We start from the raw sequence: 56899 nt of genomic DNA, 5'->3' as shown, positions 1-56899 counted from the left end.
GGCGCTGATCGCCGAACGCGCCAACTTCGCCCACCAGGTCGGCAAGGCCAAGGGCAAGCTCGCCGCCGCAGTGGACTACTACCGCCCCGAGCGCGAAGCGCAGGTGCTGCGCATGGTGGTGGACCGCAACGAAGGCCCGCTCAGCGATGAAGTGCTGGTCCACGTCTACCGGGAAATCATGTCCGCCTGCCTGGCCCAGCAGGAACCGCTGAAGATCGGTTACCTCGGCCCGGAAGGCACCTTCAGCCAGCAGGCGGTGCTCAAGCATTTCGGCCGCTCCGCGCTGGGCCTGCCGCTGGCCAGCATCGAAGAAGTCTTCCAGGAAGTGGAAGCAGGCAACGCCGATTTCGGCGTGGTGCCGGTGGAAAACTCGGGGCAGGGCACGATCCAGATCACGCTGGACATGTTCCTGACCTCCAACCTGAAGATCTGCGGTGAAGTGGAGCTGCGCGTGCAGCAGTATCTGATGTCGCGCAGTGGCCGGCTGGAGGATGTCGAGCGCGTCTACGGCCACCCGCAGTCGTTCATGCAGACCTCTTCGTGGCTGCGCGCCAATCTGCCGAAGGCCGAGAAGATTCCGGTCTCCAGCAACGCCGAGGGCGCGCGCCGCGCCCGCAATGCCGAAGATGCCGCCGCCATCGGTGGCGAGAGCGCCGGGCATGTGTACGGCCTGAAGAAGGTAGTGACCAAGCCGATCCAGAACGACGCGGACAACACCACGCGCTTCCTGGTCATCGGCCGCAACATCTTCCCGACCTCCGGCCACGACCGCACCTCGGTGCTGGTGTTCATCCACGACAAGCCCGGTGCGCTGTTCGACGTGCTCAGTCCGTTCGCGCGGCATGGCATCAGCATGAACCGGATCGAGTCGCGTCCATCGCACAACGCCAAGTGGGAATACGGCTTCTTCATCGATCTGGCTGGCCATGTCGAGGACGAGGCGATGCAGGCGGCCCTGGCCGAACTGAAAGCCCACTCGGCACAGATCAAGATCCTCGGCTCCTATCCGGTCGCCGTGCCCTGATCCGAACGGCGCAGTCGCTTCGCGCGCTGCGCCCGGTCCGGCGCCCCTCTGGGCGCTGCGGCCCCTCCCGCACTCCGTTGCATCGCCGCCGCGGCGGCCCGCCCCATAGGATCTCCGATGACCGCATCTTCGTACTGGATCGCCCACAAGGGCCAGCCCCTGCAGGGCAGCCTGACCATTCCCGGCGACAAGTCCGTCTCGCACCGTTCGGTGATGTTCGCCGCGCTGGCCGATGGCGTCTCGCGCATTGACGGTTTCCTGGAAGGCGAAGACACCCGCGCCACGGCGGCGATCTTCGCGCAGATGGGCGTGCGCATCGACACCCCGTCGCCCTCGCAGCGCGTCGTGCATGGCGTCGGCGTGGATGGACTGAAGGCGCCGAGCGCCCCGCTGGACTGCGGCAACGCCGGCACCGGCATGCGCCTGCTGGCGGGCCTGCTGGCTGCACAGTCCTTCGATTCGGTGATGGTCGGCGATGAGTCGCTGTCGCGCCGTCCGATGCGCCGCGTGACCGGTCCGCTGGCCGAGATGGGCGCGAAGATCGACACCGAGGCCGACGGCACGCCGCCGCTGCGGGTGCACGGTGGCCAAGCACTGCGCGGTATTGCATTCGCCTCCCCGGTGGCGAGCGCGCAGGTCAAATCCGCGGTGCTGCTGGCCGGTCTCTATGCCGACGGCGAAACCTCGGTCACCGAGCCGCACCCGACCCGCGATTACAGCGAGCGCATGCTGCGCGCGTTCGGCGTGGACATCGAGTTCTCGCCGGGCAAGGCCCGCCTGCGTGGCGGCCAGCGCCTGCGCCCGACCGATATCGTGGTGCCGGCCGATTTCTCCTCGGCGGCGTTCTTCCTGGTGGCCGCGAGCGTGATTCCAGGCTCCGTGCTGCGCCTGCGTGCGGTGGGCCTCAACCCGCGCCGCACCGGCCTGCTGGCCGCGCTGCGGCTGATGGGGGCCGATATCACCGAAGAGAACCATGCCGAGCAGGGTGGGGAAGCGGTGGCTGATCTGGTGGTGCGGCATGCGCCGCTGCACGGCGCCGAGATTCCCGAAGCGCTGGTGCCGGACATGATCGACGAGTTCCCGGCGTTGTTCGTGGCTGCTGCCGCCGCGCAGGGCAACACCGTGGTGCGCGGTGCGGCCGAACTGCGGGTCAAGGAGTCGGATCGTCTTGCCGCGATGGCGACCGGCCTGCGCACGCTGGGCGTGCAGGTGGACGAAACCGATGACGGCGCGACCATCCACGGTGGCGGGGTGCTGGGCAGCGGCACCATCGAAAGCCACGGCGACCACCGCATCGCGATGGCCTTCGCGATTGCCGGCCAGCTCAGCAGCGGAGAAGTGCGGGTCAATGACATCGCCAACGTGGCGACGTCCTTCCCGGATTTCGATGGACTTGCGACCGGCGCGGGTTTTGGGCTTCGCGCCGGTTGAGATAATGCCGGGTTCTGCCGCTGCTGCGTCCAGATGTCGGGTATGCGTGGTTGCCGGGCAGCGCCCGGCACTACCTTGACCTCGCGCGGACGCGGTGCTTCGCAGAACAAAAAAGGGAGGCCATTGGCCTCCCTTTTCGTTCCCGCCTCAGCGCATCAGCTTAGCGCTCGGTGCGGAAATCCACCGGCACGCGAACCACGCTGGCCACGGCGCGGCCGTTGTGCATCGCCGGCTCGAACTTCCAGTCGCGCACGGTGGTCAGCACCGCGCGATCCAGGTCGCGGTCACGCGTGCCGCTGCGCTGCACGATGTTGGCTTCGGTCACCTGGCCGCGGGTATCCACGTTGAGGCTGGCTACCACGCTGCCCTCCACGCCGCTGCGCAGGGCAGTACGCGGGTAGGCCGGCTTCACGTTGCTTGCCAGCGGACGGGCCTCGCGGTTGCGCACGGCCGGCGTCGCCCTGCGCTGATCGGCGGTCGGCGCGGCCTGGCGTGCAGCCGGGGCGGGCGTCGTGGCGACTGGCGCGGTTTCAGTGGCCGGCAACATACGCTGGCCCACCGGTGCATCGTTGGTATCGCCGGGGGTGGCATAGCGCAGCCACACCAGCGCGGCGGCGAACATCGCCACGATCAACGCGACCCACAACCAGGGCGACGTGCGGCGGTTATGGGGCTCATCGATCACGTCGCGCTGATGCTGCGGCGAGCGGGGCATGTCCGGGGCATGGGTAACACTCATGGCTGACTCCTGGTGTCGATGTGACACCTGCAGTCTTGCCCGTACCCGGTTGCGGATGTGTCAGCGCACCGTCAACGCGATGACTGCATTCCCATCGAGGTTCAGTTTGCTGAGCCGTTGCAAAATCGCCGCGTAACGCGGCGATGCATCACTGCGGCGTGAAGTCGAAGGGCACTTCCAGGCTGCCAGGCACTGGTACGCCGTTGTTCTGCGCCGGCTGGAAGCGCCAGCGGCGCACCGCGTCGGAGGCCGCGCGGTCAAGATCGCGTGAACCGCTGCGCTGGATCAACGTGACCGCCGAGGGATACCCCGTGGCATCCACATCCACGCGTACCACCACGGTGCCGCGGTCACCGCGGCGCAATGCAGCGGGCGGATAGCTCGGTGGCGGCGACTGGTCGGCGATCGGCTGCGGACGATCGCTCGGTGCCATCGAGTTCGGGGCTGCCGGTGCGGTGGGCGCAGCGGGCGCGGCCGGCGGCGGGGGCGGCGCGGTCTCCACCAGCTGCGGCTTCTCTTCGTTGGCCGGCGGGGCCTTGGCATCGGGCATGTCGCTGGAGCCGGCAGCGGCGGCCAGCGGCTCGGGCAGCGGCACCACCTCGGCCACCTGCGCAGGGGTCTGCGCGGCCGGGTCGGCCTTGTAGAAGTCGTTGTTGCGGCTGCTCAGCCATACCACCAGGAACAGCAGCAGGCCTGCGCCGAATGCGATCGCGGCGATCAGGAGGCTGCGGCGGGGCAGCTGGAAGGTGATGTTCTTGCCAGAAGTCGAGCGGGAAGCAGACATGGGGCATACCGTATGGATCACCGCGATTCTGCCACGCCCGGGATGAACCGGCGGCAGAAAAACGCATAACAGGCGATAATCCCCCTCCGTACCCGTCGACCCCTCTGCCGCCATGCTCGATCCAGCCCTGCTCCGCCAACAGCCCGCCGACCTTGCCGAACGCCTGCGCTCCTCGCGCGGTTTCGAGCTGGATGTCTCCGGGCTGGAGTCGCTGGAGGCCGATCGCAAGCGCATCCAGGTGCGTACCCAGGAGCTGCAGAGCCTGCGCAACAGCCGTTCCAAGGCCATCGGCCAGGCCAAGGCCAAGGGCGAGGACGTCTCGGCGATCATGGCCGAAGTGGCCGCGTTCGCCGATGAGCTGAAGGCCTCGGAAGTGGCCCTGGATGCGCTGCGCGAGAAGATCGAAGCGATCGCGCTGGGCATCCCGAACCTGCCGGCCGAGGATGTACCGGCCGGCCAGGATGAATCCGAGAATGTCGAACAGAAGCGCTGGGGCACCCCGCGTGCGTTCGATTTCCCGGTGCTGGATCACGTCGAGCTCGGCGCCCGCAACCGCTGGCTGGATGGCGAGACCGCCGCCAAGCTGTCCGGCTCGCGCTTCACCGTGCTGCGTGGCCCGATCGCGCGCCTGCACCGCGCGCTGGCGCAGTTCATGCTTGATCTGCACACCGGCGAGCATGGCTATGAAGAAACCAACGTGCCCGCGCTGGTCAATGCCGAGTCGCTGCGTGGCACCAGCCAGCTGCCGAAGTTCGAGGACGACCTGTTCAAGACCGCCGTGGGCGAATCCACGCGCTACCTGATCCCGACCTCGGAAGTGCCGCTGACCAATATCGTGCGCGATGAGATCATCGACGCCGAGCACCTGCCGCTGCGCATGACCGCCCATTCGCTGTGCTTCCGTGCCGAAGCCGGCAGCGGTGGCCGCGACGTGCGCGGCATGATCCGCCAGCACCAGTTCGAGAAGGTGGAACTGGTCGCCGCGTGCACCCCGGCACAGAGCGATGAAGAGCACCAGCGCATGACCCGCTGCGCGGAAGTCGTGCTGGAAAAGCTCGGCCTGCCGTACCGCAAGGTGCTGCTGTGCACCGGCGACATGGGCTTCTCGGCCATCAAGACCTATGACCTGGAAGTGTGGCTGCCCTCGCAGGGCACCTACCGCGAGATCTCGTCGTGCTCCAACTGCGGTGATTTCCAGGCCCGTCGCATGCAGGCCCGCTGGCGCAACCCGGAGACCAGCAAGCCCGAGCTGCTGCATACGCTCAACGGCTCCGGCGTGGCCGTCGGCCGCGCGATGATCGCGGTGATGGAGAACTACCAGAACGCCGACGGCAGCATCACCGTGCCGGACGTGTTGAAGCCCTACATGGGCGGGCTGGACGTCATCGGCTGACCAAGCGTCGCGACGTATGAAAAAACCCGCCGAAAGGCGGGTTTTTTGTTGGTGCCCCGGTAGAGCCACCCGATGGGTGGCTGCCGTTCCGGTCATGCATCACCCGCAGCCACCCATGGGGTGGCTCTACCCGTCCGTCATCGGCGTCAGCACCCCCAGCGGCACCCACCCAGACGACGTGCCGCCGACCACCTCGCACCACACCCAGCTGTTGAGCACGCGCTCACCGCGCACGTGCTGGCCCACGTCGACATCCAGTTCGCGCGCACAGTAGGCCTCGGCCGCCATCGCATCGCCCTGCGCGTTCCTGCCGATCACCTGCGCCGGCACCCAGCCTGCGGCCTGGCCAGGCGTCTCGCACAGATACCAGTTGTCCCAGCCTTCGGGCCCCTGATAGCGCTCGCCGACCTGCAGCGCGTCGCCGGGCTGCAGGGTGATCGGGTGGGGGAACTCACTGCGGTGGGTCTGGATGACGCGGTAATCCATGCGGAATCAGCTGTGTGCAAAGGGCCCCCAGCTTAGCGGCCATTCCCGCGACACTGCAGCGTTGATTGCGTCATCGGTGCGGCTTCCAGAAAGGAAGAGAGGCAGATCAGAAAGCGCCTTGATGAAATGTAGGAGAAGTGGACGGCCGAGTGGGCGGAAGTCGGCGTGGAGGGCCGCAGAGACGGCAGGCACAGGGCTTCGCGGATTGAGCATCCGGTGGCGGCCGGTACGGCCCGCACGTGGCGGTGTGATCGACGCCCATTTCCTGCGGCACACAGCGAACAGGCTGGGCACCGACCTCTACTTCCACAGGACGCCCGGTGAATACAGCGGCTGCACCCCTCCCATCCTCCAATCCCGCCGGCATCGCCGCGTGGCTGATGCTGGGCATCGCCTGGCTGTGTTTCCTGATCCCGTTCCCGGGGCTTGGGCTCTTCCTCGGTTGGCCGCTCAATCTGGTGGCCTTCATCCTGGCCGTCGTGGCGATGGCCAAGGGCGGCGCAGGCAAGGGCATCGCCCAGCTCCTGCTGTCCCTCGTCGCCTCCCCGGTGGTCTACCTCGTGGGCGTCGTGGTGTTCGCCGGCGCCGTCAGCGCGATCAGCCAGCCGGCCCTCGATGGCAAGGCCCACGCGGACAAGGGCAGCCAGCAGGACATCGCCATCGCGCCCGCCGCGCCTGTCGAGATCACGGCGCGCCAGCTCTATCGGGACTATGAGGCCAATGAGGTCGCCGCCGACGTCCTCTACAAGGGCAAGCCGCTGCTGATCACCGGCGAAGTAGCCACGATCCAGACCGACCTGATGGATGAACCGCAGGTGCTGCTGAAGGCCGGAAGCGTCGAACAGGTGATGATCTCGGGGCTCTCCAGTGAGGCGGCCGGCGCGCTCAGCAAAGGCGAGGCTGTGAGTGCGGCCTGCATGGGCAACGGCATGATCCTGGGCGCACCGGTGACGCGGGACTGCGAACTCCAGTAAAGGCGGAGCCGCGTCCAAAAAAAAGATGGCCCCGGGAGGGGCCATCTCTGCCACACCCACACCGTCACGACGAGGGGGAGGGAACGGTGTGGGTCGCGCGTGGGTCAGGCTGCGGCGAGTTCTTCCGGCTGCGGCAGCGCCGCCAGGGCCTGGGCAATCGCATCGGTGCGGTGCTGCGGCGAGTAGGCAATGCCCTCGGCCCGCACGAACTCGACGTTGTCGATGCCGAAGAAGGCGAAGACCTGGCGCAGGTACGGATCCTGGAAATCGGTCGGGGCGCCGGTGTGCAGGCCGCCGCGGCTGCTGGCCACGATCACGCGCTTGCCGCCGGCCAGGCCCACCGGGCCGTTCTCGGTGTACTTGAAGGTGCGCCCGGCCACGGCCAGGCGGTCAATCCACGCCTTGAGGGTGGAGGCGACGCTGAAGTTGTACATTGGGGAGCCGATGACAACCACGTCGGCCGCCAGGAACTGCTCCAGCACCTGCTCGGCGTCGGCCACTTCGGCCGGGTCGGACTGGGCCAGGGACGAGCTGCGCAGGTGCGGAACGGGCTGGGCGTCGAGGTCGCGGTAGCTCACCTCCAGGCCCGGGACCTGGTCGCGCCACTGCTGGACCACGGCGGCGGAGAGCTGGCGGGAGACCGAGTTTTCGCCAAGCACGCTGGCGTCGATGTGAAGAAGCTTCATGGCAATCACCTGATTCTGGGGGAGGGGCGGTAGACGCCGCCGACGGAGAACAGGTTAGGTTGTTGCTTGATTGGAATAAAGGTGGTTGAATACCACGTATTGTTCTATATCTGGAACTTCGGTATGCAAGACCTCAACGACCTCTACTACTTCGCCATGGTGGTGGATCATGGTGGCTTCGCCGCAGCAGAACGCGCGCTCGGCATCCCCAAATCCCGCCTGAGCCGCCGTATCAGCCAGTTGGAAACCGACCTGGGCGTCCGCCTGCTGCAGCGCTCCACGCGCCGCTTCGCGGTGACCGACGTCGGCACCAGCGTGCATCGCCACGCGCAGACCATGCTCGCCGAGGCCCAGGCCGCGCGTGAGGTGGTCGACCGCCTCAGTGCCGAGCCACGGGGCCTCGTCCGCGCCAGCGTGCCGGTCTCGCTCGCGCAGATGCAGCTGCCCAAGCTGCTGCCGATTTTCCTGGCGCAGTATCCCAAGGTGCGGCTGCAGCTGAACATCAGCAACCGCCGCGTGGACATCATCAACGAAGGCTACGACGTCGCCCTGCGCGTGCGATCGCGCCTGGATGACGATGGCAGCCTGGTGATGCGCAGCTTCGGCCAGGTGCAGGAACTGCTGGTCGCCAGCCCCAAGTACCTCGATCGCGCCGGCCGCCCGAAGGATCCGGACGAGCTGACCAACCACGTCACCCTGAGCATCAGCGAAGACGAAGCCCGCCAGCGCTGGGAACTGCACGGCCCGGAAGGCGCGGTACGCCGCGTGGACCTGCAGCCGCGCGTGGCCGGTTTCGATTTCCCGCTGCTGCAGAGCATGGTCAAGGACGGGTTCGGCATCACCATGCTGCCGGAAACCGTCTGCGCCGACGCCGTGCGCAATGGCGAACTGGAAGTGGTGCTGCCGGACTGGTCGCTGCCGCAGGGCATCTGCCACGCCGTCTTCGCCTCCCGCCGCGGCCTGCTGCCGGCGGTGCGCGTGTTCATCGACTTCCTGGCCGAGCACTTGCCGCCGCAGCTGGAGGCCTCGCGCCTGGATTGCGGTGGCGCGTGCGAGCGGGCCAAGGAGAAGATCAAGGCCAGCGCGCTGGGTGCGTTGGCGGTGGATGCGGGCTGAGCCCGACCGCTGGCGGGTGGGCAAATCCCACCTGAAATGCGAGAATGCGACCCCCGGCCAAAGCCGGGGAGCCATGCCGGACGGGGCGCTGCCCCGACCGGTTGCCTGGGTTGCAATGACCTGGGCACGCGGGGCGCGGAAGCGCTGCCGATACGGAGAGATGGCCGAGCGGTTTAAGGCACCGGTCTTGAAAACCGGCGAAGGGTCATTCCTTCCGTGGGTTCGAATCCCACTCTCTCCGCCAGACATATTAACTAAGTTCCTGTATTTTATGGGCTTTTTTAATTTCCCGCCTCGCTGGTGTGCCATCTGGTATGCCACGGCAGGTTGGCTTGCTTTGGATGCTAAAGGACGGCCACGGATATCTAGTCTGAGTAAGGAAGGTCCTGTGCCGACACCTGGGCAGCCCTCCTAATTTGGGGTGTGCTGGAGCATGGCCGCTTGTCTGCAGTGACCCGGACCTCTTTGAGTTTGTGTCGACTGCTGTGTTTCCCTTATCGGGTCGCTTTCCATCCCTGTAGAGTGCCGGCGGTACTCTCTACAGCTCGGTGGGCTACCAAGGATGCAGATGTCGAAGATCGAGGCGATGACAAGGGGCTAGAGTCTGGTGCTTGCTAGACCCGCCGAACCGATAGAGGTGGTTGGCGTGATTCCAAGGGGCCAGGCGCCATCCTTGGTCGATCGCTCTTCGGCAGGTGTCGTTGCCGAACGCATATTGCTTAGAGAGGACTACTTGTCCTTCGCAGAGCCACAGCCAGCCGCCTGCGGTCCTTCGAGGCTGACGGGCACGGTGGCAGAGTCCAACGGCCCTGACGCTATGAGGGAGCTAGATGTTCCATTCAACACGCTGCCCAATTGGCTGACGGTGCCAAGTCTGGCCAGCCTCGGCGTTCGCCCCGGCGCCGGCTGTAAACGAGCTGGGGAGTGAAATGAGCCGGCTTCACAAGGATTGAACAAGATTTCAAACACATACTACCCCCTCGAAGCTGGTAGGAACTGGCTTCGGGCATGACGCTGCCGCAGTAGCCTATTTTCAGGAGCGGAGAAGGATGAGGAGCAGGGTAGAGTTGGTCCACTGCATTATGGCGGTGGCCACCGCTGTTCTGGCGGGGATCATTAAGAGCACGGCTAGCGCGGTTTGCAGCAGATGTTCCTGCATGGTCGAGCCGTTCGACTGATTTCTGATCAACTTGGTACCTCGCATAAGGCCCGGGCATTGCTCGGGCCTTATGCGTTTGTCCCGCCAATAAACGAGGAGCACGAGATGCATTTAGTTGAAACGATGGCGTACGCCGGCGAGAGGCCGTGGCATGGCTTGGGGAGCCGGCTTGCACCGCAGCAGCCCATTGATGCCTGGAAGTGCCAAGCCGGCATGGACTGGAAGATCGAGGAGGCGGAAGTGCGCTATGTCGTTGGCAACGATGCCACTAGCGCTATCCATTCGTACCCTGAGCAGAAGGTGCTGTACCGCTCCGACACCCGCAAGCCGCTGTCGGTGGTCTCCAAGCGCTTCCAAGTGGTGCAGCCGGGCCAAATCCTGGAGTTTTACAGGGATCTGACTGCCAACGCCGGGTTCGAGCTTGAGAGCGCCGGGGTGCTGCGCGAGGGCCGCAAGTTCTGGGCGCTGGCCCGCACCGGCCAGAGCACGACGCTGAAGGGCCGCGACAAGGTGGATGGCTACCTGCTGCTGGCCACGGCCTGTGACGGCACACTGGCGACCACGGCGCAGTTCACCTCGGTCCGGGTGGTCTGCAACAACACCCTGTCCATCGCGCTGGGCAATGCTAGCGGGGCCATCAAGGTGCCACACCGTAGCCACTTCGACCCGGATGCGGTGAAGCGTCAGCTGGGCATAACCGTCTCGTCGTGGGACGGTTTCGTGGCCCGGGTGAAGGCGTTGGTGGAACGTCCAGTGGATCCGGACTCGGCGGATGGGCTGCTGCGTAGGGTGCTGACCTACAGTCGGCTGGACGGAAAGGCTACGGTGGTAAACGAACAGGCGATGGCCAGCGTACGCTCGCTTTACGAGGGCGGCGGTCGTGGCGCTCTGATGGCCTCCAGCCGCGGTACGGCCTGGGGCCTGCTTAACAGCGTGACCGAGTTCATCGACCACCATCGCCGCGCGCGCACGGAAGACCATCGTCGGGAAGCGGCTTGGTTCGGACCGGGGGCCCAGATCAAACAGCGGGCTTGGGACGAAGTGATGAAGCTGGTGGCCTGATGCAGGCCCGGTCACGCTCTCATGCAACTACTGGTACCCGGGCGGCTCCTTGCATTGGGGCTGTCCGGGCACGTGAGGACCGGACCATCGGCCGGGCGCTACGGATCCTCAAGCAGAGAGTCCGTGGACCGGGACCATTCTTGAGCGAGGTGCCCACTTGCGGTGCGTTCTTCCGACTGCGGTTAGGCAGCGAGGAGCGGGAGCATTTCGAATCCGCCTTCTTTAACACCCGGAACCAGCTCATCGCAGTGGAGCGACTGTTCTCCGGCAGGGTGAATGGGGCGGAAGTTCATCCATGCGTCGCGGTTCGACGGGCTCTAGCGTTGAACGCTTCGGCCGTCTTGCTGGCCCACAACCATCCCAGTGGCAACACCGAATCCTCTGCAGCGGACCGTGCGCTCACGGTGCGACCGAAGGGGGCTTTGACTAGGATATCCGGTTGTTCGACCATTTCGTGGTCAGCGCCGCCGAATCGGTATCGATGGCGGATAGCGGATGGGTTTAACTGGTCGAAACGATGGATGAGCATAGCGCCCGGCCCACACGGGCCAGGCAGATCGCCGTGGATGCATCGCACCGTACGTGCGGATCAGTCTCCGTCGGCCTGCGCTCTTAGTCCTTTGGCTTGTCGCCCCTGCGCCAATTGCAGCAGCTCCACCACCTTAGCAAGCAGGGCAGGGTCCTCGACCAGTGCGGGGATCAGCGAGGCCAAGGCATCCCGCTGGGTGTCGTCGGCGTGGGCCAAAGCAAGGATCGCATCGGCCATCGCCGCATCGTCGGCCAATAGGTAGGCCGCGGGCACGTCCAACAGCTGCGCCAGCAGGCCCAGGTTGTCGAAGCCGATCGCGGTGACTTGGTGCTCGTAGCGGTTGATCCGCGAGGAGCCCTTTTCCTTACCCAAGCCCATGCGATCCCCTAGCGCGCGCTGACTCAGACCACGCAGTTGCCGCGCCTGGAGGAGGCGGGCGGCGAACAAGGCGCGTGGCGAGGAATCGGGCACAGGGCAACCGAAAGGCGGGGGTGGCCCGAATCATGACGAAACCTCTATTGGTGTGGCAGACTCTATTTGCAAGATAGAGGATACGTACATCAACTGCCGATGTCTCGCTTGGGCGGCGCATCGATATCAGCGAAACCTGCGAACAAAAAGGAGATTCATGAAAGGCATCAGTCGATGGACTGCCCTAGGGGGGGCGTTGTTTCTATCTGCATGCAGCAAGCCAGTTCTGGATTGGCGCAACGCCGACCTGAGCAATGGGACGATCTACGAAGCTGGCTCTAACGAGCCGTTCGATGGCTTGGTGACGAATGTGCCCCACGGCAAATTGGAGCCACAACTTGGGGCACTCACAACAGTGCTAGGCAACCTCAATACGTTTCAGCCGGCAAGCATGTCGACACTACTGAGTGGTATGCAGTATCTGTGCGACGTCGACGTCAACGAAGGGCTTCTCGCGGACCACTTTGTGTGCCGATACCGTGATTCACAGGCCGTGGCCTACGAGGGGCAGCTCAGTGGTGGGGGACTCGAAGGGGAGACTGTTTTCCACAATGCAGCTGGTGCCAAGGTGGTTGTCCTGCCGATGGCGAAGGGCAAGGTGAGTGGTCGGGTCAGGATCTACTTCGTGGAGAACCCAGAGCAACTTTCCCTCGAGGCGGATGTCGTAGACAACGTCTTCAATGGCGAGCTAATTGGCTACCATCTGAACGGGCAGGTCAGGTCGAAGGGGCAGTACGCCAACAGCATTCCGATCGGCGTCTGGGAGGGCCGTCGGAAGGAAGACGGCACGCTCTCCGAGCGCATCACGTATGAAGGTGGAAAGGTTGTTTCGCACTCCTTCTACGAACCGGATGGCACGAAGTACATGAGTGAACAGCAGATGTGGGACCTCCACCGTTCCATCGCCTCAAGCGATGACTTCGTGCTGACGCCGGAGCAGGGCGCACTGCTCTCTGCGGCTGAAGCACGTTATGGCGCAGTCCGCCTGCTTTCGCCTTCACAGCGGGAGGCTAAAAGGCAGGCAGAGGAGGCCCAGAGGCGTGCCGACAAGATCGCCAGGGGCCTTGATCCGGATTGCTTTGTGTGTGACGGATCGGGCAAGCCACAACAGTAGCGGAGCCAATTCCTCCCAGCCATATTGGGACATTGAAAAGGAGAAAGCATGAAGAGGTTGAACGTCACGGGGTTGCTTCTGGTGGTTGGACTGGCCCTAGCAGGCTGCAAGCAAGAGCCGACACTGACGCAGGCTGGGGAAATCAATCTTGCCGGGTGTCATGTGCCGGCAGGCATCACGCAGGAGGAGGCCGAGAAGGTAGAGTGCGGAACGCCGGAAGTCACCGACTCTCCCGAAGCATTTGCGAATTTGGTCAGGTCGGAACCTATGTCTGAATCGGCGGCGGTCAGTGCTTCCGCGTTGGCATTTGATGCGGCTACTCGGATGGCCGCAACATCGGATGCCGAAGTGATCAATACTGCTATCTCTGCACGAGCCGCGCAGGATGGGGGAAGCGAGTACGCCGACGCGCGCAAATCGCTTAAGGGTGATCTAGACGGCGATGGTGCAGCGGATGTGGCGGTCCTGTATTCGTTGGAAGGCGCTGGCGGTGGTAATGACTCGGTAGGCTATCTAGCCGCCTTCGTGCGTACGGGCGGGCAGTTGAAGCTGGCTGATACCGCCACGCTTTCCGGTAGCGCCCAGAGCCTCACACTGAAGGACAGCACGGCGCATCTCAAGCTGCTTTCGTTGGGTCCGGACGATTCGGCGTGCTGCCCATCAATAGAGGACGACGTCGTGTATGTCCTCCATGGGAACAAGTGGCTGCAGGTGCAAGCGCAGCCCTGACCCGTTCTGGCGTCTGATGCCAGGGCCGCCTCGTGCGGCCCTTTTCCATGGGAGTGACTGATGCGCGCATCCGCGGACAAGCGGGATCGGAAAGGCGGGCCGTCCACTTGTAGATAAGAGCCACGATCACACACGCGGCGGATCGCTGACGGTGGCCTGCAATGAACTGGTCAACAGGAAGATCGGGGAGGGCGCTTAGGCGTCCTCCCCATGCGGCTGGAACCTTTTTTCTCTTCCGGACGAGTTTCCAGCCTCGCGGCGCCATTGCGGGAATGCCGGTCATTCGGGGAGGATAGGGGGGCGATATCCAATCGATCTTGCAATGAGGTGCTTTGGTGAAAAAAGCAAGCAGGGAAGGCCGCATGCGGCAATTTAGAGGCGAAGTCCGGAATGAGTGGCATGCAATTCTGCCAGTCGGGGAGGATCCAATTTCCTACTTGCTGAAAAAGGACATCCCTCTCTATCTCGAGGTGGACCAGATGCGTCACTTGGTGCACCGGACTTCCAAAGTGGAATTCCCCCCAATGGACGAGGGCCAGAAAAAGCTATTAGAGGAAATCTCATGGGAATCGGCGTCGTCCGAAGACTTGGACGCAATTCAACTGCAAGCCAGTAAATTGACGGACGGCATCGCCTTTCTGCGACTGGACACGGCATCGATCGAAAAATTGGGGCATGCCGACGTTTGCACGTCGCCAAATTTTATGGGCTGGGGTTTGGCTCCGGCGCGGACGTATCGCGTGACCGGGCAGGATCTCAGAGGTCGACCAGTCAGGAAAGAGGAGAAAATAGAGGCCGTCCGCGATCTGGTGAAGGTTGAGCTTGAGTGCGCGGCCATCGTGGACAAAGAGGAGTGGGAAAAGGCTAATCGTCGCGGCGAGCCTGGTATACGTGCCGATGATCATAGATTCCGTGCCAGTGTTACTGTTCACGTATCGGAACTATTTCTGGATGTGTTAGACATCGAGAAATTGAAGCAGGAGAAAATGGATCTCCTAGGTCTCGTGGCGTATCCGTTTGAGCATCAAGAGCGTGCGCCAGGCATCTACTGGATGTTCCAGGCGGCATACAGGCTCAACGGGGTACAGGCGATCGTTGGTGGTGATACGGGGGTTAGGCCCTGGCTGAAGCAACATGCGGCCAAGGCCTTCAGGTACAGGGCCGACCGAACAGCAGAGAAGTTCGTGTGGATGACAGTTGGCCGGGATCAGGGTGGTGGCAAGCGTGGCGAATTCAAGATTGGACAGATAGACGAGCTGCACGGCGATGGCGCATCTTTAAGGTACAAGTTCGACTTCACGAGCGACGGTCTTGCCCTGATCCTGGCGATTGCCGATTTTTGGTTTGAACTCAAAGATCGGGAACCGAGCGTATCGAGAGTTGTTTTAGCAGAGAAGCTCATGGCGCACCGCTTCGATGGAACGGAAGTCGGTGACTTGGTGTATCTGATTGACGGGGAGCGCCTCGACAAGGATGACGTTTCAGGGCTAGAGGAAAGCGCAAGGAAGCGTGGGGTAAAATTGCGTGCTGTACGTGAGAAATTTGGTTCTTCTCCCATCTGAGGGGAGAAGGCGCACGGCCGACCAGCTAGATTTGTAGCTGTCGAGAAAACAAACCGAGGCCGGCCGTGGCCAAGCTGGATTGTATGCCGTTACTGGGAAGCTGGGCGGGGTATCGCCTGGATGGATGGCGCCGCGAGGCACGTGGCGGAGCCACGTGGCTGGTGCTTTCGCTGTTGCCTGATTCACGCCGCCGCCGACGCTGCAGTGGCTGCGGCAAGTGGGTCGTGGCCATCCACGACCAGACGCTCCGGCGCATCCGTGACTTGCCCGTGTTCGACGAGCCGGTGGAGTTGGAAGTCCAGCGGCAGCGGCTGGCCTGCCCTCGCTGTGGGCCGAAACTGGAGCACTTGGATTGGCTGGAGCGGCATGCCCGGGTAACGCAACGGCTTGCGCAGAGCGTGGCACGCATGTGCGCCACCACCTCCATCCATGCCACCGCAAAGTGTCATGGTCTAGACTGGAAGACGGTCAAGGCGCTTGATTTCAGGCATCTGATGCAGACGCTGGGCCCGGTGGACCTATCGGACGTACGCGTGATCGCGATGGACGAGTTTGCGATCCAGAAGGGGCATCGCTACGCCACCGTGGTCGTCGAGCCATCGCGCAAGCGCGTACTCTGGGTCGGCCGAGGACGCAGCCGCGCTGACATCCGTCCCTTCTTTGAGCTACTCGGCAGGGTCGGTTGCGAACGCATCCAAGCCGTAGCAATGGACATGAATTCGGCCTTTGATGTGGAGGTCAAAGCCCAGTGCCCCAATGCTGAAGTGGTCTACGACCTCTTCCACGTGGTGGCCAAGTACGGGCGCGAAGTCATTGATCGGGTGCGGGTGGACGAGGCCAATCGCCTACGCACCGACAAGCCCGCGCGACGGGTGGTGAAGACCTCGCGCTGGCTGCTGCTGCGCAATCGGCAAAACGTCCCGGCCGAGCAGCGCGTCCAACTCGAGGAGCTGCTGGCCGCCAACAAAGCCCTGCTGACCACCTATCTGCTCAAAGATGACCTGAAGCATCTGTGGCGCTACCGAAGCCAGAGCTGGGCGGAGAAGGCCTGGCGGTCATGGAAGCATCGCGCCCTGCGAAGCGGGCTGGAGCCACTGCGCATCTTTGTCCGCCGTCTGCAGCCTTATCTCCCGGGCATTCTGGCCCACTGCCGATGGCCGCTCGGGACGAACCTGGTGGAAGGCATCAACAACAAGATCAAGGTCATCAAGCGCGTCGCCTACGGATACCGAGACGACGCGTACTTCTTCCTGAAGATCCGGGCGGCCTTCCCCGGAGTTGGGTGAAGAACCAGAAATTTGGGATAAAAGAGCTGGAGTAGGCTCCTTTTCCTGTTTCGTGTGTGCTGCTGGGCGTGGCTATTCCGAGAGGCGATCATCCGTGATGGGTGCCCTGTCCCAGGCGCCGTACCGCGGCTTCTTTTCGTCTTGCCTGCGCTTGTGTGCAAGCACATATGGCGTTGGGTCGAAGCCTGGCGGATATGGGCTGCGGGGTCCGTCCAGCGAGTGGTGAAGCAGAGACAGATAGTCTTGGCGCTTGCGCTTGGGACCACGCTTTTTGCGAGTACCGCACGGAGTCGGTGTGCGCCAGAAGTTCTTGATCGTGTCGTTGCTGGTCTTCAAAACACAGTCTTGCTTCGTTAGGTAGCAAAGAGCGTAGCGCAGGCCCACAAGCGCTTCGATGCTCTGGAAGTCTTGCAGCCCAAGTCCATTGAACGGCCAAGAGCGACGGTCCTTGTAGCTGTTGTGGGCGCTGCCGCGATCATGGCCGATGCGCCGCAGCCACATTTCGCAAAGGGCATCGGAGATGTAGTCGACGCTGCGGCTGGTAAGGCCCTGAAGATCGCCGTTCAACACCACGAGAAGGTGGAAATGCGTACCGCGGGAGATGCCGTTCTCGCGTTTGATGATGAAGCCCAAGTAGCCGGGGAGCAGGTTGCGCTGGCAGGCGCTGCTACGCAACGAGCGGAGGAAGCCTGTTACTGCCTTGTCTGCGTCCTCGGAGTGGCTGAAGTCCTTCCAAGCGGTACGGAGAGTAAGGTCGATGCGTAGGAAGCAGAGACGGGTGTGCTTGCCGGCAAAGTGATATATGAAGTGACGCGCGCTCTTAAAGTTGTCCTCCTCCTTGCGCGTGTAGGCCCTCACGGCATTAATGTACTTCCAAGATCGGTTCACGCGGTGCACGAAGCGCACCAGATGGCGCGTCAAGGTGCCGAGCTCAAGGTCATGACTGATGCCACTGCTGTTGACATGGCACAGGGCAGTCCGCGTGGCGTAGCGCTTCATTGAACGGAGCAAAACCGTGATAGCGGGATGGAAGACATGGTTCGCCCAAGCGGCGTTCCAGTGAGGATTGTCGGCATGGACCTGGCAGCACTTAAGAATGCGCATGCCCAGGGACTTGAGCTTGACCGCGGGCAACGGCGGGCCCCCCGTGCGGAACGGGGCTCGGATGTCTAAGCAGGGAACACCATCGCCATCGGCAAGGGCGGCATGAAGTTTCAGCAGGCTTTTGCAATGTGCCTTGAAGCGGTGGTCGTCCAAGCCGCCGACCCACTGGTCTCGGTCGGGAAGATGATATTTGACATGCGTGTCAAGGATGTCCTGATAGCGGCTTTCGCGCTCGATCAGGTCAGCGATCGAGCGCTCAAGGATGGTGGGAGTATTCGCCGCATTGCTGTGGCGTTGGACTTGAGAATGCATGTTCTGTTCTTCCTGTTGCCCGAACGGCGTTGCCTGCAAGGGGGAACAAAGGTTGATGGGAGAAATTGCCTCTGTTCATTCATCCGACCTAAATGAAGGGAGGATGTAACAAGTGGCTTGTTTATCAGTTGAGAAAAACGTGCAAACGAGTAGGTAAGAGCGAAACAATTAGCTAATAAATACCGGGTTTGCTTGAAGTACGAAGGGCGCTGCATGTATGGGGTCGCGAGACCCGTAATCGGTCAAAGTGGCACAACCGATGTAACCGGGACGAGTGTCGACTTAGCGGGCAGACGGACGCTCAGCCACCCACTGGAACACTACGTTCGCGCTCCAAGCCACGGCACGTTTGCCGATCTTCTTCGGCTCAGGAAACTCGCCATCCGCGATGGCTTTGTAGAGCGAGCTCTTCTTCTTACCCGTGATCTCGCACACCTGGTTGAGGCGCAGCATGGTGTCGGGAGAGTAGGTGCGGGAACCGTCGGTCGGGTAGCTGTGCAGCGCCCAGTTGTTGGCGGGAATGCTTGACATCTTTTAGGTGCTCCGTGGGAAGGACCGCTATAGAACACGAAAGATTCAATGCAGGCGACGATTCCGCGGAATGTTCCGAACATTCCGGAAAGGCTCTTGGGCGTTTCGCGCCCCGTGCAACCGTGGGCACCTAGCAGGGCCTCGTCGGACCAGTCGCGGCGCCGCGAGAGGGGTGACGGCTGGTTATAACTTAAATGGTGGTTACCGAGGGCTCCAGCGAACGGGCTGGCGGCCTTCCGCGGCGACGACAGGCGATGTCGTTGCCGGACGGAAGGCTCGCCAGGCTCTTGATGCTTAGTCCGGTGCGCATTTCGGCCCGCATCTTTCCGGTCAATAGTTGACGCCACTTTGCGTCATCGCGATGGGCTGACGACGGGTGTTGCGCAGCCTACGGGGTTAACTCGACAAGTCCACCGACGTCCGCATGGTCAGGGGACCCGCACACTGCAGCTAACGGAATGTTCGGAGCATTCCGCGGAATGTTGGCTTGTCGTTTCGAAGAAGGGTTGAATTCGCGCATTCTTCAATGCGAAGCCTTTATGTCATCGAACAACACGCTGGATCCGGAGCTGCTCGCCGAATTGGTAAGTGACATTGATTGCCTCGGCCTCGAGATTCTGTACCTGCGTGCGGCCAAGCCGGCCATCCTTGAGGCTGTTAGGGTCCGCAACGTGTCTTTGGACGCGATATGTGCGTCTGTGAACCAGCGACTGAAAGTCCTGCGGCTGACGGTCGAGCCTCGCCACGTCCAAGCGATCCTGGATGAGCTGGAGAAGGCGGCTAAGGCGCCGGACACCGTCTTTGCCGCCTCGTTCCAAGGCCGAGCGCCGCCGAGGAGTGTGCTGCCGTAAGCCGCTCACGCTACTCGCTAACCGCCACGCTGCATGCGCGTTGCGCCTGCTTGCCATGAATAGAGGTATTCCATGCTCGACCCGTTTCCTCACTTGTCCAGGGTATGCCCGATCAATGCCCTTCCTGATCTGCTTTACAGTGCTGCCTGCGAAGTCCGCCGCCTGGAGGACGACGTCCCGGCCGAGTGCCTCCTGATGGATGCCATCGCCGCTTGTGTGGTTCCCGTGCAACGCCTGTATGACGTCGTGGGCCTGGACTATAGGCATATGCCGACGACAATCTTTATGCTGACGCTCGCACCTAGTGGGCGCGGCAAGGGGACCTCGTACCGTGAGTTCTTCAAACCCTTGATCGAGCACAATCGGCAGGCTGGGTTGGTTGCCCGGAAGATCCGCGCGAGTAAGCGTTCGGTTGAGAAAGCGGGCTCGCTCGTAGATGGCCGGGAACTCCAGGAACCAGACGGTCGAATGTTGACAATGATTAGCTACCGCGCACTGCTGGAGTGCCTGGATGGCCGGGCGCGTTCAGTCTGCGTCAACGACGAGGATGGCGGAAGCTTCTTGGAGAGCGATCTGTTTGTCAGGATGGGCGGAAGCCTCACTAAGCTCCACAGCGGTTTCGACTTGGATCACGTCGTTAAGGGCGTGGATCTTGCAGCCATTGATGGCCGTTGTTCGCTCGGGGTTCGCCTGCAGGGTGAGGTGTTCTATCCGGTGATGAAACGCACAAATAATAAGAGCTTTCATCAAGGGATTTGGGGTCGAGCCATCGTGGCTTGCCATGACCCCAAGCGGTTTGGAGCCTGCGATATCAGCATGCCGCCAAGCTGGCCGGGGGGCGGACTGAATAAGTTCCACCACCGCTTGCAGGATCTGATGGACGAGGCCGACAAGAAGCAGGCGACGGGCGAGTTGATCAGGGACAAGATTGTCCTCGGAGATGAGGCAAGGGCCTTCATGGCCGAGTTGAAGTTTCGCCTCAAGGGATGGCGTGAAACCTGCTACGACGAGCAGATTGAGCCGGCCGTTAATCGAGCGTGGGAGAACACGCTGAGAATAGCGGCGGTGTTCCAGGTCGTATGCGGAGAGGGCCCGGAGATCAGCCTGGAGCTGGTCCAGCGCGCCTGGGCGATCGTGCAGTGGTCGTTGACCCAGCACCAGATGATCTTCGTCGAGGCGGCCAGGCGGGAGTCCACGTCATCGCGGAAAGAAGGTGCCTTCAGCAAGCCGTGGCCCACCCGCATTAAGGTTCCCAAGCCCCCTAAATTGCCGCGCCCAATCCAGGACGCCCGGTGGGTCTTGGAGTGCTTCGCGACGGTGCGCGGGACGCTGGAGCACGCGTTGCTCGTCGACGTGATCAGGTTGGCCGGGCTGCGCGGCCCGCGGCTGGAGACCGCTCTGGCATGGTTGAAGGTCAACCAAGTCGTAGAGATTGTTGGGAAGCGTGAAAGCCCCCTGATGCGGATCCCTTCTGTCGAGTGACATTCCACTCAGTGCCCCGGGCGTGCTCGGCGCATTCAGATCCTTGCCCGCGCCCGAGGTGGTCAGGATTGAGGGTCGTTGCTGGCGCCGGTAGCTGCGCAGGAAAAAGCTCGGGTACACGACCCAGATCAACGCTGTCACGCAGGTCATGGCTGCGGCTATCAGGGGCGCGAAATGAAGCAGGTTCTGGACCAAGGTGAGATTGATTCCGTCGGGCTGACGCATGCAGGCGCGCTATCGCGCATGATCGTCCTTGTACTGCTTATGTTGCGTGAAGTGAGCTCCCAACGCGCTGCGCGCATCGCGCCCCTGGGCGGGCCGACCAGCACCGGAAGCTGCCCTCGACGGCGGATTCCGACACCCGGTTGCTGCGCGTCGGCGTTGTATACGACCCTCAGCCCACAGCGGGTTTGGCTGTCATCAGGTAGAAGATCGCGAGAAACGAGAACAGGGCCGGCACGCCCAGCGCCGCCCACGTGCCGAGGTGTTGATCGTAGCGGAGGGGAAGCGGCTCGCCCCGGTCGGCGGCAGCACGGGCCAGATCGCGCAGGCGCATCTGCAGCCAGACCACGGGCAGCCAGCACAGGCCGGCAATCACATACAGCACGATCGACCAGTACAGCCACGGGGTGGTCAGCGCAATGCCCAGCCGGTGCGCCAGGTAGAGTCCACTCAATGGCTGGAACACGATGGTGGTGGCAGTGAAGAGCCAATCGGCCAGCACCACCAGCTCGGCCACGGCCGCCACCACCCGGGGGTCGCGGCGGCGACTGGCGAATAATAGATAGAACGCCGTGCCGACGCCGGTGCCGAATAGGAACGTCGACGACACGATGTGCAGCACTTTAACGACGACGTCCACGGGGTGGCTCCTCCAGACGCAGCAACAGGTAGATGAGCGCGGCCAGGGGCAGGTTCTTCACGATGGGCCCGTATGGATGCGCCCAGTAACCCGGCAGCCAGACGGTGATGACGACCGTGTAGAACGCAATCAGCGCCAACTGCAGGCGATAAGTGGCGCGCCGCCAGGCGCGTTTCCACATCGTCAGCCCCAGTACGACGTCCAGCGCCGCGGCGCCATACAAGGCCAGCGGGGCGACAGTTGCCGGCACCTGCGCTTGGGCGAGGAGCGCCAGGCTTGCCGCCGTGGGATAGACGAAGGCCGACACCCAACCGGTTACCAGCCAGGTCACCGCATTGGCTGCGCGGGCCAACGGCAATGTGGCACGCAACAGGGCGCGCGTCCGAAGCTCGGGCGCCTGGTGGCGCGGCACGAAGTCGATGGGTGCGCGCAGGGGTCGCCCGAGCAGCGTCTGCCACGCACCGGAGGCCGCTGTGTTGCCGTGCGCGAGCATGGTCATGGTGTCTGCATCCAGTGCAATGCCAGGCATCCATCGGGTCAGTGCAGTGGCCAGGTCCATCCAGCGGGGCGCCACCGGAAACCACCGCAGACGATAACCCAATGCGTCGGCGAGGGTTGCCAGGTAGGCAGGCAGCGTCAGCGGTACCGGCCCCACTGCGGCAATCAGCGGTGGAGGGCAGGGGTGGTCCACCAATGCTATCAATCCGTCGACCAGGTCCTGCTGGTGGATGGGTTGGACGCGTGCGCCCCCGGGCGCCGGGAGAGGCAGCACGGGGAGCAGGGCCAATTGCAGGAACAGGCCTGTGCTGGCGCCTTTCGGCGCAAACACCAGCGAGGGACGCACGACAGTCACATCGCCGGGGAAGCGCAGCGCGCAGTGATCGCCGAGCGCCTTGCTGCGCCAGAAGCGGGTAGGGGCACCCGGGCCGGCGCCCAGCGCCGATATATGGATCAAGCGGGGCACGCCGGCGCGCGCTGCCTGTTCAAACAGGGTGCACGGGCCCTTGACATGGACATCGTCAAAACTCTGTCCATCGCGCTCGGAAAAAATGCCGGCCGCGTTGATCAGCACGTCCAGCGTACGCAGCAGACTCTGCAGCGCGTGGTCGCCGGGCGTTGAAAAATCGAAACGCAGCAGCCGAGCATGCTCATTCGGTCGGTCGCTGTCCGGGCTCCGCATCGCAAGGAAGACTTCATGCCCCTGCCGCACCAGTTCCTCACCCAGCGTGCTTCCGATCAGACCATTGGCGCCGATGATCAGAATCCTGCGCGGGGCTATCGCCCGGGTTGGCTGCGTCGCGCCTTGGTGGCGGGTAGTTGCGCCAGCCTTTGTTCCACCGTGCTGGTGTCGCTGCTCAGCCATGGCCGCCTCCGTGCGCCCGCGGCAGGGACCAACGCCACCAGCCACTGGCTCTGGCCCCGCAGCGCACACCGGCATGTCCAACCCGACATGCCCCATACATTGGTCGGCTACACCATCCACCACCTGTGCTCGGTGTTCTGGGCGTGCGGCTACGAGCTGCTGCGTGGACGGCGTCACGCGCCGGAGGCGGTGCTGGCAGCGGCCACGACCACCACGGCCGTGGCGTACTTGGTGGACTACAAGGTAGTGCCGGCTCGGCTTTCGCCCGGGTTCGAACGGCACCTGCGGCGCTCTGACCTTGTCTGGGTATATGCGGCGTTTGCCGCAGGCCTTGCACTTCCTGCGCTGTTGGCAAAGCGGAGCAGGCGGACACACCGCCGCTGAGAGGACCGTTCATGGTCCACCCTCCGGCGCCAGCCTGCGCAGGCCGGTCATTGCCGGGCCCTCCAGCAGCTCGCCGGTGGGGGCGAAACGGCTGCCATGGCATGGGCAGTCCCAGCTCTTGGCGGGGTCGTTCCACTGCACCAGGCATTTCATGTGCGGGCAGACCGGCGATAACGCGTGCAGTTGCCCTTGCGGATCGCGATAGATCGCCTGCCGCTGGCCGTCCTGTTCCACCAGCGCCCCGCATCCGCTATTTACCTCGTCGACAGGGGTGGGCATCTCCCGCTTGATGCGATCGCCGACCAAGTGCTTGATTACCGTGGCGTTGGTCCGGGCCCATCCCTTGGCCGACTTCATCGGCGTGATCCGCAATGGGCTGAGCAGTCGCGCGGCATCGCTGTGTACCCCGGTGATGCCCTCGGTGATGAGCTGTGCCGCCACGGCGCCCCATACCAGCCCATCGGCCTGGAAACCGGTCGCCACCCAGACGTTATCGTGCGCGCTGCCCCCGATGTAGGGCAGACCATCGGCTGGCTTGAACTGTTGCGCCGCCCAGGCAATGACGTCGCCGGTTACCTGGAAGCGCTCGCGGACATAGGCGTCAAGCCGTTGGGTTTCCTCCTGCTGGCGATGCTGCTCTCCGACCTGATGCTTGCCGCCCACGGCGATCAACCACTGCTCGCCTGTTGCCGCAACAGCCGCACGCAATGACCGCTCGCTGTCCTTGATCCAGTGGATGCCCGGGGCGGGCGGGTCAGCCACACGCACGGCGATACCGCATTCGCGGTACACCTCCATCTCGGCTTGGACCAGATTGAATCCTGCCGGGGAGTGGGTGGCCAGCACGATATGGCGCGCATGAATGCGGCCACCCGGGGTCATCACACATCCCTCGCCGGCGTCCACATCCACGGCCGGAGTCGATTCGAATACCGGAATCCGTCTGCCCAGGTGCGCGGCCAGCCCGAGACAGAACCGGTAGGGATCAAACTGCGCCTGCCCTTCGACCCGGAAACCGCTTGCCAAGGCGAAGGGCAGCCCGCCCCGGCTCGCAGACGGCGTCAGCCCGGCGCGCTGGTAGGCGAGCATTTCTTGCTCAACGCGCACCCGCAGGTCGTTGGCATCGTGTTCGATGCCATAGAACATCGGTACCCGGCCAAAGCCGCAGTCCAGCGCGAGCCTGCGCACGGCGCGCTCGATGGTGCGGATGCCACCGGCACGCAGGGCGCGCACCTGCCCGACGACGCCGCCACCCCACCGGGCACTGAGATCAGACATGTTGGACACAGCGGTGTAGAGGTTGCCCGTAGAGAGACCCGTATTGCGCCGGGCGATCTGCCCGGCGTCGATCAGGACCACGCGCTGCCCGGCATCGGACAGGTGCAGGGCGGTGAGAAGCCCGGTGATGCCGCCCCCTACGACTACGACATCGGTGTGAAGATCTGTCTCCAGAACGGGAAAAACCGGCGTGTCCGGCGACGGGGACGGGAGGGTCCAGATGCTGGTGTTCGTGTCGGCAAGGTGGCGCATGACAATCCCTTTGAGGTAGCAGAGAGGCAGGTGAACGACAGGTAGGTGTCCTAGCTGATTGCCCGCTCAAGAACGCCCAGCGCATCTCCGCGCACAATGCAGGTACCCGCTGGATCCAGCCGGGCCACGTGGACGCGCGTATGCGGGCGCGCAACCCGCGCAATGATCTCCATGATCTCCGTCGGCATGCGCATGCCCAAGATGACCTGCAGCACCGCGCCGGGCACCGGGATATGACGAGACTGGCTGAGCAGACGCCATTCGCGCTCATAGGCCCAGTGCGAGGTTTTGGTCGTGAGCGCACGCAGCGCCGCGTCGCCGCTGGCGGCCACGTCTATGGTCGGCAGGCGCCGGGTGTAACGCACCGGATGCAGTGGCAGCCGCTGCGGATCCAGTTCGAGGGCGATGGCGACGCCGGCAAACCGCCCCGCATACAGCGACCACATGCGCACGTCCTCGAAACGGTCAGTGAGACTGCAGATCCGGGTGGGCAGGTTGCGGTCCAGTTCGCGGGCGGTGCCGAACTGTGGGCGCTCCGCACCTTGCCCGACCATGCGCGCGAACTGTCCTTCAAAGGGATCATTCAGGGCTTCGTAGTGTTCGCAGTAAAGCCGCTCATTGACCACCACGTCCAGAAGGTGCGCGAGCTGCTCGACGGGCTTGAATTTGTAGAAGATCAAGGAGGACTCCCGGCGACCGGCCGGCGGCGCAGTACCTGCGTGTGGCCCGGCAGTGTGGTGTGGACACCTGACGCTGGTCCCGGAATCTGCGCCACAGGGGTGTGACAGCTCGTCAATAAAAGATGATCTGTCCGTGATGCGCAGTGAACGCGTGGATCGCCCAGCCATTGGCCGTCGCGTTGGCGTCAACAAGATGGCTCTGCGCGGTCACGTGTTCGCCACGAAGGATGCACGCGCGGTGGAAGAGCGGGGGCGCATGGTGAAGCTGCAGCCGGGGAGGGTCTTCGGCGCTTACGGAGTACGACATGGGACAGAACAACCAGAACGACCGCAACCAGCAGAACCAGCAGAACGAGCAGGAAGAGAACCAGCGCAATCAGCAGAATCAGCAGAACGAGCGCAACGATCAGAACCAGCAGAACCAGCAGGACCAGCAGGACCAGCGCAACGAGCGCGATGATCAGAACGAGCGCAATCAGCGCAATCAGCGCTGACGCCATCAGGGGCGAGCCGGAAGGCTCGCCCCTTCACCTTGTCGTCGAGGCATTTCGTGGACTTCTCGATCGATTCCCTGTTTGAGCACACCAAGGTGCTCTCGCTGTCTTCCCACACCGCGTCTGCCGGCCTTGTGTATGTGACCTCCCAGCCGATGGCCGGCGATGACGCGTACCGGTCCTCTCTGTGGTTCACGCCGTCGCCCGCTGCCTCGGCGCCCAGGATGCTTGCCACCACGGGCGGCGTGGGGTCGCCACAGCTCCGTGCGGACGGCAGGATGATTGCCTTTCTCAGCAAGCGGGGCGGGGCCCGGAAGCGACTGCCGCACGTACTGGCCACCGACGGTGGTGAGGCGCGCGCGGCCGGCAATGCGAAGGAGCTGAACGTTTCATCGTTGCTGCAATGGCATCCGGACGGGCGTCATCTGCTTGCGCTGGTGCGCCTTCCATACGCCGAGGACAGCGGCGACGACGTGGCACATCCAGCGCGACCGAACGTCATAACCCACGTCCCCTACAAGCGGGATGGGGCCGGATTCACAGTAGGCGCGCGCGCGCATCTGTTCTGCCTGGACATGGAGGGCAGCGAACCGCCGCACCCGCTGACATCGGGTGACATCGACGTGCGGGCCGGCGCGTGGTCGCCCGACGGCACGTGCCTGGCGTACACCGCAACCGCGTCCGGGTGCACCCGTCACCGCATCAACCTCTGGATGCTCGGCCCGGATGGCGTGCGGCAGCAGATAACCAACCGTTTCTCCACGATGAGCGGCCTGTGCTGGTCCCCCGATGGCCGCCAGCTTGCGTTCGCCGCCAACACGGTCGACGGGGATTCGGCGTCCTATCTGTATTGCTGGAGCCAGGCCGACGGCGTACAGGGGCCCTTGATCGCAGACAGCCTGGAGGGCGCGCAGATCGTCTGGCAACCCGACGGCCGGGCAGTGGCGTGCGTCATCAGCCGGTGTGGACTGTTTGAGGTCGCGGTCATTGATGTGGCCGACCGCAGCCACTCTCTGTTGCCCAACGACGACAGCCAGGTATCCCACCTGGGCGCCTGCGGCGATGCACTGGTGCTGGTGGCTGCCAGCTACACCTGCCTGGAAGAGGTGTATCTGAGCGCATGGGACCGCGATTCGCGCCGCCGCAAAGTGACCGCGCTCAACGCCGGGCTCTCTGCGCGCCTGCCCGTCACCTGCGCTCGCCGGTCCTTCAAGGTGCCCGATGGACGCGGCGCCACCGAGCAAGTGGACGCATGGCTGCTCGCGCCGAAGGCCAGGCGCGGTGATCCGCCGCCTCCGCTTCTGGTAGATCTGCATGGCGGCCCGCACAGCGTTGCCTTGATGGATTTTGCGGCCCATGTGTACCTTTACGCTGCCGTGGCCCGGGGCTGGATGGTGCTGGCGCCCAACCCGGTGGGGTCGGACGGATATGGGCAGGAGTTCGAGAAGCGGCTGATCGGGCGTTGGGGCGAACTGGACCTGCCGCAAGTGCAGGCCATGGTGGCTGAACTGCAGGCGGAAGGAACAGCGGGCAGTCCCGCTGCCTGCGCGGGGAAGTCCTACGGCGGCTTTCTGAGCGCGTGGGCGATCGGCCGCAGCACCATCTTTGCGGGCGCGGTGATCAGCGCCCCCGTGGCCAACATGCTCTCGCATGCCGGCACGTCCGACTCGGGCTACTACGTAACACCGTATGCCGTGGGGGCAGAAGCCGAGGAGAACCCGAAGCGCTACCAGGCGTTGTCCCCGGTCGCGACCATAGGTAATGCGAGCGGGCCTGTTCTGCTATTGAACGGCGCCGATGACCAGCGGTGTCCGGCGGGTCAGTGCGAGGAACTGATGACGCGGGTTGCGCGCTCGGGGCGGGTATCGGCCACCCTGGTGATCTATCCGGGGGGCAGCCATTCGCTCGCCGCCACGGGTCGCCCGTCGCATCGATGCGACTACCACCGGCGCATCGCAGACTTCCTGGACCGCCTGCGCTGAGCTCGTTCATTGCTCCAACTGTGGGGCCACGATCCGCACCAGACGATCCGTGCCTGTGCGCGCATCATCGTTGCGGCTTCGGCTGAAGCCGGTCCAGTCGCCCCGGCACACAAAACGCAGGTCCGCTTCGCCCGCGGGCACCAGCCGCATGGACCAGTACGGGAAGCGGCGCCCGCTGATCTGGCCCTGACCGAGTTCCATCATTTCGCAATGACTGGTGGAATCCAGAATTCTCGAATAGACCTTCCATAACGCGTCTTCCGGGCCCTCGATGTATTGCAGGAACCGGCTGCCATCGAACAGCAGCACGCCTGTGACATCTGCCTCCAGATTGAAGCGCTCGGCATCGCGCGTCAGAGCGTCGATGCGCTCGATACTCAGGCCTGGTATTGCTTGACTTGCATACGCCAACGCACGGATCGGCAAAACGGTGGCTCCCTGATCTCCTTGCTCAAATTTACCTTGCAGCGGCGTAAGAAACTGTCGTCGGCTGAAGCACTTTCTGAATGGGTCAGGACATTGATCTCAATTCGTGAGCCGCGGCACAGTCCGGTGACCGGTCACCTGCACGCTGCCCTGAAGCGGCCTACAACATACTGAAGGCAAGCCAAGCCAAGCACGAACCTATGCAGACCAACGATCCCATCTGTCGTGATGTAGTCGTTATTGGAGCCTCCGCCGGCGCAATGCCGGTGTTGACCCGGCTGTCGGCCACGTTGCCTGCCGATTTTCCGGCCATCCTGCTTGTCCGGCATATCGGACGTCACGCCAGCGTGCTGCCCGACCTGCTCGCCGGGCCTGGAAGGATGCGCGCCCGCCATGCGGCTACGGGAGACGCAATCGGCGCCGGGACCATCCTGGTGGCCCCCCCGGACCAGCACATGCTGGTGGCCGACGGCGTGATTCGATTGACCCGGGGGGCAAAGGAAAACCTGGCGCGCCCGGCCATTGACCCGCTGTTCCGCTCGGCGGCTGCCTGTTTCGGCCCACGGGTTGTGGGCGTGGTGTTGAGTGGCCACCTCGACGATGGCACAGCAGGGTTGCAGGCCATCAAGGCGTGTGGTGGGCTTGCCGTCGTGCAGGATCCCGCGGACGCGCAGGAACCGAGCATGCCCCGCAGCGCGTTGCGCCATGTCGCGGTGGACTGGACCACCACGGGCGAAGAACTGGCGGCCGTCCTGCAGCACGCGGTCCGCCAACCGATTGTTTCCGCGCCCGCGGTACCCGCCGCTGTGCGTCATGAGAACGACCTGATCATGGACATTGGCAACGACATGGGCCGACTGGATGCCATCGGCAGCACGACCAAGGTGAGTTGTCCGGCATGTGGTGGTGTGCTGTGGGGCATAGCCAACAGTGCCCCGCCGCGCTTCCGGTGCCATACCGGACACTCATTCACCTTGGACACGCTGAACCAGACGCAGGCCGCGCACACCGACGACACCCTGTGGCGCGCTTTGCGATCACTGCAGGAGCGTCAGCAGGTGGTCCGGATGCTGATCGACCTGCACGGCGAGATGGGCGAGGACGGGGCTAACCGTAGGCGGGATGAGCAGCGCATCACGACGGGTATCGAGCAGTTGCGTGCGCTGATCGACGTCGGCGTCGCATGACGCCTGGGATCTGGGCGATTACCCTCGACACAGCACGCGTAACCCGCTTCACCGTCACGCACCCGGGGCGATGTCAGCGGGAAAGATACGTTGCCAGCCGCAGCACCTTCGCGGCCTTTGCGTCCTGAAGCAGTCTCAGCGCGGTCGTCTTGTGGGCGCCCTTTCCCGCTACCGCCTCACGGATCACGACGGTGTCGTATTCGCGGGCGTTGCTGTCAAAGCAGGTGGCCGCCACGCAGCTTTCGGCGGTCATGCCGCACACCACCAGTTCATTCACCCCCAGCTTGGCCAGCAGCACCGTCAACGGCGTGGCCAGGAACGCAGAGTGCTTTGGCTTGAGGACGAAGTAGTCGCCCGGTACGGGCGCCAACGCTTTAGCAATCGCCGATGACGCCCCGTCCGTGGCCAGGCAGGCGGCCACCAACTCCCTGAAGTCCATCTGCCAGTTGGCGAAGTTGTCGTTGGCGTGGATCACCGGCTGGCCACGCTGGCGAAAGTGCCGGGCCAACCGCGCGATCTGCCGCGCGGCACGGAGCGCGTCCGGCTTCACCTGATCGGCGTCAGGAAAGTCGAACAAGGTGAACATGTCGATGATCAACAGGGCGGGGGACGGCGTGCTCATCGGCGCTGGCCGGTGCGTCAGTCACCGGTCTGGCTGTGGGGCGCAGCCAGCGGCTTGGATTGGGGGGAGTCCTTCTGGCGCAGGAAGATGGTCAGGATCACCAGCGACAGAACGGCCAGGAACTCGCTCTGCCAGTTCTGGAACGACTCGAACCAGAAGCCGCTGCTCCACAGGTGTTCCCAGCAGGTGGGCGGAGGCAGGCCGCGTGTCACCTGCTCATCCACCTCGGCCCGCCAGCTGCCAGCAAGATGCAGGACAAAGCTCATCAGGAACAACAGGCCGAAGGCGATGGCAAGTGAGTGGCCGTACAGCACTTTCCAGACGCCCCCTTTACGCACCGCCCACGGCACCGGACCGGGTTCTATCCGCTCCTGTTCCTGCGCATGCGACAACGGCCGTGATTCGGCCGACCCCTTCTGACGAAGGCTCACCGTAAGCAGAACATACATGCCCATCTGCAGGAATTCGCTTTCCCAGTTTTCGAAGGTCGCACTGATGAAGTGCCCGCTGTGCAGGTACTCCCACAGGTCCACGCCGGCCCGATGGGTTTCGGCAAGCTCTTCATTGTGGGCCAGGAAGCCCGTCCAGATCTGCCCGCCCAGGAAACAGAGCAGCAGACCGAACAGTACGATGGAGAGGCCGTTTCGTTTCCACATGAGATGCACCCTGGCGTGCGTGGGCTGGAGAGGATCGTCGTCGTCGTCCCGGACGGGTAAGTGAGCGGCACGGTCAGGTGCCGCTTAGGGTCATCCATCCCTATCCGGTGCTTTGCCCCAGGTGCCGGCCTGACCAAAGTTGGGCTGGGTCCGGCCGTCGCGTTGGGCCGTGCCATCGGGCTCACCTTCGCCAGCCTTGCCCCCTTTGCCGTGGCCATGCTGGTTATAGCCTGCGTTCTCTGCTGCACGCTCACCGCTGCCGTCCTGCCCATCTTCGGGTGAGGGCGGTTTGGCGGGAATGAAGGGCGATATCGGGTCACTCGCCGGAAAGGTCTCCTCCAACGCCTCGTCGTGATTGCGTCGGGTACTCGCCTCGCGGTCCTCTCGCTCGCCAGCCGTCTCGGTCTTTTCTGCTTCGCCCGGCAGCGGCGGGTCCTTCTGGTCGCGTTGCATGTGTGTTTCCTCGCGGTCGGCTCAGGCGGCCGCTGCTTCGGCGTTGCCGCCGGACTTGGCCAGCATGGTCAGCTTCTCGTCGGTCGCCTTCTCTTCTTCCAGGGTTTCCAGCAGCAATGGCAGGGCATCCTTGTAGCCCAGTTGCTTGGCCAGCGCGGCAATCGTGCCGTAGGACGCAATTTCGTAGTGCTCCACCTTCTGCGCGCCACCGATCAACGCGGCATCACGCACGGGGCCCTTCTCAATGCCATCAATGACCTCCTTGCCTTCTTCCACCAGGCCTTCCATCGCTGCGCATTTGATGCGCTTGAGGCGGATGCCCAGTACGTCCACCACGCGATCGATTCGCTCGATCTGCCCCTGGGTCTCCTCCAGATGCGTCTCAAACGCGGCGGCCAGGTCGGGGTTGGTGGACGCGCGCGCCAGCCGCGGCAGCGCCTTGGTCAACTGCTTTTCTGCGCTGTAGATGTCCGACAGCTCATGGATGAACAGGTCTTCGGCGGTCTTGATAGCCATTGCAATCTCCACAGTGGTTGGGGATGAACGATCAGCATGCGAGCGTAGGCGTTGATCTGGCGCGCATGCAGGGGTGAAACCTGGGTTTACACGTCAGCGAGCTGGTCCGTCTGGCCGGGCGGGGCGGGCATGCAGGCATCCTTCTTGGCCTTGAGCTGGGCGGCAGTGCTGGCCAGCGTTTCATAGCGCCGGCGGATTTCCTCCAGCCGCTCCTGGTCCATTTCTTCAAGGTTCAAGAGTTCGTTGTTGGCAGTGCTGGTGGCCCGGATCAGCTCGTCCAGCTTGATATGCAGGGCGGCAGTGTCGGCATTCTGGGTATGCTGGATGAGGAACACCATCAGGAACGTCACGATGGTGGTGCCGGTATTGATGACCAGCTGCCAGGTGTCGTTGAACTTGAACAACGGGCCGGTGCCGGCCCATACGATCACCACGCCCAGCGCGGCCACGAATGCACCCAGCGACCCGGACGCCTTGGACACTACGCATGCCACCCGGTTGAAAAAATGGCTTCCCACTGACACGACTCACCTGTAACGAATTGATGGGTCGAGCCTAGGAAGGCGGATGTCTGCGTGCCGTCACGCAGGCGCGAAGGGCTGCGTGAAAGGCGCGTTGGCGATCCGTCAATTGCCACATCGCACACGCGTTCTTGCTGTCAGGCTCACCCGCGCCTCGCGTCATCATGACAGCGGGGGTCGGATGCTCTTCGGACACCTTCCCATGTGGAGATCGAGATGAGCGACGACAGGAAGAATACCGGTGCGCCGGACCGCGACAGGATCAATCTCAACGAAGACTACGAGGTGCAGTACTGGGTGCAGACCTTGGGGATTACCCGCGACGAGCTGAAGGCCGCCGTGGAGGCCGTGGGGCCGACCGCCAACGCGGTCCGAGAGCACCTGCGCAAGTGACGGGCCCAGCGACGTGTCGCTGACCGAGTACCGGCGTAAGCGCAGCTTCGACAAAACGCGTGAGCCTGAGCCGGGTAAGCACCTGCCCGCCGGGCAACGCGCCATCTTCGTGGTGCAGCTGCATCATGCCAGCCGACGCCATTACGATTTCCGGCTGCAGGTCGGCGATGCGTTGAAGAGTTGGGCCGTGCCGAAAGGTCCGAGCTACAACCCCAAGGTCAAGCGCATGGCAGTGGAGGTTGAAGACCATCCACTGGACTATGCCGGGTTTGAAGGCGAGATTCCCAAGGGTGAATACGGTGGCGGGCACGTGGCGCAGTTCGACCACGGCGTGTGGTCCACGGGCGGCGACGCGGAGGTGCAGCTGGCCAAAGGCCACCTGCGGTTCGAGTTGTTCGGATCCAAGCTCAAGGGTGGCTGGCACCTGGTACGGTCAGGCAAGCCGGCGCGGCAGCCGCAATGGCTGTTGTTCAAAGACGAGGACGCCTACGCCAGTGACGTTGAAGCCGATGATCTGTTGGGCGACGTGGCGGCGGCGCCCGCGGACGACCTCAAGCGCGCGGGAGGCGGCAGGATCGCAAAGCGGCGCCTGACGACAGTAACGGTGGCAGCCCGCAAGCGGCGGGTGGACTGGGCCAGGAAAGCACTGCGGCTGAACAAGGCCCGGAAGGCCGCCGCGCCTGCCGGGCCGTTCCAGCCCCAGCTGGCCAAACTCGGTGAAAGCCCTCCGAAGGGCGGGCAGTGGGTGCATGAGATCAAATGGGACGGCTACCGGATTCTTGCGACGGTGGCAGAGTACGAGGTGCGGCTGTGGTCTCGCAACGCGCTGGAGTGGACCGGAAAGCTGCCGGAAATACACGATGCCATAGCGGCGCTGGGCCTGAGATCGGCCGCGCTCGACGGCGAGTTGATCGCCGGGCGCGGCACGAAAGAGGACTTCAATCTGCTGCAGGCAACTCTTTCCGGCGAGCGGCAGGGGGCGTTGTCCTACGCCCTGTTCGACCTGCTGCACATCAACGGCGTGGACATCAGCGAGGCCACCTTGCTTGAGCGCAAGGCACTGCTGGAAGAAGTCCTCAAGGACGCGCCGGCTCATCTCGCATTGAGCTCGCATATCGCCGGCGATGGCGAGGCCGCCTATCGCCTGGCAGGGGAACAGCATTTCGAAGGCATCATTTCCAAGCGCGCCGATCAGGGCTACCACGGCGGGCGAAGCGACGACTGGCGCAAGACCAAACAGCTGGCCAGTGACGAGTTCGCGGTGGTGGGGTACACCGCGCCAAAGGGCAGCCGCAGCGGCTTCGGCTCGCTGTTGCTGGCCAGGCCCGACCCGGACCACGGCTGGTTGTACGCAGGGCGGGTCGGCTCGGGCTTTTCAGACGCGTTGCTCGCCGAGCTGAGTGCGCTGATCGGCTCGGCAGGTGGCAGGACGCCCACGGCGCACGTGCCCACCACCGAGACGGACCTGCGTACAGCCGTCTGGTTCGAACCGCGGTTCGTGGTGGAGGTGTTCTACCGTGGTATCGGTGGCCAGCAGCTGCTGCGGCAGGCGTCGTTGAAGGCGGTGCGCCCCGACAAGGACGTGGCCGACCTGGCCAGTACCGATCACGCTGCCGTTCCCACGCCCAGCAGCGGTGCGCCGCGATCGGGCAGGGCAGCGAAAGGGCGTCCGGCGCGCGCCACCGTTTCCGCGCCGCCGCGCACGCCGCCCACCCTGTCCAGTCCGTCCAAAGTGATCTTTCCGGACATCAAGGCCACCAAGCAGGATGTGTGGAACTACTACAGCGCGGTGATGGACCATCTACTGCCGGAGGTCATCGGGCGACCGCTGTCGATCATCCGATGTCCGGCAGGCACGGGCAGGCCCTGTTTCTTCCAGAAGCACCATACCGCCGGGCTGTCCATGGTCAGCTCCGTGCGGCTGAAGGAAGACACGGGCGTCAATGCCCACTACCTGGTGGTGGAAGACGCCGCCAGCCTGCTGGAACTGGTGCAGTTCAATGCACTGGAGTTCCATCCGTGGGGCAGCCGTGCGGCCACGCCCGAACGTGCTGACCGCGTGGTGTTCGACCTGGACCCGGGTCCGGACGTGCCGTTCGCGGAGGTCAAGAAGGCGGCCGCCGATATCCGCAGACTGCTGCGGCAGCTGGAGCTGGAGTCATTCCTGCGGGTGTCCGGTGGCAAAGGGCTGCATGTGGTGGTGCCCTTGAACCCGGGGTGCGACTGGGACCTGACCAAGCGTTTCGCGCACGGCTTCGCCGATGCGCTGGCCACTGCCGAGCCAGATCGGTTTCTGGCCACCTCCAGCAAGCGCCTGCGCAACCGCCGCATTTTCGTCGATTACCTGCGTAACGGCCGCGGCGCCACCGCGGTTGCCTCCTATTCGCTACGGGGCAGGCCAGGTGCGCCGGTGGCCCTGCCGATTGCATGGAGCGAGCTGCCAAAATTGAAACGCGCCGACAGCTTCACCCTGTACGACGTGCCGGCGCGGCTGAAACGGCGTCGCAAGGACCCATGGGCGGGCATCGACAGCCTCCAACAGAATCTGGCCCGGTGGGCGCAGGACGACTGACCTGCACCGGGCATGGCAATGACTATCGGGAGAATGACCGTGCGCCACACCCTCTTCAGTGCCACCGCCGCACTCGCTCTGGCCGCCTGTGGAGGCGGCAATACCGACTCCAGCGTGCAGGCGCCTGGCGCGGACGCCAAACCCACCACCCAGGTGCTGGAGGCGGGCGCGGCGGTGCTGCAGGACCGGCCGCCGATCGAGGCGATCAACGCCTAGCTGGATGGCTTCCATTTCTACAACGGTCACATGAAGGCGCAGATGGAGGCGCATCACTACTGCGCGATCCTCAATGAGGAGGTCATCCAATGCACGATCTACGATGGCAATGTGCGCGATGCCAAGTTAATGGGGGTGGAGTACATCATCAGCGCCGCGTTGTTCGCGGCGCTGCCCGAGCAGGAAAAAGCGCTCTGGCACAGCCACGTGCATGAGGTGAAGTCCGGGCAGCTGCTCGCACCTGGCATTCCCGAGCTGGCCGAACACGCGCTCATGCAGAAGCTGGTCGGCACCTACGGCAAGACGTGGCATACCTGGCATACCGACCTGGACAAGGACCTGCCGCGCGGAATGCCGCAGCTGATGATGGGCTTCACTGCCGACGGCCAGGCCGATCCGGCCATGGTGGCCGCGCGGGACAAGCGTCTGGGCATTGACAGCCAACAGCGCAAGGCACGTCGGGCAGACATATCGGCGCCGCCCGTCGCGCCCGGTGCCGATGCCTGGCAGAACGGCCGCGTCGTCCAGATCAATGACAGGACCGGGCACGCACACCCGCGTTCGGAGGGCAGCGGAGAGGCGGCGGCGCCCGGCAGCAACGCAACCTCGCAGCGCGACGCCGACACCCTGCGCTGAGCGGGCAGGGGACCGCGGGTGTCATCACGCATTGTCACGCGTTGCTCGCACGCCATTCTCGGGGGCTTGATCGGTGCCAACGGATGCTTTACACCAGTCAAAAATTCCGGGGCGTTCCTGATGAAGAGATTCTCACTGGGTGCTGCGTTGCTGTGTGCGCTGGTCGGCCCGGCCTGGGCACAACAAGGCGACGGAACCGACGCCCCGGCGCGGGTAAACACCTTCAAGCCTGCCAAGGTCGAGGCAACCGCCACGCGCCTGGCGGCGCTGAAGGTGCCGGCCGGCTTCAAGGTCACCGTTCTGGCCCGCGACCTGCAGAACCTGCGCATGCTGGTGGTGGCGCCGAACGGGAACATCTATGCCTCGCGGCGTGAGCAGGGCGATGTGCTGTTGCTCAAGGATGCCAATGAGGACGGCGTGCTGGACCAGTTGCCCCAGGCGGTGGCGCACCGGCCCGGCGTGCACGGCCTGGCCATCAACGCCGATCAGCTTTACATGGCCACCGCGACCGAGATATTCCGCGCGCCGATCCGGCCGGATGGAACGTTGGGTGCGGTCGAGCGGATCATCAACGATCTGCCCGACGGCGGCCAGCATCCCAACCGTACTCTGGCCTTCGGTCCGGACGGCATGCTGTACATCAGCGTGGGTTCCTCGTGCAATGCGTGCAACGAGACCAACCCCGAGCATGCCGCACTGCTGCGGGCCTCCCCGGACGGCAAGACCCGGACCATCTTCGCCAGTGGCCTGCGCAACATGCTGGGGTTTGCCTGGGATCCTGCCACGGGCGAGTTGTGGGGCATGGACCACGGCATCGACTTCCTCGGCGACGACGTGCAGCCGGAAGAACTCAATCACATCGTCAGGGGCCGGCAGTATGGGTGGCCGCACATCTGGGGCAGGGATGGCCAGAATCCGCAGAGCACGCCACCGGGCGGGATCAGCAAGGCGCAGTGGGCGGCCATGAGCGCGCCGATGGTGTCTGGCTACACGGCGCATGCTGCACCGATGCAGATGCTGTTCTACACCGGCAGCCAGTTCCCCGCCGACTACCACGGCGACGCATTCGTGACGATGCGGGGTTCCTGGAATCGCAAGCCAGCCTCGGGTTATGAGGTGGTGCGGATCCGTTTCCGGAACGGCCAACCGATCGCGTTCGAACCGTTCCTCACCGGCTTCCTGGTCGACGGCGGGCAGGCGCACATTGCTCGACCGGTGGGCCTGGCGCTGAGCCGGGGCGGCGCACTGCTGGTCGGCGACGACGCCAACGGCGCGTTGTATCGGGTGGGCTACACCGGCCGCCACAGCGGCACCGCAGCAGCGCCGGTCGCCGTACCGGTGGGCCCGTTGCAGAGGCAGCTCTCCCAGGGCAACAACGTGCCGCTGGTGCTGGAGCGCACGCCCAACGTGGCGACGCTCCGCGTGCGATCGCCGGCCTTTGCCGACGGGCAGCCGCTGCCATCACGCTTCAGTGCTTACCACGAGGGTGTGTCGCCGCCGCTTGAATGGGATCCCGTGCCCGGTGCAGTGTCCTACGTGGTGATTGCCGAGGACCCGGACGCGGCGGCGATCAAACCGTTCGTGCACTGGGTGGCCTGGAACATCCCTGGCACGGTGACCCGGCTGCCCGAAGGGCTGCAGGCACTACCGCGTCTCACCGAACCGGCAGGGCTGCTGCAGGGCGCCACCAGCCGGGGCGCGCCGGGCTACTACGGCCCCAGGCCGCCGGTGGGCGACCCACCGCACCACTATCATTTCCAGGTGCTCGCATTGGACACCACGCTCGCGGTGGATCCGGGTGCAAGCCGCGACGAGGTGCTCAAGGCGGCGCAACGGCACATCCGGGCGAAGGGAAGCGTGGTGGGAACCTACCAGCAGACGGACGCACCGCTGAAGTAGCGGGCTTCTGGTGTGTCAGCATCCATGGAGCGAACCGCGCAGGACGGTGGCCAGCGCGGCGTTCAATGCCAGTGGCGCATCATGCGCTGGAAGAACAGCGAATTGGGCACCTTCAAGAGGCAGTTTTTCGAGGCGGGGTTGCTGTCCTGCAAGGTGGTGTAGATCAGGTTGATATCCACCACCCGGCCACAGATGCCGGGTTTGTCGGCACTGTCGATCACCTCGATCTGGTCATACAGGCGGAACGGTTTGGTCGCGAAGATCAGGAAGGAGCAGAAGATGTTGGAGAGTACGCTCCAGGCAGCGAAAAACGCGACCGCGCCCACGGCGGCAAATCCCGTCAATGCGCTCCACAGCACCCGCGCCGACACGCCCAGCCGCTCCAGCGCAAGCAGCAACGCGGCGGCGTAGATCAACGTCGCGGCGATCCGCCGCGCGCCCACCGCGAACGCGGGCGGAAACTCGTAGCGGCTGGCCATCGTGCAGGCCGTGGCTGCGATGGAACGGACCAGCAGCCAGGCGATCATCCCAATCAGCAGCAACTCGCCGATCGGGACGACCACGTCCAGCCATTCGTCCAGCCAGGTTGGCAACGCGGACCGTGCTGCGCGCCAACGGTCCATCACAGCGTCACGGCGCCGCCGGACACGGTGAGCAGCGCGCCGGAGGTGTAACTGGCGCCTCCGGCGGCCAGCATCACGTAAGCCGATGCCAGCTCGGCGGGCTGCCCCGGGCGCCCGAAGGGGGTCTGCGAGCCGAAGTTTTCCACTTCCTCGGCGGCCATGCCGGCGGGAATGAACGGCGTCCAGATCGGTCCTGGCAGGACCGCGTTGACCCGGATGTGCTTGTCTGCCAGCAATCCGGCCAGGCCGATGGTGAGGTTGGCCACGGCGCCCTTGGTGGCCGAGTAGGGCAGGATGTTCGGGGTGGGCTTCTTGGAGTTGACCGATGCGGTATTGATGACGTTGCCACCGTTCTGCAGGTGGGGGACGGCCAGCCGCACCAGGTTGAACACGGCATGGACGTTGGTGTCGAACGTGCGCTTCCATTCCTCCAGGGTTATTTCGTCGAAGCTCTCGAAATATCGCTGGTAGGCGGCGTTGTTGACCAGCACATCCAGCCCGCCGAGGTCTTCCGCCACACGCGCGATCAGCTGCTCGGCCTGTGCCGGGTCGCTGATGTCACACGGTATGAGCAGCGCCTTGCGGCCGGCCTGTTCGATAAGGCTGCCGATGCGCTCGGCATCGTCCTGCTCGGTGGGCAGATAGGCGATGGCCACGTCGGCACCTTCACGCGCGAAGGCGATGGCCACTGCAGCGCCGATGCCGCTGTCGCCACCGGTGATCAGCGCCCGCTTGCCGTCGAGCAGGCCATGGCCCTGATAGCTCTCTTCGCCGTGGTCCGGCGTGGGCTCCATGGGCCCGGTCTTCCCGGGAAAGCCCTGTTGCTGCGCTTTGAATGGTGGGCGGGGGTAGTCAGGAATGGCCATCGCGATCTCCGATCCAGTGAAAGGGAGTACCGATGCTGCGCGCGTGCCTGTAAATGGTTCGCCGATGTGGCGTCAGCATGGCGTCATAGCGGGTGAGCAATCGTCGTCATCAGGGCGTTCTCCGCCTGCCGCGAATCCAGGCGGGTGTGCTGCACGATGATGGGCTGATTGGAATGAATGAGCGTGGCGAACGGTGTTTCGCGCGGTACCTGCATCGGATCGTCGAGGTCATTGAAGCGCACGTGCCGTGTGCGTCGCGCGGGTACCTGGACCAGGTAAGGCCCGACAGGCTCACGATCCTCGAAGAACAGCAGCAGTTCCACCACGGCAGGCAGATCGCCGGGGTTGAGGATGCAGCATGTTTCGTGGCTTTCCAGCGCCGGCGCCGGGCCATTGCTCCAGCCCGGAATATAGCCTTCGGCGATGGCCCAGCGGCGATGCCCGTTGCATTCTGTTGTCATGTTCATGACGCCGTTTTAAATCGGGCTCTGTTGCAATGGTGTCAAATCAACAGGAGCGCGCCGTGATCGGTTTTCATGCTTCGCACGAACAATTCGCGCCGGCCACGTTGCTTGCGCTTGCACGGTGTGCCGTGGACAGCGGCTTCGACGCGGTGATGTGCTCGGACCACTTCCACCCGTGGGCCCGCCAGCTGGGGCAGTCGGGCCAGGCGTGGGCGTGGGCAGGGGCGCTGCTTGGCCAGGGGCCGGTGTCGCTGGGCATGGTCACCTGTCCTTTCGAGCGTTACCACCCGGCGGTGGTGGCCCAGGCGATCGCCACGCTGGAACAGTTCGCGCCCACCCTGGTATGGCTTGCGGTGGGCAGCGGCGAAGCCCTCAATGAAGCCATCACGGGTGCGCCGTGGCCGGCCAAGGCGAAACGCAACGCGCGCTTGAAAGCCTCTGCCGATGTGATCCGGTCCCTGTGGGCGGGCGAGAAGGTCAATCGCGACGGTGAGGTGCGGGTGCGCGATGCGCAGCTTTACAGCCGCCCGGCGACGCCGATACCGCTGCTGGGTGCCGCGCTGACGCCGGAAACGGCGTACTGGCTGGGCGGCTGGGCTGACGGCATGATCACCACCAGCATGCCGATGGACGCGTTGCGCGCAGTGGTTCGCGCCTTCGAAGCCGGCGGTGGCACCGGCAAGCCCCTTTATCTGCAGGTGAAACTCTCCTACGCACGCAGCCATGAGGCCGCGCTGGCCGGGGCGCGTGAGCAATGGCGGCAGAACGTGCTCAGCGCCGCCCAGAGCGAAACCCTTACCCAGCCAGAAGCCTACGAAGAACTGGGTAAACAGGTAACCGATGCCCAGCTTGCAGAGCGGGTGGTCATCTCGCACGATCCCGGTGTGCATCGCGCGCACCTGCAGGCCTATCTGGACATGGGCTTCCAGCGGCTGTACCTGCACAACGTCAACCTGGAGCAGGAACGCTTCATCGACGACTTCGCCTCGCAGGTGCTCCCCGGGCTTCAGGAGTCGCCGTTGTCCAGCAGCAGCCAGGCATAGCCGTAGTTCCGCAGTATCACCTCGTTGCCCTCAAGGTCGGCATTGCGCACCACTATGGGTCGCAGAACCCCGTCGACGTCCAACGCGATGCGGTGGTCTGCGCGCCCCAGGTTGACCAGCGTGACCAGGGCGCTGTCGCCAGTACGGAAACGCAGGCCAAGCACCGCCGGTGGCATGCCATCCATCGGCTCGGCCTGCTGCTCCAGCCACGGCAGCGAACGTCGTGCCTGCAACAGTTCACGCACCCGGCAGAGCAACGAATCGGGGTCGCTCCGCTGTGAGTGCACAGTGACCCGGTCGCCGGCCCAGCCCCGGGTGTAGCTGGCCAGCGGCGCCCGCCACGGCGGTGCGGGGCCGTCGCTGAAACCGGCCTGTGGACCGGGCGACCACTGCATCGGCACCCGCACCGCGTCGCGCTCGGGCAGGTCAAGGTCATCGCCAAGCCCGATCTCATCGCCGTAGCGCAACACTGGGACCTGGCCCAGCGACATCAGCACCGCATGGGCCATGGCCAGCGCGTCCACGTCATGGCCGAACATGGGCGCCAGGCGTCGGCGGATACCGCGGCCGTAGATGCGCATGCCGGGCTCAGGGGCGAAGCGGTCCATCACGCTGGCCCGTTCGGCCGGGCTGAGCTGTTCCAGGTCCAGCTCGTCGTTGTTGCGCAGCCACGCCAGTCGCGCCCGCGCCGGAGCGTCATCGTCGTACTCGGCAAGCGTTGTCGTGATCGCGCGGGCATCTTCCCGGGCGAACGCAAGGAAGAGGTGGTTGTTGAGGTGGAAGTCGAGCAGGTGCGACAGGCGTCGACCCTGGCACAGGTAGTCGCCGTACTGGTCGGCTGGCACGTCCGCCTCGCCGATCAGTATCGGTGCATCGTGGCGGGTGAGCGCCTGCGCCCGGATCTGTTCCAGCAACCAGCGTCCTTCGTCGCGCGGGTCGGCCAGCGCGGCCCGTTCCACCATGTAGGGCACTGCATCGATGCGGAAGCCGGCCACCCCGCGGTCCAGCCAGAAGGCAATGATGCGGCCCATCTCCTCCCGCACCGCGGCATTGGCCAGTTCAAGATCCGGCTCGTGGCGGTAGAAGCGGTGCTGGTAGAAGCGCGCGGCGTCGGCATCCCAGCTCCAGACCGATGCTTCCATGGGCTGGAACATCGGCGATGGACCGTCCGGTGGCGGCTGCTTCGCCCAGATATAGCGCGCCGACATTTCCGCATCGCCGCTACGTGCCTGGATGAACCAGGGGTGCTGGTCCGACGTGTGCTGCATGACCAGTTCCACGATGACGCTCATGCCACGCGCCGCAGCTTCCCGCACAAGCGTGTCGAAGCTGCTGAAGTCGCCGATGCGCGGGTCCAGCGCGCAATGGTCGATCACATCGTAGCCCCCGTCGCGTCCGCCATTGCGGTACGTGGGCAGCAGCCACAGGTGGGTGATGCCCAACCAGTGCAGGTAATCCAGTTTTTCGGTGACACCCCCCAACGTGCCCCAGCCGTTGCCGTCGCCATCGCGGAATAGGGCAACATCGAGTTGGTAGAGTGCCGTTGAATGCGGGGCCATCGCGCTGTCCATTGTCAGGAGCGTTCAGGGTGCGCGTCGCAGCGTTGTGGTGGCGTGCGCTGGATGTGTGCGGCACTTCCACGATCTTCAACGTGCCCTATGACGGCTCCGCCAGCAACGCCGGAATTCGAGCAGCGCCGGCAACACGGTCAACAGCAGGGCAGGGATCAACGCGAACATCCACGTGCCGGTGGTGGCCGAATCCGGGCCGAGGCTGACCCCCTCGTCGGATGGCGCAGGGGTCGCTGACAGCAACGGCCAGCCGATTGCCCCCAATGCGACCCACGGTGCGATGTCCAGGATGCTGTGCACGTGTTGTTCGAGCGGAACGATGGTACGCACCAGGAAGGCCGCGCGTGTGTCCCAATATCCGGCCAAGGCATGCAGGCACACGATGGCCAGCAGCACCAACCACAGCGCGGGGGTGGCCGCAAACAGCAGCCACAACAGGGTGCCCGTGCCCAGCAGCCCGATCTGCACCAGATGCAGCGATGACTCGCGCAGGCCTGACGTGACATCGATGGCGCTGCGCCGATGCAGGATGAAGTCGCCGGTCCCGGCGAGCAGCCAGAGCAGATACAGCCCATGCCAGAGGGTCATGTGCCGCGTCTCAATGACGGGTGCAGATCGCGCTCACCATTTCCCACAGCGCCGACGGAACGAAGGGCTTGCAGCAGACCGGATGGTCGCGGAAGCGCGCATCGATGGAGGCGGCGTCGTAGCCGGTGGTGAACAGGAACGGGATGTTCGATGCGACCAGCTGGTCGGCCAACGGATACGAGGTCTCGCTGCGCAGGTTCACGTCGAGCACCACGGCGTCGATGTCACCGTCGTGCTCGCTCACGTAGCGCTGCGCCTCGGCGAGCTTGCCGGTGATGCCCAGTACCTGCGCCCCCGCAGACTCGAGGAAATCGGACACGCTCATCGCCAGCAGGTAATTGTCCTCGACGACATACACCCTGCACCCGGCCAGAATGCTGTTGTTCATTTCATCCTCCCGCCTGGCGGCCCCCCGGTCCGCCGATAGCTGTCAATGTGTGTGGTCGTAAGGCACTTCGATGCTGCAGAAGACCCCATCGCTGGCATATTCCAGCCGTGTCTCGGCGTTGAGTGTGTGGGACATGGCGTGAACGATAAGTTGCGTGCCAAAGCCGATGCGTGAAGGCGCATCGTGAATAGGTACGCCGATTTCCTTCCACGTCAGCGCAAGCCATTGTTGGCCCTCGTTCTCCTTCAGTTCCCACTGCACCAACAGCTGTCCGCCGTCCACTTTGAAGGCGCCGTACTTGGTGGCATTGGTGGACAGCTCGTGAAGCGCCAGGCTGAAGGTCTGCGCCATGTCGAAGCTCAGTGCAACGCTGCGCCCCCTCATGGTGACCCGCTCCATCGGCACACCCAGCGAGCCAAGCTCTGTGCGGACCATCTCACCCAGATCGACCTCGCCTGCCAGGGTGCCGCCCAGAAGGCTCTGCGCGCGCCCGAGCGCAGCAAGGCGCAGGCCGAAGTCGGCCACTCCCTCGCCCTTGCCCAGCGTACGCAGTGCGATGGCCTGCACGATACCCAGCAGGTTGCGGGTGCGGTGCTGCAGTTCCGCAATGAGGACCTGCTGGCGCTCTTCCGAGCGCATCAGGGTGGTTACGTCCAGGAAGGTCACCACCACACCGTTCGAGCGCTCGGCGGCATCCACGTAAGGGCCCACCCGCACCAGATAACTGCAGCCACGATCCGGGCAGGAGGCGCGGCGTTCGATCATCACCTCTTCCTTCAGCACCCGCTTCAGGTCGGCGTCGAAGCCAGGCAATGCCACGCGCACCGACAGGTCGGTGATGGGACGGCCAAGGTCGCTGTTGCGGATGTTGAATATGGATTCCACCGCAGGCGTAAACGAGCGGATCGCCAACCGTTCGTCCAGGAACACCGTGGCCACTTCGGTGGCGCGGAACAAGTTGACCAGATCGCTGTTGGCACGGTCCAGGGCCTCCAGCTTGCCGTGCAGTTCCGCGTTGACGGTATGCAGTTCCTCGTTGACCGACTGCAGCTCCTCCTTGGAGGCCTCCAGTTCCTCGTTGGTGGACTGCATCTCTTCGTTGACCGACACCAGTTCCTCGTTGGAGGACTTCAATTCCTCCAACGCGGTCTCGTATTCCTCGATCAGCGACTGGAGGCGGTCGCGCGTTTCATGCAGCTCGCGCTCGGTCTGCGAGTGATGGTCGGCCCGGCCGCCAGACTGTCCCACCATGCGGTCGGAGGCCTCTTCCCTGGACAGCGCTGGCCCTTGGTCCACGAACAGCACCAAGAACAACGCTTCGCTGCCGATGCGCTCGTTGAGCGGCTCGATGATCATGTTGACCAGCTGGACACGGCCGTCCTCGACTTCCACCGGGAGCCCGCTGCGGTGGGCGCTGCGCCCACTCTCCACAGCCTCGCGGAAGATCGTACGCAGATCCAGCCGAAGTTCACGCCGCGCCAGGGTCAGCAGCTGTCGCGTGGGTGCGCCGGCGGGCACTTCCAGGTACTTGCCGGTCCGCCCGGAGAAATACACCACGTCACCGTCGCTGCTGACCACTACGTGCGGCGGCGCATAGCGATCCAACACCTGGGTTTCTGCGCTGTGCCGCATCGAGCCCGCTGGCGGCAGCCTGCGAGTGCTGCCTTCAACGGCCGCCTGCTGGCGGGGCAGCACCAACGACATGGGCAACCTCACCGTTGGCGTGGACCCGTTGCGACGCCGGAAGATCCGGTTGCGCTTGTCCACTGCCACGAACAGTTCGTCGAACTGGCTGAGGTTCTCGGCCGTGCCCAGGAACAGAAAGCCCTCCGGACGCAGCGCGTAGTGGAAGGTGGGAATGACCTGCGCCTGCACGTCCGGACCGAAATAGATCAGCAGGTTGCGGCAGGAAACCATGTCGATGCGCGAGAAGGGCGGGTCGCGGATGACGCTGTGGGGGGAAAAGATGCACAGCTCGCGGACCTGCTTGGAGACCACCATGCTCTCGCCGTCGGCGATGAAAAAGCGGTCCTGACGTTCCTGGCTGACCGAACTGAGCAGTGGCCGCGGGTAGCGGGCCGTCCGCGCGACCGCCAAGGCGCGGTCGTCGATGTCGGTCGCAAACAACTGTACGCGCGGCGGCGACTGCAGCGTATCGATGTGCTCAAGCATCAGAATGGCCAACGAATAGACCTCCTCGCCGGTGGCACATCCGGGTACCCAGACCCGAACGGTGTCCTCGGGACCACGCGCGGCCAGCAACTGCGGGATCACTTGCTCTTCAAGACTCTTGAATGCGTCCTTGTCGCGGAAGAAGTTGGTCACGTTGATCAACAGATCCCGGAACAGCAGGCCGGCTTCCTGCGGGTCTTTGCGCAGCACCTCGACGTAGGCGCCCAAGTCGCGCAGCCCCAGCACCTGCATCCGCCGGTGTACGCGGCGCAGGAAGGTGCGGGTTTTGTATCCACTGAAATCGTGGCCCACCTGGCTGCGCAGCAGCATGTAGATCTCGGCGACCGAGTCGGCGTCCTGTGCCGAGGAGCGCTGCGTCTGGGCGCTCTCGATGGCCTGGTCGAGCATGCTGATGTTCGCCGCGAACTCGGCGATCTTCGGCCCCATCGCCTCGGCCGGCAACGCGAAATCCACAAAGCCGAGCTGGATGGCCGAATCGGGCATGTCCGGGTATTGCGGGCCGAAGCCATCGGCCACCTGCGCCAGGGTCATGCCGCCCTTTTCCTGGATGGCCTTCAGGCCCAGCGTGCCATCCGCATCGCCCCCGGACAGGATCACGCCCACCGCCAGCGCCTGCGCGTCATCGGCAAGTTCGCTCATGAAGATGTCCACCGGCTTCGGCTCGCGGTGCCCCTCCAGGTCACGCAGCGTCAGCGTGCCGTGTTCGATGCCAAGCACGCTGTCCTCTGGCATCACGTACACATTGCGGGGTTCGACCACCATGCCGGCCGCGGCCTGCACTACCGGCAGCGGCGTGAACCGGGCCAGGATTTCCGGCAGCAGGGTCGTGCGTGAAGGATTCAGGTGGGTCACCACCACGAACGCCATATCGGTATCGGTGGGTACGCCGCGGAAGAACCCCTCCAGCGCCTCGACGCCGCCGGCGGATGCGCCGATGCCGACGATGTGGAATTTCACTGCTGCCGCCATGTGGCGATGCGCCCGGAATAGGAGAGGATTGCTCATGCTCGCCGCCGCTTTCGGGTGTGTCAACCAATTCGACAGCCCTGAACACGTGGGTACGATGGTTGCGATAAACGGTTTACGTGACAGGTGGGAACGCGGGCCATGAATGACGTAGAGGGCGCGTGACGATATGTGAGCGTCGCCTTGATGAAATCGTGACGCGGCCACGACCCGGTGTACGACCACAGCGGCCGATAGTGGGGTCAATCCAAGGCTGAAGGACGCGCCCCATGAACTGCACTCCCCAATTCCGCACGGCTACCCCCCGTGTTACCCGCTTGGAACTGACCGAGCTCTACGTAGGCGGCGATACCGTCGCCGTTCAGCTGGATGGCTTTCCCTGTGACGCCTGGGCCCAGGCGCTCACGGACGTCCTTTCGCAGGATCCGGCACTTGCCGCGGTAACCGCCACCATCGACGGTTGCTGGGTGCATTTCACCGGCGTGTGCACCTGCACCGGACCGCTTGCGCCACAGCTGCTTGGTGTGGTGCGGGCCGCCGGTGAGCGGGCCTACACGCCGCGCATTCTCCGGCCGGCGCACGGCGCGGTGCAACGCGCAGGCCACGCGCTCGCCCCCTGCTGAATCGCGCCGTCCCTGCCCATGCAACATGACGCGAGGAAGGATTCGATGCACGCCGCTGCGCCTGGTCCGTTGAACGGCGAAGTGCATCACGGGGCGAGCGACGCGCTTGCAAGGAAGCCACGATGCGCGCCCGCCGATTGGTTTCTGCAGTCACTGATCAGCCTGATCAACCACCGCCCCCACCTGCGGCTTGATGTCGTACTGCACGTGGGCGGAATGGCGGTGAGTGGAACCATGGTCGCCGGCACCGCTTACTTCGAACGCTTTGCGCGTGCCTTTCCGGACGCACTGGACCTGGTCGACCAGGCGCAGCGGAAGACAGCGCACGACAGTATTGCCATGCACGCAGCAAGGTATGGAATGCGCAACGCGGATGACAGTGTGGATCCACCTGATTACGTTCATCTGATCGATGCGCAGGTGATCCCGCGTGTATCGGAAGGCACGGTCGATGCGCCGGTCGGCGTGCCATTGTGGAGGGGCAGGGTGCACGCGGTGGATGGCTTCCAGCTACGTTGCCGTAGCGCAGTCCCGGATTCCGGCAGGGGGAACGATCCCTGAGCCAGGGCGCTTGCTGCGGCGCGTGACTGGCATGCAAAGAACGCGAGCGCACGAGTCACATGTTTGTCGCGTTTGTTTCACGGGCCTTCCATCAGGTCCAGCAGTAAATTCCACGCCAAGGGCACACGTCCGGATGCAACAGGACGGGCGCAGTGTCCACAACGATTTTCGGCACCACGCCGTGGCGTTCGTTTCCGGTCCCGTTTGCTCCCCCTACCCGAGAGTGCTCCCATGTCGCGCCTGCGTCAGCCGTGCCTGCCTGTTTCTCCGTCCGTGCCGCCGCCTGCCTTTGCCGAGGCCTGCTCCCACGCGCAGCTGGACCACCGTCGCCCTGACTCGCCGTCAGTGGATGCGCAACTTCAGGCGGCGCGCCGCGCGCTGTTTGTCACCTCGGAGATGGCCGACTTCATCAAGGCCGGCGGGTTGGGTGATGTGGCCGCCTCGCTGCCACGCGCGCTGCGTGGCCGCTCCGATGTGCGCGTACTGATTCCCGGTTACGCGGCGGTGCTTGCAGGTGTCCCGGTGCTGCGCAGGGTGGGGCACGTACCCGGGATCGCCGGTATTCCCGCCTGCGACATCGGGGAAGCGATGACCGGCGACGGCCTACCCGTGTACGTGCTGCTCTGCCCGACGCTGTACCAGCGCGACGGCAGCCCGTATGTGGATGGCAGCGGCCACGACTGGGCCGATAATGCGATCCGGTTTGCCGCGCTGTCACGGGCGGCGGCGATGATGGCCTGCGGCGCTGTCGGCCTGGACTGGGTGCCGCAGCTGTTGCACCTCAATGACTGGCCCTGTGCCTTGGCGGCTGCCTACCTGCGCTGGCAGCACTCGCCCGTCCCGGCGCTGTTGACCATCCACAACCTCGCGTACCAAGGGTTGTTTCCGCTAGCGGCGGCATCGCTGCTGGGGATCACGGCTGAACAGCGCGACAGCATCGTCTTCCATGGGCAGTTGTCATTCCTGCAGGCCGGCATCGTTCATGCCGACCAGGTCAATACGGTGAGCATCAGCTACGCGCGCCAGATCACCGGGCCCGAGCAGGGCTGCGGACTGGACGCGTTGCTGGCCCGGCATGCGGACGGCGGGCGGTTGAGCGGCATCGTCAACGGGATTGACAGCAGCTGGGACCCGCGCCACGACCAGCACCTGTGCGAACACTTCGACCTGCACCGATGGGCTGGGCGCGCGGCCAACAAACGCCGGGTGCAACAGCGGTTCGGTCTACCACATCGCGAGGGGCCCCTTTTTGCCGTTGTGTCGCGACTGGTGCATCAGAAGGGCGTGGATCTCAGCTGCGCGGTAGCGCCGCAGATCGCTGCAGCCGGTGGCCAGCTGGTGATCATCGGCGGAGGTGAGCCGATGATTGAGGCACAGGTGGCCGCCCTGTCGCGTCGGTACCCGACCTGTGTCGGCGTACAGCCGGGCTTCGACGAAGCGCTGGCGCGGCAGATGTTCGCCGGCGCGGACTTCCTGCTGATGCCCTCGCGTTTCGAACCCTGCGGTCTGAGCCAGATGTACGCGCAGCGCTTTGGCTGCCTGCCCATTGCGCACGCCACCGGCGGGCTCATCGATACCATCGAGGATGGCGTCACTGGCCTGTTGTTCGACCAGGCCGAGGCCGATGCCTTGCGTCGCTGCGTGCAGCGCGCTTTCCGCATCCATCGCATCCCCGAGCTATTGGCGGCCATGCGTCGGGCGGCGATGCTCCGGCCCAGCAGCTGGGAGACGGCCGGTACGCATTATCTGCACCTGTATGACCGGGTGATGGAGCGCTGCGCATGAGCGAGGGCGCACCAGGCGTCTACGACGGCGGCCCGGCCCATCCACCGCTGGGTGCGGGCGCGGCCCTGGCCGGCAACGACGAGGCCTTGAACGCGGTGGCCCAAGGCGCACCCTGCGATGCGTTCGCCGTACTGGGGCCGCACCGCGTGGGTCCCGGCTGGCGGTTGCGGGTCCTCATGCCCGGGGCGGCCAGGGTGCAGGTCCGGCATCCCGGTGGCGGCTGGATGGCGTTGGCGCCCGGCCCGTTACCCGGTCTGTTCGAGATGGACGCGCCCTGTGCACCTGGCAGCTTGCTGCGGGTGCACTGGTCGGACGGCCGATGCCAGCAGTTCGAGGACGCCTATGCGTTCGGGCCGCAATTGGACGACGCTGCAACGCAGCGTTTGCGGGCCGGCGATCCGGACGTGGTACGGCAGTGGCTGGGCGCTCACGCGACCTGCTGCAACGGTGTATCAGGCATCCGTTTCGCGGTCTGGGCGCCCAATGCGCAGCGGGTGGCACTGGTCGGGGATTTCAATGGCTGGGATGCGCGCCGCCTGCCCATGCGGCTGCACCCTCACGCTGGCGTGTGGGAGCTTTTCGTGCCCGGCCTGACGGTTGGACAGCACTACAAGTACGTCCTCACAGCCGGCGACGGCAGCATGGCGCTCAAGGCCGACCCGGCGGGGCGTGCGTACGAACTGCCGCCAGCGACGGCCTCGGTGATCACGGGCGCGCAGCCTTACGCGTGGCATGACGCGGACTGGTTGGCGCAGCGGAAGCCGGCCGTGGGCCAGGCCATTGCGATCTATGAGGTCCACGCAGGTTCCTGGCGCCGCGACGCGCAAGGACAGCCGCTGGACTGGTGCGCACTGGGTGACCAGCTCATCCCCTACGTTAAGGCGCTGGGCTTTACCCACATCGAATTGCTGCCCATCAGTGAGCATCCTTTCGGAGGCTCCTGGGGCTACCAGCCGCTGGGGTTGTTCGCCCCGACTGCGCGGCACGGTCAGGCGCATGACTTCGCGCGGTTCGTCGACCGCTGCCATCAGGCAGGGCTTGGCGTGATCATCGACTGGGTCGGCGCGCATTTCCCTGCCGATGCCCATGGCATGCAACGCTTCGATGGCACCGCGCTGTATGAGCATGACGATCCCCGGCTGGGCGTCCACCCGGACTGGAACACGCTGATCTACAACTATGGGCGCGCGGAAGTAGGTGCATTCCTGATCGCCAGTGCGCTGGAATGGATCGAGCGCTTCCATGTCGACGGGCTGCGCGTGGATGCCGTGGCATCGATGCTCTACCGTGACTACAGTCGCCCGGAGGGCCAGTGGTTGCCCAACGCCCTGGGCGGCCGTGAGAACCTGGAAGCGGTGGCATTCCTGCGCCGCTTCAACGACGCCATCGCCGCACGCTTTCCCGACGTACTGGTGATGGCCGAGGAATCCACGGCATGGCCGGGTGTGACCGCGCCGACAGCCGACGGTGGCCTGGGCTTTACCCACAAATGGAACATGGGCTGGATGCACGACATGCTCTGCTACCTGGAGCGCGACCCGATCCATCGCAGCCACCACCATGGCAAGATCACCTTCAGTGCGCTGTATGCCTTCTCTGAACGCTTCGTCCTTCCGCTATCGCACGACGAAGTGGTACACGGCAAGGGTTCATTAGTGGGAAGGATGCCCGGTGACCGCGCTCAGCAGCTGGCCAACCTGCGTGCCTGTTACGGGTTCATGTGGGCTCACCCGGGCAGCAAACTGCTTTTCATGGGCGGTGAATTTGCCCAGCCGACCGAATGGAACCATGACGGGCAGCTGGACTGGGCCGTAGCCGCCGAACCCGGGCATGCAGGCGTGGCGCGACTGGTGGCCGACCTGAACCGGTTGTTGGCGACTGAGCCGGCCTTGGCACAAGGCAATGACGATGAAGCCAGCTTTGAATGGAGCGTCGGCGATGATCGCTGCAACAGTGTGCTGGCGTTCCTCCGCCGGCCGTCGTGTTCAGGCGCCACGCCGCTGCTGGTGGTCTGCAACTTCACCCCGGTCGTGCGCCACGGCTACCTGGTGGGCGTGCCTGCCGCAGGCGGGTGGGACGAGGTGCTCAACACCGACAGTGCGTTCTACGGCGGCAGCAACATCGGGAACGGAGGCCGCCTGCATGCGGTCGAGCAGCCGATGCATGGCCAGCCCCAGGCGCTGTCGCTGACGTTGCCACCGCTGGCGACGGTGTACCTGAGGCCACGCCCATGAGCACCGCACAGCGATGGGGGGCCTGGCCACTGGGCGACGGCCAGTGGTCATTCGCCCTGTGGGCACCGGCAGCCCAGCGCGTCGAGCTGATCCTGGAAGGCGAAGCGCTGCCGATGCCGGCCATCGGCGACGGCTGGTTCGCCACGCAGCTTGCGGCCCACGCGGGCGCCCACTATCGCTTCCGCATTGACGGCAGTATCAGCATTGCCGACCCGGCTTCGCGCTGGCAACCGGAGGGGGTGTGCGGCCCAAGTGCCCTGCTGGCAACCGACTACGCTTGGCAGCACCCGTGGCGCGGCCGTCCTTGGCGCGAGGCGGTTATCTACGAGCTGCATGTCGGTGCGGCCGCGGGCACCTACGCGTCGGTTGGTGAGCAGTTGCCCGCGTTGGCGGCGTTGGGCATCACGGCGTTGGAGTTGATGCCCGTGGCCAGCTTTCCGGGCAACCGCAACTGGGGCTACGACGGCGTGCTGCACTACGCACCTGCGGCCGCTTACGGTGACCCGGCCGACCTGAAGGCACTGGTGGACCGCGCGCATGGTCTGGGCATGATGGTGCTGCTGGATGTGGTCTACAACCACTTTGGCCCGGAGGGCAATCCGCTTTCGGCAGTGGCGCCGGCGTTCTACCGCACCGATGTGACAACCCCCTGGGGGGATGCGATCGACTTCCGGCAGCCGGCGGTGCAGCGCTATTTCATCGATAACGCGTTGATGTGGCTGGACGAATACCAGTTTGACGGCCTGCGGCTGGACGCGGTGCATGCGATACAGCCGCGCAGCTTCCTGCATGCGCTGCAGGCGCAGGTGCGTGCCGCTCTGCCGGGGCGCCACGTGCATCTGGTGCTGGAAAACGAAGACAACCAAGCCTCACTGCTGGCCAATGGCTTTACCGCCCAGTGGAACGACGATTTCCACAATGCCCTGCATGTCCTGCTCACCGGCGAGGACGAAGGCTACTACCGTGATTACGCCGATGGCCCCGCCGAACACCTCCGGCGTGTGTTGGCCGAAGGCTTCGCCTGGCAGGGCGAGGTCAACCATGCCGGACGCCGCCGCGGTGAGTCGAGCGCCGGCCTGCCGCCGGAGCGGTTCGTGGTGTTCAGCCAGAACCACGATCAGGTAGGTAACCGGGCGCATGGCGAGCGGCTGGTAACGCTGGTGGGACAACGCCGTGCATCGCTTGCGGTCGCATTGACCGCGCTGACGCCCATGGTGCCGTTGTTCTTCATGGGCGAGCCCTGGGGGGCGTCGACGCCCTTCCTGTTCTTCACCGACTACCGTCCTCCGCTTGACGCGGTGGTCCGCGAAGGCCGCCGGGCCGAGTTCGCCCCGTTCAGCGCTTACCAGGACAGCGCCGAGCGTGCGGCAATTGCGGACCCCAACGCGGTTGCCACATTCGAGCATTCGCGCTGCGCCTGGCCCGCGGCCGATGACGCAGATGCGGCGGTGTGGCTGGACTGGTTCCGCGCCCTGTTGGCCATCCGCGCGCGGTGGCTTTCGACCGCCAGCCACGTTGCATCGCTTGATGCCCACCTGGTGGCGCCGCGCGCGCTATGCGCCGGCTGGCAGGTGGATGAGCAGCAGTGGTGGTTGGCGATCAACGTGGGCAGCGACGAGGTGCAACTGACGCCTACGCCGGGCGACGTGGTATTCCGCATTGGCGCGCCGCTGCCGGATGGACGACTGGCCCCTGACTCGCTCGTCGCATGGGTGGGCCCCCTGCCATGATCAATGTGCCTTCGCTCTCCGAACTGGCCGGCGCCGCTGGCCTCTGTTGCACCTGGACCGACGTGAATGGCCAGAGCCGACGCGTGGCCGACGCCACCTTGGCCGAGGTACTGCGGGCGCTTGGGCTCCCGGCCACAACCGCGGCTCAGCGTCGTGAGGCAATGCACCAGGCCGTCGGGAGCGTAGCGCCGCCGCTGCGGACGTGCCAGGTACAGGAATGGCTGGAGATCGGGGCGGCCGAGGCGGCCTGCGAATGGCAGCACGAGGACGGCAGCTTGGTGGCCGGGCGGACGGACGCAGCAGGCAGCGTGCAGGCACCTGGCCGCCCCGGCTACTGGCTGTTGCGGCAGGGCACTGCCGAACTGCGTGTAGCGGTGGCACCGCCGCGCTGTTTCGGCATGTGCGATGCGCTGGGACCGCAAGTACGGGGCTGGGGCCTTGTACTGCAGGCCTACGCTGCGCGTGGCGAGCATGACGCCGGGATGGGCGATACGGCTGCCTGCGGCGAATGGGCGTGGCGCGCCGCGGGCGCCGGGGCCGACGCACTGGCGCTGGGGCCGGTGCACGCCGCCGGTGGGATTGATGCCGGGTTCAGCCCCTATTCCCCGAGTGACCGGCGCTTTCTGGAACCGTTGTATGCCGCGCCGGTCGAGCTGCTGGGGGATGGCGCGCGCGCGGTGCTGATGGGCGACCCGGATCTGCGCGGCGAACTGGAGCGCCTTGAGCAGAGCGACTATATCGACTGGCCCGCAGCCGCGGCGGCCAAGTGGCGCTGGCTGGCCCGGGTCCACCGCGCCTGCGGGCAGGCTGCGCCCGACGTAATGACGGACCTGCAGCGCTATGAGCGCGACGGCGGACCGGCACTGGCCGCACACGTCGCCTTCATGCATACCCGGCATGGCCACAACCCGGCCGTGTACCTGTTCGCACAATGGCTTGCCACGCGGGGCTGGCAGCGCGTGCACGATGGCGCACGGCGTGCCGGCATGAAGATCGGGCTGATCGCCGACCTCGCCATTGGCTTCGATCCGCACGGTGCCGAGGCCCATGCCGCGGGCGACACGGCACTGCACGGGCTGTTGCTGGGCGCACCGCCAGACCCGTTCTGTGCGGCGGGCCAGGTATGGGGCATTACCAGCTATTCCCCGACAGGGTTGGCCAGCCGTGGCTTCCTGCCCTTCATCCAGTTGCTGCGTGCGGTCATGCATGATCGCGGCGGGGTCCGTATCGATCACATCCTCGGGTTGCAGCGGTTGTGGGTAGTGCCCGGCGGCGCGGACGCGGGGGAGGGCGCCTACCTGCGCTATCCGGTACGCGATCTGCTCAACCTGGTTGCGATCGAGTCCTGGCGGCAGCGCTGCATCGTCATCGGGGAGGACCTTGGCCTGGTGTCGCCGGACATCCGCACGCTGTTAGCCAAGCGCGGCGTGCTGGGAACCGACGTGCTTGCCTTCTGTCGTGACGCCGCCGGCGCGTTCCTGCCCCCGCAGGCGTGGCGCCGCGATGCGGTGGCCATGACAGGCACTCACGATCTGCCCACCCTGGTGGGTTGGCGGCGGGGCTGCGACCTGCGCTGGCGTGAGCGGCTCGGGCAGCTGGACGCGTCCACGCTGCGCCACGAACAAATGCAGCGACGGCATGACGTGGCACAGCTTGATCGTGTGCTGCCGATTGGATCCCACAAGGATGCCGCTGCCGTCCGGCTGGCTGCTCTGCGCCATGTGGCGTCCAGCGCGGCGCCGCTTGCGTTGGTGCCGGTGGAGGACGCGCTGGGCCTGGATGGGCAGGTGAACCTGCCAGGCACCGTCGACCAACATCCCAATTGGCGCAGACGCCTGCCACGGCGTCTGGGGGCAGCCCTGCAGGAGGCGATGGCGTGCATGGCCGAGGTGCGCGGGAGGAACAGTCCATGACGCCGGTACGTGCGACCGCGCGGCTGCAGTTGCATGCCGGGTTTACATTGGCCGACGCTGCTCACCAGGTGGACTATTACGCGCGCCTTGGCATCAGCCATCTGTACCTGTCGCCGGTGACGCGCGCCGTTCCCGGGTCCACCCACGGTTACGATGGCGTGGACCCGACCACGGTGAGCGATGCGCTGGGCGGGGAGCCGGCGTTGCGCGCGCTGTCCCGCCAGGCTCGTGCGCACGGCATGGGGCTGGTGCTGGATATCGTGCCGAATCATCTGGCCGCCCATCCGGACAACCGCTGGTGGTGGGATGTACTGGCGCACGGGCGCGGCAGCCGCTACGCCAGCTGGTTCGACATCGACTGGCGGGCGCCCGGTGCCAACGGCCGCGTCATCCTGCCCGTGCTGGACCGCCCGCTGGCGGCCGCCCTGGATGACGCCGTGCTGCGGCTGGCCACGCGCGATGGCGGGGTGGTGCTCATGCATCACGACGTCATGCTGCCGCTGACCCTGCCCATGTCGGCGGAGGGTGCCGGCGGCGACGCTATCGCGGCGCGTTGCGCGGCCCTCAATGCGCGGGTATCGAGCGCAGACCCGGACTGGCGCGCATTGCTTGAGGCGCAGGCTTACCTGCTTACTTGGTGGCGCCAGGGCGACGACCGGCTGAACTATCGGCGTTTCTTCACCATCGCCAGCCTGGTGGCACTGCAGGTGCAACACGAGGATGTGTACCAGGCGGTGCACCGTCTGCCGTTGTCGCTGCTGGAAGCCGGGATCATCGACGGTCTGCGTGTGGACCATGTCGACGGATTGGTGGACCCGCGTGGTTACCTGGCGCGGCTTCGCCGGGACATGGCGCAGGCCTGTGCGGGGCGGGGGACTTCGCCACTGTTGTGGGTGGAGAAGATCCTGGCGCCGGACGAATCGCTGCCTGACGACTGGTCCTGCGACGGCACCACCGGCTACGACTTCATGGACCAGGTATCTGCGTGGCTGCACGACGCACGCGGGCAGACACCGCTGGCCCGGCATTGGCACCGCGCTTCCGGACGACCGTCGTGCTTTGCCACGGTTGAACAGGCGTGCAGGCGCGAGGTGTTGCAGACCGGCCTGCGCAGCGAGCGGGATGCCACGCTGG

The 56899-nt window shown here is 64.8% G+C and carries 53 protein-coding genes, 1 tRNA gene and 1 pseudogene (2 of these 55 running past the window's edge); 30 read left to right on the top strand and 25 right to left on the bottom strand.

Annotated elements, in window-relative coordinates; translation table 11 throughout:
* Window positions 1-1024: the 3' portion of a prephenate dehydratase gene (pheA, locus tag ABE434_RS02140; RefSeq protein WP_176988514.1), read on the top strand. Its footprint begins 176 nt before the window's first position; only the last 1024 of its 1200 coding nucleotides appear in the window; the start codon falls outside the window, past its left edge; it ends in the stop codon at window positions 1022-1024.
* Window positions 1025-1141: 117 nt separating this feature from the next.
* Window positions 1142-2455: a 3-phosphoshikimate 1-carboxyvinyltransferase gene (aroA, locus tag ABE434_RS02135; RefSeq protein ID WP_346477639.1), complete on the top strand. Its 1314-nt coding sequence runs from the start codon at window positions 1142-1144 to the stop codon at window positions 2453-2455.
* 160 nt (window positions 2456-2615) lie between these two features.
* On the opposite strand, the gene ABE434_RS02130 is transcribed toward aroA, so the two are convergent.
* Together ABE434_RS02130 and ABE434_RS02125 are read right to left on the bottom strand one after the other, a co-directional pair.
* Window positions 2616-3194, bottom strand: coding sequence for an energy transducer TonB (locus tag ABE434_RS02130; protein WP_346477638.1), 579 nt, complete (start codon window positions 3192-3194; stop codon window positions 2616-2618).
* A gap of 148 nt (window positions 3195-3342) precedes the next feature.
* Window positions 3343-3978 carry a TonB family protein gene (locus tag ABE434_RS02125; protein ID WP_346477637.1) on the bottom strand — a complete coding sequence of 212 codons (636 nt, stop codon included), beginning with the start codon at window positions 3976-3978 and terminating at the stop codon, window positions 3343-3345.
* A 112-nt stretch (window positions 3979-4090) separates the two neighbouring features.
* On the opposite strand from ABE434_RS02125, the gene serS reads away from it, so the two are divergent.
* Complete coding sequence (gene serS / locus ABE434_RS02120; RefSeq protein WP_346477636.1) at window positions 4091-5371, top strand: serine--tRNA ligase; 1281 nt, start codon at window positions 4091-4093, stop codon at window positions 5369-5371.
* 126 nt (window positions 5372-5497) lie between these two features.
* Here the strand turns inward: serS and ABE434_RS02115 are convergent, their stop codons facing one another.
* On the bottom strand, window positions 5498-5857 hold the full coding sequence (locus ABE434_RS02115; protein ID WP_346477635.1) for an SH3 domain-containing protein: 360 nt from the start codon (window positions 5855-5857) through the stop codon (window positions 5498-5500).
* A gap of 380 nt (window positions 5858-6237) precedes the next feature.
* Here ABE434_RS02115 and ABE434_RS02110 point away from each other — a divergent pair, with 380 nt between their 5' ends.
* Complete coding sequence (locus tag ABE434_RS02110; RefSeq protein WP_346477634.1) at window positions 6238-6831, top strand: hypothetical protein; 594 nt, start codon at window positions 6238-6240, stop codon at window positions 6829-6831.
* A 104-nt stretch (window positions 6832-6935) separates the two neighbouring features.
* Here ABE434_RS02110 and ABE434_RS02105 read toward each other — a convergent pair whose 3' ends face one another.
* The gene (locus ABE434_RS02105) at window positions 6936-7517 is read right to left on the bottom strand and encodes an NAD(P)H-dependent oxidoreductase (RefSeq protein ID WP_319206945.1); all 582 of its coding nucleotides are present in this window, start codon (window positions 7515-7517) and stop codon (window positions 6936-6938) included.
* 123 nt (window positions 7518-7640) lie between these two features.
* Between ABE434_RS02105 and ABE434_RS02100 the strand changes: the two genes are divergently transcribed.
* The 4 genes and pseudogenes from ABE434_RS02100 to ABE434_RS02085 all read left to right on the top strand — a co-directional run.
* Window positions 7641-8633, top strand: a complete 993-nt coding sequence (locus ABE434_RS02100; RefSeq protein ID WP_019184298.1) for a LysR substrate-binding domain-containing protein — start codon at window positions 7641-7643, stop codon at window positions 8631-8633.
* Between the two features lie 154 nt (window positions 8634-8787).
* Window positions 8788-8877: transfer RNA gene (locus tag ABE434_RS02095), tRNA-Ser, on the top strand.
* Between the two features lie 1020 nt (window positions 8878-9897).
* Window positions 9898-10854 (top strand): DUF932 domain-containing protein, encoded by a 957-nt coding sequence (locus tag ABE434_RS02090; RefSeq protein WP_346477697.1) that lies wholly within the window; start codon window positions 9898-9900, stop codon window positions 10852-10854.
* Window positions 10854-11219 (top strand): annotated as a pseudogene (locus ABE434_RS02085) (JAB domain-containing protein); the annotation flags it as partial. The gene ABE434_RS02090 and the pseudogene ABE434_RS02085, both read left to right, overlap by 1 nt.
* A 224-nt stretch (window positions 11220-11443) precedes the next feature.
* Here the strand turns inward: ABE434_RS02085 and ABE434_RS02080 are convergent.
* On the bottom strand, window positions 11444-11830 hold the full coding sequence (locus tag ABE434_RS02080) for a helix-turn-helix transcriptional regulator (RefSeq protein WP_346477696.1): 387 nt from the start codon (window positions 11828-11830) through the stop codon (window positions 11444-11446).
* 181 nt (window positions 11831-12011) lie between these two features.
* Here ABE434_RS02080 and ABE434_RS02075 point away from each other — a divergent pair, with 181 nt between their 5' ends.
* The 4 genes from ABE434_RS02075 to ABE434_RS02060 all read left to right on the top strand — a co-directional run bounded on the left by ABE434_RS02075 (window position 12012) and on the right by ABE434_RS02060 (window position 16545).
* The gene (locus ABE434_RS02075; protein WP_346477633.1) at window positions 12012-12968 is read left to right on the top strand and encodes a hypothetical protein; all 957 of its coding nucleotides are present in this window, start codon (window positions 12012-12014) and stop codon (window positions 12966-12968) included.
* Window positions 12969-13016: 48 nt separating this feature from the next.
* Window positions 13017-13697 (top strand): hypothetical protein, encoded by a 681-nt coding sequence (locus tag ABE434_RS02070; RefSeq protein ID WP_346477632.1) that lies wholly within the window; start codon window positions 13017-13019, stop codon window positions 13695-13697.
* A gap of 335 nt (window positions 13698-14032) precedes the next feature.
* A complete protein-coding gene (locus ABE434_RS02065) occupies window positions 14033-15259 on the top strand; it encodes a hypothetical protein (RefSeq protein ID WP_346477631.1) in 1227 nt (408 codons plus the stop codon).
* A gap of 65 nt (window positions 15260-15324) precedes the next feature.
* Entirely contained in the window at window positions 15325-16545 is a 1221-nt protein-coding gene (locus ABE434_RS02060) for an ISL3 family transposase (protein ID WP_346477630.1), read from the top strand.
* Between the two features lie 72 nt (window positions 16546-16617).
* On the opposite strand, the gene ABE434_RS02055 is transcribed toward ABE434_RS02060, so the two are convergent.
* Window positions 16618-17961 carry a hypothetical protein gene (locus ABE434_RS02055; RefSeq protein WP_346477629.1) on the bottom strand — a complete coding sequence of 448 codons (1344 nt, stop codon included), beginning with the start codon at window positions 17959-17961 and terminating at the stop codon, window positions 16618-16620.
* Between the two features lie 282 nt (window positions 17962-18243).
* Entirely contained in the window at window positions 18244-18492 is a 249-nt protein-coding gene (locus ABE434_RS02050; protein ID WP_346477628.1) for an AlpA family phage regulatory protein, read from the bottom strand.
* A 458-nt stretch (window positions 18493-18950) separates the two neighbouring features.
* Here ABE434_RS02050 and ABE434_RS02045 point away from each other — a divergent pair, with 458 nt between their 5' ends.
* Complete coding sequence (locus ABE434_RS02045; protein WP_346477627.1) at window positions 18951-19343, top strand: hypothetical protein; 393 nt, start codon at window positions 18951-18953, stop codon at window positions 19341-19343.
* Between the two features lie 72 nt (window positions 19344-19415).
* A complete protein-coding gene (locus ABE434_RS02040) occupies window positions 19416-20825 on the top strand; it encodes a DUF3987 domain-containing protein (RefSeq protein WP_346477626.1) in 1410 nt (469 codons plus the stop codon).
* Window positions 20826-21219: 394 nt separating this feature from the next.
* Here ABE434_RS02040 and ABE434_RS02035 read toward each other — a convergent pair whose 3' ends face one another.
* The 5 genes from ABE434_RS02035 to ABE434_RS02015 form a co-directional block, all read right to left on the bottom strand.
* Entirely contained in the window at window positions 21220-21687 is a 468-nt protein-coding gene (locus ABE434_RS02035; RefSeq protein ID WP_346477625.1) for a DUF2269 domain-containing protein, read from the bottom strand.
* Window positions 21671-23050 (bottom strand): SDR family oxidoreductase, encoded by a 1380-nt coding sequence (locus tag ABE434_RS02030; RefSeq protein WP_346477624.1) that lies wholly within the window; start codon window positions 23048-23050, stop codon window positions 21671-21673. Before ABE434_RS02030 ends, ABE434_RS02035 begins: the two co-directional genes overlap by 17 nt.
* Before the next feature lie 393 nt (window positions 23051-23443).
* On the bottom strand, window positions 23444-24964 hold the full coding sequence (locus ABE434_RS02025; protein ID WP_346477623.1) for an FAD-dependent oxidoreductase: 1521 nt from the start codon (window positions 24962-24964) through the stop codon (window positions 23444-23446).
* 50 nt (window positions 24965-25014) lie between these two features.
* The gene (locus ABE434_RS02020; RefSeq protein WP_346477622.1) at window positions 25015-25644 is read right to left on the bottom strand and encodes a DUF2971 domain-containing protein; all 630 of its coding nucleotides are present in this window, start codon (window positions 25642-25644) and stop codon (window positions 25015-25017) included.
* A 112-nt stretch (window positions 25645-25756) separates the two neighbouring features.
* Window positions 25757-25951: a hypothetical protein gene (locus ABE434_RS02015; protein ID WP_346477621.1), complete on the bottom strand. Its 195-nt coding sequence runs from the start codon at window positions 25949-25951 to the stop codon at window positions 25757-25759.
* Here ABE434_RS02015 and ABE434_RS02010 point away from each other — a divergent pair.
* Both ABE434_RS02010 and ABE434_RS02005 read left to right on the top strand, forming a co-directional pair.
* A complete protein-coding gene (locus ABE434_RS02010; RefSeq protein ID WP_314401751.1) occupies window positions 25950-26138 on the top strand; it encodes a hypothetical protein in 189 nt (62 codons plus the stop codon). The genes ABE434_RS02015 and ABE434_RS02010 overlap by 2 nt on opposite strands.
* 56 nt (window positions 26139-26194) lie before the next feature.
* The gene (locus tag ABE434_RS02005; RefSeq protein WP_346477620.1) at window positions 26195-28120 is read left to right on the top strand and encodes a prolyl oligopeptidase family serine peptidase; all 1926 of its coding nucleotides are present in this window, start codon (window positions 26195-26197) and stop codon (window positions 28118-28120) included.
* A 6-nt stretch (window positions 28121-28126) separates the two neighbouring features.
* On the opposite strand, the gene ABE434_RS02000 is transcribed toward ABE434_RS02005, so the two are convergent.
* Entirely contained in the window at window positions 28127-28546 is a 420-nt protein-coding gene (locus tag ABE434_RS02000; protein ID WP_346477619.1) for a BLUF domain-containing protein, read from the bottom strand.
* 200 nt (window positions 28547-28746) lie between these two features.
* On the opposite strand from ABE434_RS02000, the gene ABE434_RS01995 reads away from it, so the two are divergent.
* Window positions 28747-29733, top strand: coding sequence for a chemotaxis protein CheB (locus ABE434_RS01995; RefSeq protein ID WP_141056924.1), 987 nt, complete (start codon window positions 28747-28749; stop codon window positions 29731-29733).
* A gap of 73 nt (window positions 29734-29806) precedes the next feature.
* Here ABE434_RS01995 and ABE434_RS01990 read toward each other — a convergent pair whose 3' ends face one another.
* The 5 genes from ABE434_RS01990 to ABE434_RS01970 all read right to left on the bottom strand — a co-directional run bounded on the left by ABE434_RS01990 (window position 29807) and on the right by ABE434_RS01970 (window position 32498).
* The gene (locus tag ABE434_RS01990) at window positions 29807-30355 is read right to left on the bottom strand and encodes an isochorismatase family cysteine hydrolase (protein ID WP_314401757.1); all 549 of its coding nucleotides are present in this window, start codon (window positions 30353-30355) and stop codon (window positions 29807-29809) included.
* 17 nt (window positions 30356-30372) lie between these two features.
* Window positions 30373-31011, bottom strand: a complete 639-nt coding sequence (locus tag ABE434_RS01985) for a DUF6766 family protein (RefSeq protein WP_346477695.1) — start codon at window positions 31009-31011, stop codon at window positions 30373-30375.
* Between the two features lie 90 nt (window positions 31012-31101).
* Window positions 31102-31464 (bottom strand): hypothetical protein, encoded by a 363-nt coding sequence (locus ABE434_RS01980; RefSeq protein WP_346477699.1) that lies wholly within the window; start codon window positions 31462-31464, stop codon window positions 31102-31104.
* Window positions 31465-31485: 21 nt separating this feature from the next.
* Window positions 31486-31980 (bottom strand): ferritin-like domain-containing protein, encoded by a 495-nt coding sequence (locus tag ABE434_RS01975; protein WP_314401761.1) that lies wholly within the window; start codon window positions 31978-31980, stop codon window positions 31486-31488.
* An 86-nt stretch (window positions 31981-32066) separates the two neighbouring features.
* Window positions 32067-32498, bottom strand: a complete 432-nt coding sequence (locus ABE434_RS01970) for a low affinity iron permease family protein (RefSeq protein WP_346477618.1) — start codon at window positions 32496-32498, stop codon at window positions 32067-32069.
* A 219-nt stretch (window positions 32499-32717) separates the two neighbouring features.
* Here ABE434_RS01970 and ABE434_RS01965 point away from each other — a divergent pair, with 219 nt between their 5' ends.
* The 5 genes from ABE434_RS01965 to ABE434_RS01945 all read left to right on the top strand — a co-directional run bounded on the left by ABE434_RS01965 (window position 32718) and on the right by ABE434_RS01945 (window position 38217).
* A complete protein-coding gene (locus ABE434_RS01965) occupies window positions 32718-32894 on the top strand; it encodes a DUF3606 domain-containing protein (protein ID WP_141056930.1) in 177 nt (58 codons plus the stop codon).
* A 13-nt stretch (window positions 32895-32907) separates the two neighbouring features.
* Entirely contained in the window at window positions 32908-35466 is a 2559-nt protein-coding gene (gene ligD / locus ABE434_RS01960) for a DNA ligase D (RefSeq protein WP_346477617.1), read from the top strand.
* A gap of 39 nt (window positions 35467-35505) precedes the next feature.
* Entirely contained in the window at window positions 35506-35682 is a 177-nt protein-coding gene (locus tag ABE434_RS01955) for a hypothetical protein (protein WP_346477616.1), read from the top strand.
* Window positions 35683-36318, top strand: a complete 636-nt coding sequence (locus ABE434_RS01950) for an OBAP family protein (protein ID WP_346477694.1) — start codon at window positions 35683-35685, stop codon at window positions 36316-36318.
* 66 nt (window positions 36319-36384) lie between these two features.
* Window positions 36385-38217, top strand: a complete 1833-nt coding sequence (locus tag ABE434_RS01945; protein WP_346477615.1) for a YbhB/YbcL family Raf kinase inhibitor-like protein — start codon at window positions 36385-36387, stop codon at window positions 38215-38217.
* Between the two features lie 62 nt (window positions 38218-38279).
* Here ABE434_RS01945 and ABE434_RS01940 read toward each other — a convergent pair whose 3' ends face one another.
* From ABE434_RS01940 to ABE434_RS01930, 3 genes are all read right to left on the bottom strand, one after another.
* Complete coding sequence (locus tag ABE434_RS01940) at window positions 38280-38840, bottom strand: mechanosensitive ion channel domain-containing protein (RefSeq protein ID WP_346477614.1); 561 nt, start codon at window positions 38838-38840, stop codon at window positions 38280-38282.
* A complete protein-coding gene (locus tag ABE434_RS01935; RefSeq protein ID WP_346477613.1) occupies window positions 38840-39706 on the bottom strand; it encodes an SDR family oxidoreductase in 867 nt (288 codons plus the stop codon). The genes ABE434_RS01940 and ABE434_RS01935 overlap by 1 nt, the downstream gene beginning before the upstream one ends.
* An 83-nt stretch (window positions 39707-39789) precedes the next feature.
* On the bottom strand, window positions 39790-40167 hold the full coding sequence (locus ABE434_RS01930; protein ID WP_346477612.1) for a sensory rhodopsin transducer: 378 nt from the start codon (window positions 40165-40167) through the stop codon (window positions 39790-39792).
* A gap of 62 nt (window positions 40168-40229) precedes the next feature.
* On the opposite strand from ABE434_RS01930, the gene ABE434_RS01925 reads away from it, so the two are divergent.
* Complete coding sequence (locus tag ABE434_RS01925) at window positions 40230-41213, top strand: TIGR03885 family FMN-dependent LLM class oxidoreductase (RefSeq protein ID WP_346477611.1); 984 nt, start codon at window positions 40230-40232, stop codon at window positions 41211-41213.
* On the opposite strand, the gene ABE434_RS01920 is transcribed toward ABE434_RS01925, so the two are convergent.
* The 4 genes from ABE434_RS01920 to ABE434_RS01905 all read right to left on the bottom strand — a co-directional run bounded on the left by ABE434_RS01920 (window position 41177) and on the right by ABE434_RS01905 (window position 47126).
* On the bottom strand, window positions 41177-42772 hold the full coding sequence (locus tag ABE434_RS01920; protein ID WP_346477610.1) for an alpha-amylase family glycosyl hydrolase: 1596 nt from the start codon (window positions 42770-42772) through the stop codon (window positions 41177-41179). The two genes, ABE434_RS01925 and ABE434_RS01920, sit on opposite strands and share 37 nt — an antisense overlap.
* A gap of 87 nt (window positions 42773-42859) precedes the next feature.
* Window positions 42860-43372, bottom strand: a complete 513-nt coding sequence (locus ABE434_RS01915) for a hypothetical protein (RefSeq protein ID WP_346477609.1) — start codon at window positions 43370-43372, stop codon at window positions 42860-42862.
* Window positions 43373-43382: 10 nt separating this feature from the next.
* Window positions 43383-43760, bottom strand: coding sequence for a response regulator (locus ABE434_RS01910; protein ID WP_346477608.1), 378 nt, complete (start codon window positions 43758-43760; stop codon window positions 43383-43385).
* Between the two features lie 42 nt (window positions 43761-43802).
* Entirely contained in the window at window positions 43803-47126 is a 3324-nt protein-coding gene (locus tag ABE434_RS01905) for a CheR family methyltransferase (RefSeq protein ID WP_346477607.1), read from the bottom strand.
* 110 nt (window positions 47127-47236) lie between these two features.
* Here ABE434_RS01905 and ABE434_RS01900 point away from each other — a divergent pair, with 110 nt between their 5' ends.
* The 7 genes from ABE434_RS01900 to treY form a co-directional block, all read left to right on the top strand.
* Window positions 47237-47542 carry a hypothetical protein gene (locus ABE434_RS01900; RefSeq protein WP_346477606.1) on the top strand — a complete coding sequence of 102 codons (306 nt, stop codon included), beginning with the start codon at window positions 47237-47239 and terminating at the stop codon, window positions 47540-47542.
* Window positions 47543-47587: 45 nt separating this feature from the next.
* Complete coding sequence (locus ABE434_RS01895) at window positions 47588-48103, top strand: hypothetical protein (RefSeq protein ID WP_346477605.1); 516 nt, start codon at window positions 47588-47590, stop codon at window positions 48101-48103.
* Between the two features lie 63 nt (window positions 48104-48166).
* Window positions 48167-49888 carry a glycogen synthase GlgA gene (gene glgA / locus ABE434_RS01890; protein WP_346477604.1) on the top strand — a complete coding sequence of 574 codons (1722 nt, stop codon included), beginning with the start codon at window positions 48167-48169 and terminating at the stop codon, window positions 49886-49888.
* Entirely contained in the window at window positions 49885-52122 is a 2238-nt protein-coding gene (glgB, locus tag ABE434_RS01885) for a 1,4-alpha-glucan branching protein GlgB (protein WP_346477603.1), read from the top strand. Before glgA ends, glgB begins: the two co-directional genes overlap by 4 nt.
* Window positions 52119-53852, top strand: a complete 1734-nt coding sequence (gene treZ, locus ABE434_RS01880) for a malto-oligosyltrehalose trehalohydrolase (RefSeq protein ID WP_346477602.1) — start codon at window positions 52119-52121, stop codon at window positions 53850-53852. The genes glgB and treZ overlap by 4 nt, the downstream gene beginning before the upstream one ends.
* On the top strand, window positions 53849-55765 hold the full coding sequence (gene malQ, locus ABE434_RS01875) for a 4-alpha-glucanotransferase (RefSeq protein WP_346477601.1): 1917 nt from the start codon (window positions 53849-53851) through the stop codon (window positions 55763-55765). The genes treZ and malQ overlap by 4 nt, the downstream gene beginning before the upstream one ends.
* A protein-coding gene (gene treY / locus ABE434_RS01870; protein WP_346477600.1) for a malto-oligosyltrehalose synthase crosses the window boundary here: on the top strand, window positions 55762-56899 show its start. The gene runs 1427 nt beyond the window's last position; the window shows 1138 of its 2565 coding nt (coding positions 1-1138); the start codon lies at window positions 55762-55764; its stop codon lies off the right edge, out of view. Before malQ ends, treY begins: the two co-directional genes overlap by 4 nt.

The sequence above is a fragment of the Stenotrophomonas sp. TWI1183 genome (assembly GCF_039673115.1).
Lineage (GTDB): Bacteria > Pseudomonadota > Gammaproteobacteria > Xanthomonadales > Xanthomonadaceae > Stenotrophomonas > Stenotrophomonas maltophilia_AA.
Note: the sequence above shows the minus strand (reverse complement) of the source record. Positions and strands in the feature narration are given on the sequence as shown.

What these genes read in the sequence shown, in the direction of transcription:
- aroA (WP_346477639.1), top strand. Translation starts at nt 1,142, where the DNA reads ATGACCGCATCTTCGTACTGGATCGCCCACAAGGGCCAGCCCCTGCAG.
- ABE434_RS02130 (WP_346477638.1), bottom strand. Translation starts at nt 3,194, where the DNA reads ATGAGTGTTACCCATGCCCCGGACATGCCCCGCTCGCCGCAGCATCAG.
- ABE434_RS02125 (WP_346477637.1), bottom strand. Translation starts at nt 3,978, where the DNA reads ATGTCTGCTTCCCGCTCGACTTCTGGCAAGAACATCACCTTCCAGCTG.
- serS (WP_346477636.1), top strand. Translation starts at nt 4,091, where the DNA reads ATGCTCGATCCAGCCCTGCTCCGCCAACAGCCCGCCGACCTTGCCGAA.
- ABE434_RS02115 (WP_346477635.1), bottom strand. Translation starts at nt 5,857, where the DNA reads ATGGATTACCGCGTCATCCAGACCCACCGCAGTGAGTTCCCCCACCCG.
- ABE434_RS02110 (WP_346477634.1), top strand. Translation starts at nt 6,238, where the DNA reads ATGCTGGGCATCGCCTGGCTGTGTTTCCTGATCCCGTTCCCGGGGCTT.
- ABE434_RS02105 (WP_319206945.1), bottom strand. Translation starts at nt 7,517, where the DNA reads ATGAAGCTTCTTCACATCGACGCCAGCGTGCTTGGCGAAAACTCGGTC.
- ABE434_RS02100 (WP_019184298.1), top strand. Translation starts at nt 7,641, where the DNA reads ATGCAAGACCTCAACGACCTCTACTACTTCGCCATGGTGGTGGATCAT.
- ABE434_RS02090 (WP_346477697.1), top strand. Translation starts at nt 9,898, where the DNA reads ATGCATTTAGTTGAAACGATGGCGTACGCCGGCGAGAGGCCGTGGCAT.
- ABE434_RS02075 (WP_346477633.1), top strand. Translation starts at nt 12,012, where the DNA reads ATGAAAGGCATCAGTCGATGGACTGCCCTAGGGGGGGCGTTGTTTCTA.
- ABE434_RS02070 (WP_346477632.1), top strand. Translation starts at nt 13,017, where the DNA reads ATGAAGAGGTTGAACGTCACGGGGTTGCTTCTGGTGGTTGGACTGGCC.
- ABE434_RS02055 (WP_346477629.1), bottom strand. Translation starts at nt 17,961, where the DNA reads ATGCATTCTCAAGTCCAACGCCACAGCAATGCGGCGAATACTCCCACC.
- ABE434_RS02050 (WP_346477628.1), bottom strand. Translation starts at nt 18,492, where the DNA reads ATGTCAAGCATTCCCGCCAACAACTGGGCGCTGCACAGCTACCCGACC.
- ABE434_RS02045 (WP_346477627.1), top strand. Translation starts at nt 18,951, where the DNA reads ATGTTCGGAGCATTCCGCGGAATGTTGGCTTGTCGTTTCGAAGAAGGG.
- ABE434_RS02040 (WP_346477626.1), top strand. Translation starts at nt 19,416, where the DNA reads ATGCTCGACCCGTTTCCTCACTTGTCCAGGGTATGCCCGATCAATGCC.
- ABE434_RS02030 (WP_346477624.1), bottom strand. Translation starts at nt 23,050, where the DNA reads ATGGCTGAGCAGCGACACCAGCACGGTGGAACAAAGGCTGGCGCAACT.
- ABE434_RS02025 (WP_346477623.1), bottom strand. Translation starts at nt 24,964, where the DNA reads ATGCGCCACCTTGCCGACACGAACACCAGCATCTGGACCCTCCCGTCC.
- ABE434_RS02010 (WP_314401751.1), top strand. Translation starts at nt 25,950, where the DNA reads ATGGGACAGAACAACCAGAACGACCGCAACCAGCAGAACCAGCAGAAC.
- ABE434_RS02015 (WP_346477621.1), bottom strand. Translation starts at nt 25,951, where the DNA reads ATGTCGTACTCCGTAAGCGCCGAAGACCCTCCCCGGCTGCAGCTTCAC.
- ABE434_RS01995 (WP_141056924.1), top strand. Translation starts at nt 28,747, where the DNA reads ATGCAGACCAACGATCCCATCTGTCGTGATGTAGTCGTTATTGGAGCC.
- ABE434_RS01990 (WP_314401757.1), bottom strand. Translation starts at nt 30,355, where the DNA reads ATGAGCACGCCGTCCCCCGCCCTGTTGATCATCGACATGTTCACCTTG.
- ABE434_RS01985 (WP_346477695.1), bottom strand. Translation starts at nt 31,011, where the DNA reads ATGTGGAAACGAAACGGCCTCTCCATCGTACTGTTCGGTCTGCTGCTC.
- ABE434_RS01980 (WP_346477699.1), bottom strand. Translation starts at nt 31,464, where the DNA reads ATGCAACGCGACCAGAAGGACCCGCCGCTGCCGGGCGAAGCAGAAAAG.
- ABE434_RS01975 (WP_314401761.1), bottom strand. Translation starts at nt 31,980, where the DNA reads ATGGCTATCAAGACCGCCGAAGACCTGTTCATCCATGAGCTGTCGGAC.
- ABE434_RS01965 (WP_141056930.1), top strand. Translation starts at nt 32,718, where the DNA reads ATGAGCGACGACAGGAAGAATACCGGTGCGCCGGACCGCGACAGGATC.
- ABE434_RS01940 (WP_346477614.1), bottom strand. Translation starts at nt 38,840, where the DNA reads ATGGACCGTTGGCGCGCAGCACGGTCCGCGTTGCCAACCTGGCTGGAC.
- ABE434_RS01935 (WP_346477613.1), bottom strand. Translation starts at nt 39,706, where the DNA reads ATGGCCATTCCTGACTACCCCCGCCCACCATTCAAAGCGCAGCAACAG.
- ABE434_RS01930 (WP_346477612.1), bottom strand. Translation starts at nt 40,167, where the DNA reads ATGACAACAGAATGCAACGGGCATCGCCGCTGGGCCATCGCCGAAGGC.
- ABE434_RS01920 (WP_346477610.1), bottom strand. Translation starts at nt 42,772, where the DNA reads ATGGCCCCGCATTCAACGGCACTCTACCAACTCGATGTTGCCCTATTC.
- ABE434_RS01915 (WP_346477609.1), bottom strand. Translation starts at nt 43,372, where the DNA reads ATGACCCTCTGGCATGGGCTGTATCTGCTCTGGCTGCTCGCCGGGACC.
- ABE434_RS01910 (WP_346477608.1), bottom strand. Translation starts at nt 43,760, where the DNA reads ATGAACAACAGCATTCTGGCCGGGTGCAGGGTGTATGTCGTCGAGGAC.
- ABE434_RS01895 (WP_346477605.1), top strand. Translation starts at nt 47,588, where the DNA reads ATGCACGCCGCTGCGCCTGGTCCGTTGAACGGCGAAGTGCATCACGGG.
- glgB (WP_346477603.1), top strand. Translation starts at nt 49,885, where the DNA reads ATGAGCGAGGGCGCACCAGGCGTCTACGACGGCGGCCCGGCCCATCCA.
- treZ (WP_346477602.1), top strand. Translation starts at nt 52,119, where the DNA reads ATGAGCACCGCACAGCGATGGGGGGCCTGGCCACTGGGCGACGGCCAG.
- malQ (WP_346477601.1), top strand. Translation starts at nt 53,849, where the DNA reads ATGATCAATGTGCCTTCGCTCTCCGAACTGGCCGGCGCCGCTGGCCTC.